The organism is Pseudomaricurvus alcaniphilus (genome assembly GCF_011440395.1).
Taxonomy (GTDB): Bacteria; Pseudomonadota; Gammaproteobacteria; order Pseudomonadales; family Cellvibrionaceae; genus Pseudomaricurvus; species Pseudomaricurvus alcaniphilus.
The window spans coordinates 346,028-403,698 of the sequence record NZ_JAAOIX010000001.1 but is presented as its reverse complement, the minus strand read 5'-3'; the positions used below and the strand labels follow the sequence as shown (position 1 = coordinate 403,698).

The window sequence follows — 57,671 nt, the reverse complement described above, 5'->3', positions numbered from 1 at the left end:
GCTGGTGTTTGCTTTTGCCGCCTGGGATATCCTCAGCTACGAAGAGTTAATGGCGGATACCCCCTTGGCGACTATCAGTTTCAAGCGGCTGGGAGAAAAGCACTATTTGGGGGTGGTGAACGTTGCCACCTCTGGTGGCGAGCAGGAGTTTGAGCTGCGTGGTGACCAGTGGCAACTGGACGCCCGCATACTGAAATGGCACTCCGGCCTGGCCAGGCTGGGAATCAAGCCGGGTTATCGCCTCGGCCGGTTGGCGGGCCGTTACTATGCCCTTGAAGATGAGCGTAGCGCCAATCGCACCGTGTACGAATTGCAGTCCAGCGGTTCGGCGGTTGATGTCTGGGACTGGTTTAACCGGGTCGATCGCTATGTTCCCTGGCTGGATGCACTTTACGGCAATGCGACTTTCGCACCGATGAGCGATGGCGCACTCTACGAGATCAGCCTGACCCACTCGGGGCTGCTGTCGAGGCCCTTGAACGATGCCGCGCGGCAAGCCCTGCAGCGCTGGCAATAAATATAAACCTGCGGCCGCTGGCAACGGCGGCTGCATGACTGAGGTACGGAGCACAACTTGGAGTTTATAACCGAATACGGACTTTTCCTGGCGAAGTCGATTACCGTCATAGCGACTTTTGTCATTATTCTCGGGGTGATGTTTTCCTACAGCCAAAAGGCTCGCGGGCACGACCGGGGCCATTTTGAGATCACCCGCCTGAATGAAAAATTTGAGTCTGTGGAAGACACCTTCAAAGAGGCCATTCTGGAGCCTGAGGTGTTAAAGCTGCAGCGCAAAGAGGAAGAAAAGCAGCATAAGGCCGAGGCCAAGGCGAAAAAGAAGGCTCTCAAACAGGCTCACGAAGCCGCCGAGGCGGTGCTCAAAAGCCGGGTTTTTGTACTTAATTTCGACGGCGACCTGAAGGCGTCGGCGGTGGACAACCTGCGCGAGGAAATCAGCTGCATCCTCAGCCAGGCTAACGCCAACGATGAAGTAATAGTGCGCCTGGAGAGCGGCGGTGGCATGGTGCACAGCTATGGTCTCGCGGCCAGCCAGCTGGATCGGATCAAGAAGAAACAAATCCCCCTGACAATTTGCGTTGATAAAGTGGCGGCCAGCGGTGGCTATATGATGGCTTGTGTGGCCGATAAAATCCTCGCGGCACCCTTCGCGGTGCTGGGCTCGATCGGCGTAATTGCGCAGCTGCCGAATTTCCATCGCCTGTTGAAAAAGAATTATATCGATTTTGAAATGATCACCGCTGGCGAGCACAAGCGCACCCTGACCATGTTCGGGGAAAATACCGAAAAGGGGCGGGAAAAGTTTGCCGAGGATTTGCAAGATACCCACGAATTGTTCAAGTCATTTGTGGCGGCGCACCGCCCGGTTGTAGACCTGGCGGAGGTGGCAAATGGCGATGTCTGGTTTGGTCAGCGCGCCCTGGAAAAAAGCCTGGTGGATGAATTGATGACCAGTGATGAGTACATTCACACCCGCGCCACCACCGCTGATGTATTTGAAGTGGAGTTTATCCAGAAAAAAACCTTGCAGGAAAAATTGGGTATGGCGGCGGAGGCAGCGGCTGATCGTTTGTTGCTGACCTGGCTGGCCAGGGCGCGCAATAGCCGCTTCTTTTTCTGAGACTGCAGCTTAAAGGAGACAGTAAAATGAGTGATGGATTCAAGGCATTGTGGGTTACGGAAAACGGTGCCGGTAATTTTCAACAGGCGATTGTCAGCCGCAAGATCGCCGATCTGCCCGATAACTCCCTGTTGATTAAAGTGGAATACTCATCCCTCAACTACAAAGATGCTCTCTCCGCTCACGGCAATCCGGGCGTTACCAGAACATACCCGCACACCCCCGGTATCGATGCCGCGGGTGTTGTCGTCAGCGACAGCAGTAACCGCTTTAAGCCGGGCGAGCAGGTGGTGGTTACGGGCTATGACCTGGGTATGAACACGGCCGGTGGCCTGGCCGAATACATTCGGGTTCCCTCGGAGTGGGCGATTGCCTGTCCTCAGGGCCTGACTTTGCGGGAGGCAATGATCTACGGTACTGCCGGTTTGACGGCGGCCCTGTGCATCAGCAAGCTAATTCGCATGGGCGCTCGCCCGGAGGACGGCGAGGTGGCTGTGAGCGGTGCAACCGGCGGTGTGGGCAGCATGGTCGTTGCCATGTTGAGCAAGCTCGGGTTCAGTGTCGCAGCGATTACCGGTAAACTGGAGTCCAGCACCAGGTTGTCGCGGCTGGGGGCGCAGAAGGTGATCGATCGAGCCAGTCTCGACGAATTGGCCTCCAAGGCTATGGCCAAGCCGCAGTGGGCTCATGCGGTCGACTGCCTCGGGGGTGATTATATGTTTACCCTGGTCAAGTCCCTGCGCTACGGTGGCAGTGTCGCTGCCTGTGGCCTGGCGGCGTCACCGACCTTTAAAGCCAATGTCTTCCCGTTTATTTTGCGCAACGTCAATCTGCTGGGGGTCGACAGTGTCGAGCTGCCGCTGGCGGAAAAGCAGGCGGCCTGGGATCTGTTGGCCGAGCAATACCGGCCTGTTGAGCTGGAAAGTATTGCGGAGCAGATCACCCTGGCTCAGGTGCCCCATTACCTGGAGTTGATGATCAACGGCCAGTCACAGGGGCGTTATCTGGTGCGACTGGGCGCGTAAGCGCAGCAGAAGCCGGTAGTATAGTCTACCTGCAAGCCGGCGTTTTTAGCGACGCGGGTTTTCGGCTCGCCTGGGTTTTAGCGCAGGAGGTCCGGCCCCGCTATATCAAGTAGCTTGCGACCGTTAGGCCGGCATTTCTTTATCTCTGTTTTGCAGCTATCGCCCCTATAAATTATACCAGGCAAGCCTGGCTGCTCGTCTGCGGCAGGGCAGGTGATTCTCCAGTGGAAGTCCGCAACCCTTATGCGGCGAATTCGCTTTTTATTGGTCCAGACCTGTTGTGGTTGTCGGGTTTTTTTTACGGTTTTTCACCGGGGTGGTACTATGCCCCGTTAACAAGTTTGAAAAAGGACCGAAGCGGACAGCGGGTGTCACCAGCTTCGCGCTAACTCATGATGAATAGCTCCCCACTAAAACCGGATTACGCCGTTGCATCCGCCCGCTTGTTGCATGGCTTGCGCTGCAAGGCTGTGCCGCTGGCGCCAATCCTGGCCCGCGCGGGGATTGATGAGGCGCTGCTCGAGGATACTTCCATACCGGTGCGAGGGCGGCAATTCCTGCAGCTGCTGCGCGTAGTCCGGAAGGTCAGTGCCGATGAGTTCTTCGGCCTCTCCCGTGGGCGCAGCAAGCCGGGCACTCTCGCTATGGTCATCAAGACCGGGCTTTATTGCGAAACCCTGCGGGCCTTTATCGAGCATTGCCGGGAGTTTTACCAGCTGGTCAGCGAGGATTTGACCATCGCGTTCGAGTCGGACGGTGACAGCGCCCTGTTCAGCATAGAGGTTGTTGAAACTGAATTCGATCCGGATCAGTTTCTCGCCGAATACTGGTTGTTGTATTTCCAGCGAATGTGCAGTTGGATGGTGGGGACTATGATTCCGCCCCAGGATGTGATGTTTCGCGCTGCCGAGGAGAGCGGTAACCCCGATCGCCTGTTGTATTACCTGCGCCGGGATTGGCGCGCTGGCCAGGCGACAAACTCCTTCAGGTTTCACGCCAAATACCTCAACCTGCCCATTGTCCGCACCTTGCCGGAACTGTTAAATCACTTGCAGCAGCTTGAACAAGGGCAGCCAATTTGGCCGGATGAGTTGCACACCTGGGAGGCGAAGGTGAAGACCCAGCTCAAGTCGGTGTTGGAGTCGCGCAAGGTGGTGCAGGATATCGACAGTGTTGCGACCGAGTTGGCGACCACCAGCCGCAGCCTGCGCAGGTACTTACAGGACGAGGGAACCACCTACCAGAAAGTACTGGATGAGTTGCGTTTGAACCTGGCGGTGGAGAAGTTGTACTTCCAGCACTTGAGTGTTGCCGACGTGGCCGGCCAGCTCGGCTTTTCCGAATCGCGCTCATTTTCCCGCGCCTTCAAGCAGTGGACCGGCACCACCCCGGGCAAGTATCAGCAGCGCATAACCGGTTAATGGGGTAGAGCCCGTAGTTTCTACAGGCACAAAAAAAGCCGCCATAGGGCAGCTTCTTCGAATAGTGGCGGACCGGACGGTGTAGATTCAAATAGCCTTAGGGCTATTTTCACCCCTGCGGGGCTCTCGGCTGCGCCTCGAGTCCTAACTTTGTCCGGGACAAAGTTAGTGAACCCGCTTGCGGCTTCGCGTCCCGTCCTGAATGGGCAGTTTCTACAGGCACAAAAAAAGCCGCCATAGGGCAGCTTCTTCGAATAGTGGCGGACCGGACGGGACTTGAACCCGCGACCTCCGGCGTGACAGGCCGGCATTCTAACCAACTGAACTACCGGTCCGCATTGTTCTGACAGTAGCCAAGCCCTCGCAGTCACGCTATAGAGGATTGGTGGGTGGAGAGGGGATCGAACCCCCGACCCTCGCCTTGTAAGGGCGATGCTCTCCCAGCTGAGCTATCCACCCTCGCTGTCAGTGGCCGCGTATAATAATGATATTTTTTTGCCCGTCAATCATTATTTCGATAAAAATCATAATGCCAGGATCCAGGTGAAGTTTCAGGTGCCGCGCTAGAGTGTGGTTGATGCGGTTGCTATAATCCTCCGCCTTCAAACGGGAGATGCAGCATGGGTGCAGGTTTTTATCAGCGGTTTGGCGGATTGTTCGGCGGCATTGCCGTGCTGTGTTGCCTGCTGGCGGCGCCGGCGATGGCGGCGATAGACGTCTATGAGTTTGACGATGAGGTGGCGCGCCAGAGGTACCTGGCATTTATCGAGGAATTGCGCTGTCCCAAGTGCCAGAACCAGAATCTGGCCGGCTCCGATTCGCCGATCGCCGCCGATTTGCGGCGTGAGTTGCGGCGCTTGCTGGATGAGGGCAGAAGCGACAAGGAGATCGTTGACTTTATGGTCAGCCGTTACGGTGACTATGTGCTCTACCGGCCCAAGGTGGCCAGCAATACCCTGGTGCTGTGGGGGCTGCCAACACTGCTGCTGCTACTTGGGCTGGCGGTTGTAGGCTACACGGTACGGCGCCGGGGAAGGGCAGTAACTGAACAAGCGGAGCTCGATGAGCAGGCTCAGCAGCGCCTTGCAACGCTGTTGAAAGAAGCGTCTGAGCGTGAGAAAACCCAATAGTATCGGCAAAACTTGCCTGCGTGGATAGCGAATTAATGGTTATATTTTGGAGTGTGTTGGCGCTTATGGCGCTGTTGGCGGCCGGGTTTGTGATTTGGCCCCTGAGGCGCAAACAGCAACCGCGGGAAAATGAAATTGAGCGCGAGTCAATGGTGCTGGATCTGTTCAATGAGCAGCGCCACAATTTAGAGGCGCAATTGCGTGCCGGCGAACTGGAGCCAGCCCAGTTTGAACAATTGCAGCGGGAGCTGGAGCTGTCCCTGTTGGCGGACAGTGCCGCCGCATCTCCAGCCCGGCAGACGCGCAGCCCGGCAGTCTGGGGGCTGTGGGCAGTGGCACTGCTGCTGCCGTTGGCGGCGCTGTCGTTCTACTGGCAGCGAGGTGCCATCGAGGATGTACAAATCCTGCAATTGCGCGACCAGTATTTCCAGCAACAGGTACTCGAGGCCCAGGGCGAGCGGGAGCGGGATCCGCGTGCACTGCTAAACCTGGTCGACGGGCTCACAGCGCGGCTGGAGAAACAGCCCGACAATATGGGCAATCGCTATTTACTGGCGCGGGCCTATATGCAGCAGGGCGCGTTCGTGGCGGCGGTGCAGCAGTACTCGCATATCCTGCAGCACGGCGAGCCGCCGGCAAATATCATTGCTGAGCTGGCGCAGGCGATATTCCTGGCTGCGGGTAACCGCGCTACGCCGGAGGTGGAGGCCCTGGTGCAGCGCGCCCTGGAGCTGGACCCGAACGAAAATACCGCCCTTGGCCTGGCCGGTATCAGTGCTTTTGAACAGGGGCAATACCAGGCGGCAATTCAACATTGGACCCGGGCGGTGCAACTGATGGGCCCGAACAGCGCCGGTGGCCGCTCGCTGCAGGCGGGTATCGAGCGGGCCAGCCAGCTGTTGGCTGAGGCGGGTGGAGAGCCTTCAGCGAGTTTAAGAGAGCCTTCAGCGAGTTTAAGAGAGCCTTCAGCGAGTTTAAGAGAGCCTTCAGCCAGTTTAAGAGAGCCTTCAGCCAGCTCTAGAGAGCCTTCAGCCAAATCAGCGACGGCTTCCGCTGACGCCACGGAACCCGCCGCGCTGCAGGTGCAGGTCAGCCTGGCAGATACCGTGTCAGCTGATCCGGGGGACACGGTGTTTGTTTACGCCCGTGCCTGGCAGGGGCCCAAAATGCCGTTGGCGATCGCCCGCATGCGGGTGGCGGAACTGCCCGCCCTGGTTACCCTGAATGAATCCATGGCGATGGCGCCAGGCATGACGATTCGCAGCTTTCCGCAGCTGGAAGTGGTGGCGAGAATATCCAGCTCCGGCGATCCGATTGCCGCGTCGGGGGACTGGCAGGCTACGGCGGGCCCCGTGATGCTGGGCGAGTCAGCGGATCCGTTCGCACTTGTCATTGCCAGCCAGCTTCCCTAGGAGCCTGTCGGACTTAGGTGCCCGTAGCGAGATAAAGTCCGATTTGAGTCAGTTTTTAACCATTTTTGAGGCGAATAGTGGTTCTATTTAACGAGAAAATGGTTAAAAAATGGCCAAACTCGGCTTTTTCGCAGCAGGGCAACCCTAAGTCCGACAGGCTCCTAGCGCCAATCTTCCTGGCGCCGGAGAAGTTGGTGCAGTGCCCTGTATAAGTCGGTGAGTTATACGGAGCGGCGCACTGGTCAACGCTCACTGCGGCTGCCGGCCAGTATTTGGCGCCGTATCGGGGCAGCTGCCAGGCCGGGGCGCAAATATAGTGAACCGGTAGATGTAAAGGCCAACCCGAGCGTGTAAAATCCACCCTTTTATCCAACATCAGGTCCAGTCCTGTTGCTGCAGGTCAATTTCCATACGCCAGACAGGGTCGGACAGCAGTTCAGGCTGAACCGGGTGGCGGGGCAGACAATTCGAACAGTAAGTGAAGCAGTTCTATGCGGTTAAAGTGCATCAAGTTGGCGGGTTTCAAGTCGTTTGTCGACCCGACTACCGTCAATTTTCCCAGTAACCTGGGGGCGGTGGTTGGCCCCAATGGCTGTGGAAAATCCAACATAATTGATGCGGTGCGCTGGGTTATGGGGGAGTCTTCCGCCAAGAACCTGCGCGGTGAATCCATGACCGATGTCATCTTCAACGGCTCCGGCGGGCGCAAGCCGGTGGGGCAGGCTTCCATCGAGTTGGTGTTTGACAACAGCGACGGCAAGCTGGTGGGGGAGTACGCCGGTTTCGCTGAAATTTCCATACGCCGCAAAGTTACCCGCGACGCCCAGAACACCTACTACCTCAATGGCACCAAATGCCGGCGCCGGGATATCACCGATATCTTCCTGGGTACCGGTCTCGGCCCGCGCAGCTACGCCATTATCGAACAGGGTATGATCTCCCGGCTGATCGAAGCCAAGCCCGAAGACCTGCGGGTGTACATTGAAGAGGCAGCGGGGATTTCCAAGTACAAGGAGCGCCGCCGCGACACCGAAAACCGCATGCGCCGTACCTTTGAAAACCTCGAGCGCCTGACCGACATCCGCGACGAACTGGAGCGACAGCTGTCGCGTTTGCAGCGCCAGGCCCAGGCGGCAGAGAAGTATACCGAGTACAAGAAGGAAGAGCGGCTGCTGAAAGCCCAGCTGCAAGCATTGAAATACAAGCGCCTTGCGGCCAAGGCGCAATTGCAGCAGCAGGCCATAACGGCGCTGGAGCTGGGGGTCGAATCCCTGGTGACCCAGCAGGTGCAAAAAGACACCGCCATAGAAAAGCACCGCACCCAGTACACCGAGTTGGGCGACCGATTTAACGAGGTGCAGGGGCGCTTTTATTCGGTCGGCGCGGACATCGCCCGTATCGAACAGACGATCCAGCACGCCCAGGAGCGCGGTCGCCAGTTGGCCGCCGACCTGCAGCAAACCGAGCGCGATGCCAGTGAGGCGGAAGAGCACCTGCAGCTGGACAGCCAGAAAGTGGAAGCCTGGGAGGCCGAACTGCTGGAGCTTGAGCCCGAGCTGGAGATGATGCAGGCGGCCGAGGAGGATTCCGGCAGTGAGCTGCAGACCGCCGAAGATAGCATGCAGGCCTGGCAGCAGGAGTGGGACAAGTTTAACCAGGCTGCCTCCGAGCCCCGCCAGCGTGCCGAGGTGCAGCAGTCTCGTATCCAGCACCTGGAACAGGTGCAGACACGGCTGCTGGAGCGCATCCGCAAGCTCAGCGATGAACAGGGCAACCTGGCCCCGGAAGACTCGGAAGACGAAATTGCCCAGCTGACCGAGCAGCTGGCGGAACTGGAGCTGGATACTGAAGAGAAACGCGCCAGGGTCGAGACCCTGGCCGGGGATATCGACGACAACCGGGACCGCAACAACCAGTTGAGTGACCAGCTGGACAGCGAGCGCAGCCGCTTGCAGACGGTGCGCGGCCGGCACGCGTCCCTGGAGGCGCTGCAGCAAGCCGCCCTCGGCGAAAAAAGTGCCGCTGTCTCCACCTGGCTGGAGCGCCAGGGGCTGGCGGATAGCCCGCGTTTGGCGGAACAGGTAGAAGTTCAGGAGGGCTGGGACAAGGCGCTGGAAACAGCTCTGGGCGACAGCTTGCAAGCGGTGTGTGTGACGGGGTTCGACGACGTCGCGGGGCTGCTGGCAGAGCTCAGCCAGGGCGAGTTGGTGCTGCTGGACACCGAGGCGGCGGTCGCCGCCGGCGAGCGGACCGCGGCACCACGTTTGCTGGACAAGGTCAGTGCCGGTTTCAACTTGGCAGCTCTGCTGGACGGTATCTACGCCGCCGACGACCTGGCCGCCGCGCTGGCTCTGCGACCGAAGCTGGAAGCGGGGGAATCGGTGGTAACCCGGGACGGAATCTGGCTGGGAGCCAGCTGGATCCGGGTAGCCCGGGACGTGGACGCCAGTTCCGGCATCATCGCACGCAAGCAGGAGCTGGCCGAGCTGGCAGTGGAACTGGGCGAGCTGGAAGCCCGGGTCGAAGACATTAACCAGAGTTTGCAGGAGGGGCGGGCCAGGGCCAAGACCCTGGAGCAGGAGCGGGAAGTCCTGCGCCGGGAGCTGGACGAAAAGAACCGCAAACACGGTGAATTGCGCTCCAGTTTAAGTGCTCGCCAGGCGCGTATGGAGCAGTTTTCCCTGCGCCGTGCCCGCCTCAGCGAAGAGATCGGCGAGGCCCGCGAACAAATGGAGCTGGAAGCAGAGGGGCTGGCTGAGGCCCGCATGATTCTGCAGGACGCCATCGAAGCCATGGGCCGCGATACCGAGCAGCGGGAAACCCTGCTGGCGCAGCGCGACGAGATTCGCGCAAACCTGGACGCCGCCAGGCAGCGCGCGCGCCACGACAAGGATCGTGGCCACCAACTGGCGATGCGCCACCAGGGTTTGAAAACCCAGGTGGAATCGCTGCGCGCCGGGCTCGGCCGTTTGCGTGAACAGACCCAGCGCTTGCAGCAACGGCGGCAACAATTACGCGAGAGCCTGGAGCAAACCCGAGATCCGTCAGACGATCACCAGATGGAGCTGGAGGCACTGCTGGAGAAACGCCTGGCGGTGGAGCAGGAATTGACGTCGGCGCGGCAGGCGGTAGAGCAAGTGGAGCACGACCTGCGCGCCGCCGAGCAGGCCCGGGGGCGCATTGAGCAGGAGTTGCAAGCGGCGCGGGCGCGGCTCGAACAGGCGCGACTGGAAGCGCAGACTCTCGAAGTGCAGCGAAATAACCTGCAGGAACATCTGCAGGAGGATAACTTCGAACTCGAACAGCTGTTGCAGGAACTGCCGGAGGATGCCGAAGAGAGCCCGATGGAGGCCCAGCTGGAATCGATTGCCAACCGGGTTGCCAGGCTGGGGCCAATAAACCTGGCGGCCATTGATGAGTACAAGACCGAGTCCGAGCGCAAGAACTACCTTGACAGCCAGAACGATGACCTGGTGGACGCCCTCGATACCCTGGAAAACGCTATCAAGAAAATTGATCGCGAAACCCGCACCCGTTTCAAGGAAACGTTCGACCAGGTCAACAGTGGCCTGCAGGAACTGTTCCCGAGAGTGTTCGGCGGCGGCCACGCCTACCTGGAGTTGACCGGCGACGATCTGTTGGATACCGGTATTGCGATTATGGCGCGCCCTCCGGGCAAGCGGAACAGCACCATCCACCTGCTGTCCGGTGGCGAAAAGGCCCTCACGGCCATCGCCCTGGTATTTTCGATCTTCCGTCTCAATCCGGCGCCGTTCTGTATGCTGGACGAGGTGGATGCACCGCTGGACGACGCCAACGTCGGGCGCTATGCGCGTATGGTCGAACAAATGTCTGAGCATGTGCAGTTCATCTACATCACGCACAACAAGATTGCGATGGAGATGGCGCACCAGTTGCTAGGCGTCACCATGCACGAACCGGGCGTGTCCCGGCTGGTGACAGTGGATGTGGACGAGGCGGCGGAGCTGGCCGCCAGTTAACTGCGGGAACATTAGCGCGCAGAAGTTATCTTAGGAGCTTGTATCGGTTTCACTCCGGCGCCAGCGGGACATTGTCGGTACCGGCTAGTATTAAAGAACCAGTATTAAAGAATCAGTTTAGAAGAATGAGCGGTTGGGACGCGAGCGGCATCGGTCGCTCCCCGGGCGCATTGAAAATTGACGGCATCGTGCAGATGTCCACGGCAAGGGTTTAGTAGAAATGGAGTTTGCCATGCGTGAATGGCTCACAGTCATTATAGTTTTTTTGATCATCGGCGTGCTGTTGGACGGTTGGCGGCGTATGCGCCAGTCCCGCCGGCAGTCTATAAAAATGTCGCGCAGCGTCAACAAAGGGCTTGAAAAAGGCGAGCTGGATACCTTTGGCAGTGAGCTGCCCAACGGCGGTGCCCGGGTAGTGAGCAAGCGCGGGGAAGAGGATGCCCGGGCGGTCACGCAAAGCATGAAAGAGAGTTACCGTAAAAAGCGCACCACGGTGGGCATGCGGCGGATTCCGCAGCAAGTGACGCTGAACCTGGATGAAGAGGTACCGGTACTGATGGAATCGGTAGCCGGTGAGTCGACCAAGGCGCGCAGCAAAGCGCGGGTAGAGCCCACCTTCTCCGCGGATGAAGCGGTGGCTGACGACGAGTCGGATAACAACACCGAGTCAGAGCCGCAAGAGTTTGAAGAGGATGGGGCGGATTACATCGACGATGACCATTTCGACCCATTGTTTGCCGAGCCCAAGGACGCGGACCGGATCCAGCTCGACGAGGACGATGTTATTGATTCCGGTTCCGGGGCGGAAACGGAAGAAGAAGCCGAGCCCGATGAGGTGCTGGTGATCAATGTGATGGCTGGTGCCGACGGGCCCTTTCCCGGGGAGGCCTTGCTGGAAGTTATCCTCGAGTGTGGCATGCGCTACGGCGATATGAAGATATTCCATCGCTACACCGAGGAAAACGGCGACGGCCCGCTGATGTTCAGTATGGTCAACATGGTGGTGCCGGGCACTTTCGATCTGCAGCATATGGCTGAATTTGAAACGCCCGGGGTCAGCCTGTTTATGACCTTGCCCATGTCTGCCAACAGCATAAAAGCCTTTAACACCATGGCGGTGACCGCCGCCGCCATTGCCGAGCGGCTCGGCGGCGAGCTGAAGGATGAGACGCGCAGTGCAATGACCAACCAGACGCTGGAACATTGTCGCCAGCGAATTCTGGAGTATGAGCGCAAGCGCCAGCTGGCGGCCCATTGATTTTGAACAATCCCGACCTGGTTGAATGGTGGAAATTTTTACATAATGACTATTAGCGTCTCGGTGCAGGAAAATCTCGAGAAACTCAAACAACAACTCAACTACCACAACTACCGCTACTATGTGCTCGACGATCCGACCATTCCGGACGCCGAGTACGATCGGCTGTTCAAGGCATTGCAAGAGCTGGAAGCGGCCCACCCGGAATTGATCAGCAGCGACTCACCCAGCCAGCGTATCGGCGAGGCGCCCCTGAGTGCGTTTGCCCAGGTGACCCATGAGGTCGCCATGCTGTCGCTGGATAACGCGTTCGAACAGCAGCAGCTGCTGGATTTTAACCGCCGAATTCGCGATCGCCTGAAACTGGCCGACGCCGATATCGAGTACGCCTGTGACCCCAAGCTGGACGGTATCGCGGTCAGCTTGCTCTACCGCGATGGTATCCTCGAGCGCGGCGCGACGCGCGGCGACGGCACCACCGGCGAAGATATTACCCAGAATGTCCGCACCATTGCCTCTATACCGCTGCGCCTGATCGGTACGGATTTTCCCGAACTGCTGGAAGTGCGGGGCGAAATCTATATGCCCAAGCAGAGCTTTAACGAGTTGAACGAGCGCGCGCGGGAGGCTGGCCAGAAGACCTTTGTCAATCCGCGCAATGCGGCGGCGGGCAGTCTGCGCCAGTTGGATGCGCGCATCACCGCCAGCCGCAAATTGCAGATGTGTGCCTACAGTGTTGGCCGGGTCGAGGGCCGGGAACTGCCGGACCGGCACAGCGAAGTGCTTGATACCCTGCACCGGCTGGGCTTTTTAATCAGCCCCGAAGTGCAGGTGGCGGCCAATATTGACGATTGCATCGACTACTGCCGGCGCCTCGGTGAAAAACGCGACAGTCTGGCCTATGACATTGACGGTGTGGTGATCAAGGTCAACAGTCGCAGGTTGCAAGCCGAGTTGGGGTTTGTTTCACGGGCGCCGCGCTGGGCCATAGCCTATAAATTCCCCGCCCAGGAAGAGCTGACAACCCTGCTCGATGTGGAGTTCCAGGTGGGCCGCACCGGTGCGGTTACCCCGGTTGCTCGCTTGCAGCCGGTGTTTGTCGGCGGGGTGACAGTGTCCAATGCAACTTTGCACAACCGCGATGAAATTGAGCGGCTGGGAGTCATGATCGGCGACACGGTGATTATTCGGCGCGCCGGCGATGTCATTCCCCAGGTGGTGTCCGTGGTCAAGGGGCGGCGGCCGCCATCGGCGCAAGCGGTGGTTTTTCCCAGCAGCTGCCCGGTGTGTGGCTCGCCGGTGGAGAATACCCCTGGGGAAGCGGTTTACCGCTGCACCGGCGGGCTGGTGTGCGAGGCCCAGCGCAAGGAGGCGATCAAGCACTTTTCCTCGCGCAAGGCTATGGATATCGACGGCCTGGGTGACAAACTGGTTGAGCAATTGGTGGACCAGGGGTTAATTCACTCAGTGGCCGATTTGTTCTCGCTGCAAACGTCGCAACTGGCCGCCATGGAGCGCATGGGGCAGAAGTCGGCGGAAAACCTGATTGCTGCCCTGGAGGCGAGCAAGCAAACCACGCTGGCCCGCTTTCTGTTTGCCCTGGGTATTCGCGAGGTGGGGGAGGCCACTGCCCGGGCCCTGGCCAATCATTTCGGCAATCTCGAGGCGATTATTGTGGCCGATGAAGAGGCGTTGCAACAGGTGGCGGATGTCGGACCGGTGGTGGCCCATTACGTGGCAGAGTTTTTTCACCAGCCCCACAGCCTCGAGCTGATCCGCAGTTTGCAGGCGGCGGGCATACACTGGCCAGACGTCGAAGTGGCGGCGGCGGAACTGCCCCTGGCGGGTAAAACCTATGTGGTCACCGGCGCATTTGGCGAGTTGAAGCGCAGCGATGCAACCCGCTTGTTGCAGGAACTGGGGGCCAAGGTGGCGGGCTCGGTATCGACCAAAACCGACTGCGTGGTGGTGGGCGGCGGAGCGGAGACCAACTCCAAGTTCCTCAAGGCCCAGGAACTGGGCATCGCTACCATGACCGAAGTCGAGCTGATCGAGCAATTGCGCCAGCTGGGAGCCCTCGATGAGTGAGCGCCGTTGGCGCCTGGGCGGGGTCTGTTTACTGTTGCTGATGCTGACGGGGTGCATCAGTTCACCGCCGCAGCGCTTGACCAATGCCTGCCACATCTTCGACGAGAAAAAAGGCTGGTACAAGGACGCGCGTAAATCCCAGGATCGCTGGGGCGTACCGGTGCCGGTGATGCTGGCGTTTATGTACCAGGAGTCCCGTTTTCAGGCCAAGGCCAAACCGCCCCGGCGCAAGATTCTGTGGGTGATTCCCGGGCCGCGGCTGAGCAACGCCTACGGTTATTCCCAGGCCAAAAAGGAAACCTGGGAATGGTATAAGCGGGAAGCGGGGGGCTGGGGCGCGGACCGGGATGACTTTGGCGATGCCATCGACTTTATCGGTTGGTACAACCACACCAGTCATCGCCGCAATAAGATCGCCAAAAATGATGCCTATCGCCTGTACCTCGCCTATCACGAGGGCCACGGCGGATATGCCCGGGGCAGCTACCGGCGCAAGCCCTGGCTGCAGAAGGTGGCGCGCAAGGTGGCCGACCGCTCGGCGAGCTACACGCACCAGTTACAAGGTTGTGAGAAACGCTTGCAGCGCTCGGACTGGTGGCCGTTCTGGTAGCCGCCCGGGTTGCGCAAAAAAAAACAGTGGTTGGCGGGGCGCGCCTGAAAAAATATCGAGGGGAGTTTATGGACCAGGAATCAATTGTTTACGGCTGTATCAAGGACTCGGCCCTGCCCGGTCACGAGTCCCTGCGCCGACGCCGCAATCGCGAGGCCATGCTGACCTTGCCAAGTGCCGACGACTGGCCGTTCCTGTGCCAGGAAATGTTTGCTATCCCGCCCCTGCAGGTCAACCAGAATCACTATCAAACCGACGTCATGCACTTCGGTGCGTCGTACAAGGCGGTGGAGTACGAGTGGGAGCAGTGGATCGAAAAGTTTGAGCAGCTACTCAACCAGATGTACTGGCATTCTGCGGTGGTGCACCTGGAAACCGAGCTCTCCGGCCACCACACGTTTAGCTGGGAATCCAGCGGCAGCTTTCACCAGCCGGGCAGCGGCGACCTGCAGGTGCGCTGTGAGTGGAGCCACGATGGCGCCTTGAGGTTGTAAATGCCCTTGACGACACATGTAACTTCAGCAGCGGCAGCGCAATTGCTGGCACGGGATATTCGCCTCGCGTTCTTTGATATCGACGGTACCCTGCTGGGTCGCGATGGCAGGTACAGCGAGCGGGTCAAGCGGGCCATCGCCGCGGCGCGGCAACAGGGTATCAAAACAGCGGTGGCGTCGGGGCGACCCAAATTTGCCGCCGACTTCCTGATTCGCCAGCTGGGTTTAGTCGACGCCGGCCTGTTTTACACCGGAGCTTTGCTGTATGACCCCCGGGCGGAGCAGCGACTGGCGCTGCACGCCCTCAGTGATGAACTGGTGGCCAGACTGCTGGACGCGGCGCAGAGCCTGGATCTGTATATCGAGGTGTGCACCGAATCCCACTTCTATATAGAGCATATGGGGCGGTTGGGACAGTCGCACAGTGAACATCTGCGGGTGGCGCCCACGGTGCGCCCCTTTGAGCAGATCGTGGGCCGGGAGCCGGTTGTCAAACTGTTGTTCGCGGTGGATAACCTGCAGGCGCAGGAGAAGCTGTATCGGCTGGAGCGGGATTTTCCCGAGGCGGTGTTTGCCTATGCGCGCATGGCCTCGCAGCCGGACTGGCTGTTCGCCAGTGTGATTTGCAGCCAGGCCTGCAAGCGCAAGGGTTTCAGCCATCTGCTCGACTACCACTCGGTGACTGCCGAGCAGGTTATTGCCTTTGGCGACGCCCAATCGGACATGACCTTTCTCACTCTGGCCGGGGTGGGCGTCGCCATGGGCAACGCCAGCGACGAGGTAAAAGCAGTGGCAGCGCTGGAAACCTTGCCGGTGTGGGACGATGGTGTAGCCGTCGTATTGGAAAAAGTACTGGAAACAATGCCGGGAAAAGCGGCGCAACAGGTGAAGTAGGAATGATTTTTAATAAACGCCGGGGTATGCGCTCGGTGATGACAACAGCATTGTTAGCCTGCCTGGCGTTTGTCGCGCTCGCTATCTGGGGTTGGAAATTGCCGATTGCGGCGGCATTGCAGTATCTGGTGATCTGCCTGTTGATGGTGGTGGTACTGATCGCTGCGGCGGCCCTGGTGGTGGGGTTATTCAAGTTCGTTCAGCGGCTGTGCCGGCGGCGCTAACGCGGGGCGCTGGCAATCGAAGTTGACGGGGCGCGAGTAAAGCGGAATGTATTCATCGGCTACAATTATTCCGGTAGCACTGAAAGGCAGGTGCTAACTGGATAATACTAACCGGATAGTACGAACTGCAGTCATAGCTGGACAGGCACAGTCATAGCTGGACAGGCAAAACACTGACATAATAAAAACACGAGAATTCGGAGTCGAGACCATGGATAAGCAGCAGTTGCAGACTGTACCGGACGTTTTTCGTGCCGCCTTTCGGTGCTATCCGGGCAATGCGGCATTTACCTGCCTGGGGCAGACACTGAGTTTCGCCGAGGTGGATCGCTATAGCCAGCAGTTTGCCAGTTATCTGCAGCATCACACGGATCTGCAACCAGGCGACCGGGTGGCCGTGCAGCTGGCCAATATTCTGCAGTATCCGGTGGTGATGTTCGGGGTGTTGCGGGCGGGAATGATACTGGTCAACACCAACCCCATGTACACCGGTCGCGAAGTGGAGCACCAGTTGCGCGACTCTGGCGCCAGGGTGCTGGTAGTGATGGCAAACCTGGCCAAACCAGCGGCGGATATTATTGCCAACACCTCAGTGGAACAGGTTATCGTCACGGAAATGGGGGATCTGCATGGCTTTCCAAAACGGCAACTGATCAATTTTACCCTGCGCCATGTGAAAAAAATGGTGCCCGAGTTTTCGTTTCCCCGCCAGGTTTCCTTTCGCGATTGCCTCCGGCTTGGCAATAACAACCCCTGCCAGGATGTACAGAGTAAAGCAGAAGACGTGGCGGTACTGCAATACACCGGCGGTACCACCGGGGTCGCCAAAGGTGCCATGCTGACCCACCACAACCTGGTGTCCAACTTGCGGCAAGTCAGTGACAGTATTGGTGACAGAATCCAGGAGGGGGTCGAGATATTTGTCGCACCTCTGCCGCTCTACCATATCTACGCCTTTATGATTCACGGTATGTTGCTGGTGGCGAGCGGCAATCACAGTATCCTGATACCCAATCCCAGGGATCTCGACAGTTTGGTCAAGGCGATAAAGCCGTTTCCTTTTACCGGTTTTGCCGGGCTCAATACGCTCTTTAACGGCCTCTGTCACAACGACAGCTTTAAAGCGCTGGATTTCAGCGCCTTGAAGCTGACCACATCAGGTGGCATGGCCTTGACCAGCGACGTGGCCGAGCTCTGGCAGCGCACCACTGGCTGTGCCGTGGTGGAGGGTTACGGCCTGACCGAGACTTCGCCGGTGCTGGCCTTTAACCCGCTCAATGGGGTGCGCTTAGGAACCGTAGGAGTGCCGGTGGCGGATACCGAGGTTCGCTTGATGGATGACGCTGGCAATGAGGTGGCGGCGGGCGGGGCCGGTGAATTGTGGGTGCGCGGTCCGCAGGTGATGAAGGGCTACTGGCAGCAGCCGCAAGCGACTGCCGAGGTGCTCACTGCCGACGGCTGGTTCAAAACCGGGGATATCGCTGAACTCAGCGCCGACAATTATATAAAAATCGTCGACCGTAAAAAGGACATGATTATCGTGTCCGGCTTTAACGTGTACCCCAATGAAATCGAAAACGAAGTCGGCAAACATCCGAAGGTGTTGGAGGCGGCGGCCATTGGCGTGCCCAGCGACAAAACCGGCGAGGCGGTCAAGTTATTCGTGGTCAAAGACGATCCCTCCCTGAGCAAGGAAGAGTTGATGGCCTTTTGTCGGGAAAACCTGACCGGCTATAAAATCCCTCACCGAATCGAATTTATCGACGCATTGCCCAAGTCCAACGTCGGCAAGGTATTGCGCAAGGAACTGCGCTAAGCACCCGGTTATCTGGCGCAGCACCTCTTATTACTCAAGTTTCGGAGTTCGTAAGCCAATTCGCTAGCGGTGCAGTCCCTTCCGGGACCGTCGGAGGCATGGATGCCGACGCCGAGCTTACAGGGACGTACTTGCAGCGTGTCCTGGAAGGGACTGCTCCGCCCGGCGCGGTGGAATGAACTCCGAAACTTGAGTTATCAGGTGGTCATTCAAGAATAGAGCGGGGGCAGTGCCGCCGCGGCCGGGTTGGCCGCGGCTGGCGCCTGGCGCCGCCACTGCTGCAGCTGGTCGAGCATGGCGCGGCGGTCAAACTGCGCCTCGCCGGCGGCGTACAAACTGCTTTCCAATTGCGCGATAGCCTCTTGCAACTCGGGAACCCGCTCGGCCAGGTCCGTCAGTGAATGGATGGCTGCCGGGCTAAAGCGGGCGCGAGCCCAGTCCAGCAGCGCCGCCCGAATCTGCCGGTTGTCATTGCCGTTAAGGCTTTGCTGCAAGCGTCGAAAGGCGACTTTTTCCGATACCCCGACGGTGGGGCTCCCGGGCGCTTCCTGCGGCCGCGGTGTGGCCCGGGCGCGCAGCCAGAGCAGGGCGAACAGCAGGGTGGTGGCGGCCAGCAACAGTGTCAGGTAGAACCACAGCGAGGCCAGCGTCGGGCTGCTTGTGGCAGTGGTGGCGACGCTGGTTGGGGCGCTATCAGGCCGGGCCTCGACCGGTTGCCGTGCCGGAGTTGCTGCTCCAGTAGTGGCTGCCTCGACGCCACCGCGGACGTTGATGGTTTGCGCCGGCAATACGGCTTGTCGTTGCTGCTTTTGCTCTGTGTCCCACCAGTCCAGTTGAATGGCGGGCAAGGTCAACTGGCCGGCGCGAGCGGGGACAATGGCGTAACTCTCGGTGATCACACTGGTGACCCCGTCGCTGGAAACCGATTCCTCGGACTGGGGCAGGTCGGGATAGTATTTGATATCGGCGCTACTGGACGGCTCCAGGGCGGGAATCTGCGAGGCCATCAAACCCCTGGCATTGATCACCACCTTGCGGGTGATTGGCTCGCCGACCTTGAATTCCTTCGGGTCGCGGCTCCAGCTTTGGGAGAGCGTAATATCAGTGGCGGGCAACCAGTGGCTGCCGCTGTAGGCGTCGGGTTTGGGCAGGACATTGATAAATTTCTCTTCCGTTTTTAAGCGCAGTCGCTTGCCGCCGCGGTTGAAAAAGGGGTCGTAGTCAAAGCCCTGGCGACTCTGCAGAGTGACATTCCACAGGGTTGGCGGCAGTACCAGGTTGCCGCTTTGTTGCGGGAATATGGCGTAGCTGACTTCGACGACTCCGTAGCGCTTGCCATCGATAGTGCGCTGGTACTGGTTTTCGGCCACCTGTTTGACCAGGGCATTGTCGATACTCAACTCCTCGCTGTTGAGACCGCTCAGGTCCACCGAAGTATAGAGTCGGTAGGTCAGTAACAATTGCTCTTGCACATAGACGCTGCTCTTGCTCAGCTCGGTCTCCAGAAACACCGGTTGGTCTGACCCCGGGGCCGTGGCCGCTGCCGCCGGCTGCACCTCGATGGTCAGGGGCTTGCTGCGGGCGCCTTCAAATTCAAACGCCGGTATCTGCAAGCTGCCCGCCTGTTTGGGGGCCAGGGTCAGGGTCCATTGGGTCCAGGATTCGGCTTTGCCGTTGACGCTGCGGTACTGGTTGGCACGGCGATTGGCAAGTATCTCAAATTGCTGTTTGAGCTGGCTAAAATCCGGCTCGCCGAAGATGACCTGCTCGTCGTAGCGCACCACCAGGTTCAGGGTTTCCTCCAGGCTGATCCGGGTGCGGTCTGCGCTGGCGCTCAATTGCCCCGCCAGGGTTGGCGCGGACAGAGTGACAGTGAGCAACAAAGCAGCGCTCAGAAGTAACCAGCGCCGGAAGCGGGTATATGGGTACCGGAGCAAGGTATATTGGGCGGTCATTGTCATGCGGGGGCTATTCCTGGTCGATAGAAAGCGGGGCAGGCCTACCAACGGCCGTTGGCGCCATTTTCCGGTGGCTGCCAGCTTCCTTGCTGGTATTGTTTGACGCGCTGTCGATACTGGTGTTCAAATTTCTTGCGCATCAGTCCGCTGGGGTCGTCGTTGATTTTACGTAACCATTGCTCCATCGCCTGCTGTTCCTCCTCGCTAAGATCGTTTGCCTGCGCAGCAGCCGCCTGGGCTTGCTCCTGGTCATTTGCGCCCGCTTCGGACTCTGCTTGCGCAGTGCCATCCGATTCTGGTTCTTGTTGCGCCGCTGTATCTGTCTCTTGATCTTCAGCTTTCTCATCGCTGTTTCCTGGTGATGTGTCGGGTTCGGAGGTGTTTTGCTCAGGGTCAGTGTCGGGCGTAGACTCGCCGGATCTGTCCTGTGCGCCGGGTTCCTGCTGCCCCTGTCCCTGGCTATCCTGCTGTTGGCCATCCTGCTGTTGGCCATCCTGTTGTTGGCCATCCTGTTGCTGGTCGCCCGGCTGTTGGCTGTCTTGCTGCTGGTCGTCCTGTTGTTGATCGCCCTGGTCGCCGTCTTGTTGCTGTTGCTGTTGCAGCAGGGATTCTACCAGCTCTCGATTGGCGCGGGCGTCTTCGAAATCGGGCTGTTGCGCCAGCGCCTGATCGTAGGCCTTTAGCGCATCCTCCAGCTTGCCGGCTCGCGCCAGGGCATTGCCGCGGTTGTAATGGGCACTGGCGCTGTCCAGCGCCGCAAATGCGTCTGCCGCGGCGGCATAATCACCGGCGCGATAGGCTGCAGCACCTTTCCAGTCCTCCCGTTGAAACAGGCCGGCGGCCTGCTCGGGCTGGTCCTGTTGCAGCAAGCGCTGGCCCTGTTGATCCCGGGTGTACCAGAGGTCGTCCCAGCCAAACGCCTGGCTCGGCTCCGGTAACACCAGCAGCAGGGGCACCAGCAGCAGCCAGCCTTTGCGAAACGCCATGCCCATAAAGGGCAGCAGCAGCAGGCAGAGCCAGGCGCCGCGATCGATCCAGGTATCGAAGTCCCGCTCCAATTGGCGGGTGTTGTCACTGCCCAGAGCCGGGAGTTGCAGTACCGCTGCAACGTCGCTGTCGGTGTGACTCAGGTTGCGATAGACGCCGCCGGCGCGACTGGCGAGGTTGCGCAACTGCTCGACATTGAGTTTTGCCAGCACGATTGCGCCGTTGTTGTCCTTGGCAAAGCCGCCGCTGCTGATTGGAATGGGTGCCCCCGCCTCGGTGCCCACCCCGAGAATGGACAGGCGAAAGCCGGACGGCAGATTGTCCAGCAAATAGCGGGCTGCGGCGGGCTCTACCCCGTCAGTGACCAGCAGGATATCACCCTGCAAGTGGCCGCTGTCGCGGAACAGCGTCAGCGCCTGCTCGAGGGCCATCTCGGTATTACTGCCGCGCAGGGGCATAATGCCCGGTGAGAGGGAGGGCAACAAGCTGATGATGGTTTCCGTGTCATCGGTAAGCGGGGTGACGGTATGGGCTTCGCCGGCGTAAACCACCAGTGCACTCAAGCCCTCCTGGCGCTGTTGCAGCAGATCGATCAGTTTCAATCGAGCCCTTACCAGGCGCGAGGGCTGGACGTCTTGCGCCAGCATCGAGGGTGACAAATCCAGCAGGATCACCAGCGCACTGTCCGTTTTAAATACCGGCTGTGGCAGTTTTTCCCAGCTGGGTCCGGCCATGGCCAGGGCGGCGATCAGCAAGGCCAGGCTCAGCGCCACAAAAGGCAGTCTTTGCTGCTTGCTCATTTTGCCTTGCAGCAGGTGCGGCAGCAGTTGGGCGTCGATAAGAGAGCGCCAGTTATTCTGCCGGGAGTGGCTGCGCAGCAAGTACCAGCCTGCCAGCAACGCCAGTGGCACCAGTACCAGCCACAGTGGCCGCTGCCAGTGGAAATCACTGAACTGTGCCAGCCAGCCCGGGGCTATTACGTCAGGCATCCGGTTTTACCCCGTCAATTGTGGCGTCGCCCGCCGGTACCCGCAGGGCGCGCAGCCTGAGTAACAGGTCAGTGAGAATGCGCTGCAGCAGTAGCAGCCCGGCCAGCGCCAGGCACACCCCGAGGGGCCAGTAGAACAGGGCGCGGGTAGGGCGAAAGACCTCGGCCTCCTGCTCGATGGGTTCGAGCTTGTCCAGCTCTGCGTAGATCGCCTGCAGGTCGGCGGGATCGCGGGCGCGGAAATAACGGCCCCCGGTTTGTTCGGCGATGCTGCTGAGGGTGGTTTCATCCAGGTCTGCGGAGGGGTTGATGCGGCGCGCGCCAAAGCCGCCAAACAGTCCGGGCACCGTCATTTCATCGGCGCCGACCCCAATGGTGTAAACCCTGATTTTGGCCTGGGCCGCCAATTCTGCCGCCTTTAAAGGGGTGATTTGGCCGGCGGTGTTGGCACCGTCGGTCAACAAAATCAGCACCCGGCTCTCCAGTGGCCGCTGGCGCAGTCGTTTGACTGCCAGGCCGATGGCGTCGCCAATGGCGGTTTTCTCGCCGGCGAAGCCCAGTTGCGCCTCCAGCAGCAGTTGTTTCACTGTGCTGCGGTCGAAGGTGAGGGGCGCCTGTAAATAGGCGCGGGTACCAAACAGAATCAGGCCGAGGCGATCGCTGCTGCGGCGCTCGACAAAATCACCGACCACCGCCTTGACGATGGTGATGCGGTCAAACTGTTCGCCCCGCCATTGCATATCGGCGGTTTCCATACTGCCGGATATATCCACGGCCAGCAGCAAGTCGCGGCCGCTGGCGGGCAGCGATACCGGTTCGCCGAGCCATATCGGGCGGGCTGCGGCACAGAGCAGTGCCAGCCACATCAGCACCAGCACGGCCAGGGTGCCGAACTTCTTTAAGGTGCCGGTCTTTTCTGCGACTTCGGCGCCGGGCAGTTGCCGGTAGAAGGGCACCAGCAGGGCCGCGTCTTCCTGCCTGGCCGCGGGCCAGAAGCGAAAGACCAGCCACGGGAGTGGCAGTAAAACAAACATCCAGGGCCACTGCAGCGTCAGCATGGTGACATCTCCCGGGGGTACTGGACACTCTCCACCGGACGGTGTTTGGCCAGCCATTTGCGGGCAAAAATAACCAACTGCTGGATGTCCTCCGGCGCCACCGGGGTGACGTCGTAAAGCTGCTCGCCCAGCAGCGTGGCCAGGTTGGCCGGTGCTGGCACATTGGGCAGCGAGGCCTGCAGGAAATCGGCCCAGCACTGGCCGTGGAGGCTGGCTACAGTGGCCGCCGGGTAGGCTACCAGCGCGGTGCGCTTTAGCAACCGGTTGATTGCCAGCAGGCTGTGTGCATCGTTATCGGTTTCAGCAAGCAGTTGCTTCAGTTCTGCCAGTGCCGCTCGTCGATAGCGCGACTGGCGGTAGCGGCGTCGGCAATACCAGCCGCTGGCCAGCAGCGCCAGCAGGATTAATAGCCCCAGTAACCACCAGCCAGGTGCGGGTGGCCACCAGGCAACGTCCGCCGGCAGCTGGATGTCGCGCAGGTCGGCCAGCGGGTCAGTTGCGGTGGGGTTGGCGGTTAACGGCGGCATACTTGCTTCCCGAAGGTTGGCAGCAGTCGCGCCAGTGGCGGCTGGTCGGTGCGAATGGTCAACAGCGGCACTGCCAATTGCCGGGCCAGGCTCTGCAGGTGGGCAAACTGATTGTCAAATTGCTGCTGGTAGTGGGCGCGCAGCGAGCGGCTGCGAGTATCCAGCACCCGGCGCTGCTGGCCGTCGCTGACGGTCAGTTGCATATTGGCGGGCAAGTGGCTTTCCAGCACATCGCAGATATGCAGCAGTGAGACGTCACCGTGGCGGGACAGTTGATAGAGCTGCTCGTCGCAGGCCTGGTCGATATCGTGAAAGTCGCTGCTGATAATAATGGCGCTGCCGGGTTTGGCGATGCGGCGCAAGTCGCGCAGCCGCTGGGACAGGGATACCGCTGCCGGGTCGGGGACCGGCGACTGCAAGCTGGTGTTGAATTCCTGGATGGTTTTCAGGATCGCCAACAGGGTGTGGCGGCTGCGCTTGGGGCGAATGTCTTTTTCCTGTGTGTCGTTGAAAATCAGGGCTCCGACCCGGTCGTTGTTGGCCAGCGCGGCCCAGCCCATCAGTGCCGCTGTGTGGGCGGCCAGCGCTGCCTTAAAGCAGTGCTTGCTGCCGAAGAACATCGGGTTGCGCTGGTCCAGCATAAGGATGACCGGGCGCTCTCGCTCCTCGCGAAACAGTTTGGTGTGGGGGACGCTGGTGCGCGCGGTAACCCGCCAGTCAATGCTGCGAATATCGTCACCGGCCTGGTAGTGCCTGACCTCCTCAAACTCCATGCCACGGCCGCGAAAGCGGGTGCGAAAGCCGCCGCTGAGCAGCGAGCGGCTCTGCTGCCGTGGCGTCAGTTGCAATTCGCGCGCAGCGAAGCGCAAGCTCAATAAATCCTCGAGCTGGCAGTAGGCACCCTGCACCGGTTGCTTGAAATCATGCATCGATAGCATCAGGCGACGGGTACTCGAGCGATCAACTCGGCGATGATATCGTCGTTGCGCACGCCGCTGGCCTCGGCCTCGAAACTCAAGATCAGGCGGTGCCGATAGACGTCGGGCAGTACCGCTTGGACGTCGTCGGGGCTGACAAAATCCCGGCCGGCCAACCACGCGTGGGCGCGACTGCAGCGGTCGAGCGCTATGGTGCCGCGGGGGCTGACGCCGTACTCAATCCATTTGGCCAGGTTGTCGCTGTATTTACCGGGTTGGCGGCTGGCTATGGTAAGGTTGACGATATAGTCCTCCACGGCCGGGGCCATATGCAGGCTCAGCACCTGCTTGCGCATATTGAACAAGTCCTGCTGACTGAGCTTTTCGGGCTGGGTGGCAGTGACCGCCGCGGCTTCATCGCGCACGAGCTTGAGGATTTCCCGCTCGGCTTCGGCGTTGGGGTAATGAACGCTGACGTGCATCAGAAAGCGGTCAAGTTGCGCTTCGGGCAGGGGGTAGGTGCCCTCCTGCTCGATGGGGTTCTGGGTGGCCATAACCAGGAACAGCTCCGGCAGGGGGTAGGTGGCGCGACCGACACTGATCTGCCGTTCCGCCATGGCTTCCAACAAGGCCGACTGGACCTTGGCCGGGGCGCGGTTGATTTCATCGGCCAGTACCAGGTTGTGGAAGATCGGCCCGGCCTGGAATTCGAAGGTGCCGTTTTCGGGGCGATAGATGTCGGTGCCGGTGACGTCCGAGGGCAGCAGATCCGGGGTAAATTGAATGCGGTGGAAATCGCCCTCGATGCCGTCGGACAGCTTCTTGATGGCCTTGGTCTTGGCCAGCCCGGGGGCACCTTCAACCAGCAAGTGGCCGTCGGCGAGCAGGGCAATCAGCAGGCGATCAACGAGATGGGTTTGCCCGACTATCTGGGAGTGTAACCAGGTCTTGAGAGAATCTAGTGAAGATGGGCTGCTCATGATGTCGATAGTCTGCTCCAGAGATTAGAAGGTTTACGGCAGGTTTAAAACCAAATCGTAACTAATTGAATTGGTTTGGGATTTTACTGCTTGTTGGGCAGTTAGCAAGCGTCTGCTGAAAGTCTGCCAGAGTAGACCATTAACGAAGGCACAGGTTCCATATACTTTACCCTGACTTGCGCTATGCTATAGGCAATGGGCATGGGGTTAGCGATAGAAACAATTCCGATACAGTGATACCAATAAAACCATACCAATAAAACGATACCAATAAGAAGAGGGATAGACTGTGGCTGTTAATGTGGTGGCGGTTGATAATAAAGAAGCGTTTATGGGCCAGCTGGCCGAAATTATCAATGAGCGCCTGAGCGGGTCCCAGGCCCGTCAGGTGGTCGATTTTGCCCAGGTCTACTTCAGCCAGAGCGATATAGCGGAGCTGGAGGGCAAGGCGCTGAGCGATATCTTCGGCAATGTCTTCAGTTGGTGGAATTTTATCCAGCAGTTCGACGGCGTCAAACCCAAGGTCCGGGTTTTTAATCCCAGCCTGGAGGAGCACGGCTGGCTCAGCGGCCACACAGTGGTGGCGGTACTGCAACGGGATATGCCGTTCCTGGTGGACTCCCTGCGCATCGAAATTAACCGGCGCGATATCAGCTTGCACGCGGTCAAGAGCACGGTTGTCAGTGTGGTCCGCGATGGTAAAGGCAATTTGCAGGAAGTGTTGCCCAGTGCAGCAGACAAGCCGGCGGGCGGCCACCAGGAAGCCCTGGTATACCTGGAAATCAACCTGCATACCGACGCCGAGTTGATGCTGGAATTGTCGGATTCGTTGCGCTCGGTGTTGCGCGACGTGGAAACAGTGGTCAATGACTACAGGCCGGTGCTGGCCAAAGTACAAGCGGCCAGGGATAGCCTTGCGCTGGTCGACCAAAAGACCGTCAACGATGTGCAGGAGGCGGACGAATTTTTGGCCTGGCTGGCAAATGGGCACTTTACCTTTCTCGGTCATGTTGAATACCAGTTCGAGGAAGCAAAGGGCGAGCGCGCCCTGGTAGAGAAGACCGATTCTCGCCTGGGCCTGTTTCGCATGCACGGCAGCAAGCCGGAGCGAGTCAAGGAAAGTGCCTTCAACGAGGGCATGGCCAAGTTCCACAGTAGCGACCAGGCGTTGTCCTTTTCGAAATCTTCGGTGCGCTCTCGGGTGCATCGTCACGCCTACTCGGATTACGTTGTCGTCAAGGTCTATGACCAGCAGGGCAAGGTCAAGGGTGAAAGTCGCTTTATCGGGCTCTATACCTCCCCGGTGTATACCTTGTCACCCACGAAGATCCCCTATATCCGGCGCAAGGTCGAGTATGTGCTGCAGCGCTCCGGTTTACCCGCCATGTCCCACGACGGCAAGGCACTGAAACAAATCCTGGAGACGTTTCCCCGGGATGAGCTATTGCAAAGCAGTGAAGATGAGCTGTTTGAAATTATTACCGGAGTCGCCCGGATCAAAGAGCGGCACATGGTCCGCTTGTTTATGCGGCGTGACCCCTACGGCAAGTTTGTCAGCTGCATTGTCTATGTGCCCCGCGATGAATTCAGTACCCAGATTCGGATAGCGATCCAAAACCTGATCGGCAAGGCCATTGATGCCGAGGAGCACGAATTCACGACTTATTTTTCCGAATCGGTGCTGGCGCGGACGCACATCGTTTTTCGGGTCAAGCCGGAAACGGTGGGGGAAATCGACGTAAAGCGGTTGGAGAAGCAGGTGGTCGACATTACCCGCTCCTGGGAGGACCAGTTTTACGCCGCCCTGTGTGAAACCTATGGGGAAGAAAAAGCCGCCAAGCTTTATGCCCAGTACGAACACGGCTTCTCGTCTGGCTACAAGGAGAATTACGAGGCCCGCTCGGCGGTGCAGGACCTGGCCAGTATTGCCGGGCTGAGCGAGGAAAACTCCCTCGCTATGAGCTTTTACCAGCCCATGGGTGCGGAAAAAAACAGCATGCGCTTCAAGGTGTTTCACCAAGCCTTGCAACTGGAGCTGTCGGCGGTCATACCGGTGCTGGAAAACCTCGGCTTGCGGGTGGTGGGTGAGCACCCCTACAAAATCAAGGGCAAGGACGGCAGCTGTTACTGGATGCATGATTTCGATTTGCGTATCGACCTGAATATCGAAATCGACGCGCACAAGGCGCGCAACAATTTCCAGGACGCTTTTGCGGCGATCTGGCGGCGCCAGTCTGATAATGATGCCTTCAATCGACTGGTGCTGGGGGCCCGCATTAACTGGCGCGAAGTGGTGCTGCTGCGCGCCTACGCCAGCTACATGAAACAAACCATGTTCAACTTTAGCGATAGCTATATCGCCAATACCCTGGCCAATCACCTGGACATCACTCGCAACCTGGTGGCCCTGTTCAAGTCGACCTTCGACCCCCGGGTCAACCAGGCCGGCGACAAGAACTCCGAGCGCGTACAACGTCTGAAAAGCAAGTTGATCGAAAGTCTCGATAGTGTGGATAACCTCAATGAAGATCGAATCATCCGCCGCTATATCGATTTTATCCAGGGCACCTTGCGCACCAATTTTTTCCAAACCAGTGCCGATGGCAAACCGAAAAATTACCTCTCGTTCAAGTTCAGCCCCCAGTCCATCGCCGAAATTCCGGAGCCACGGCCACTGTATGAGATTTTTGTCTATTCACCCCGCGTGGAGGGGGTGCACCTGCGCGGCGGCCCGGTGGCTCGGGGCGGGTTGCGCTGGTCTGACCGGCTGCAGGATTACCGCACCGAAGTGCTGGGGCTGGTAAAAGCCCAGCAGGTCAAGAACGCGGTGATTGTACCCAGTGGTGCCAAGGGCGGCTTTGTGGCGAAACAGCTGCCCAGCAGTGGCGGTCGCGAGGCCTTTATGAAGGAGGGTATCGCCTGCTACCAGACCTTTATCCGGGGTCTGCTGGATATCACCGATAATATCGTCGACGGCGATGTGCTGGCGCCGGCCAATGTCATCCGTATGGACGGCGACGACCCCTATTTGGTGGTTGCAGCCGACAAGGGCACTGCCACCTTCTCCGATATCGCCAACGCGATATCGGCAGAGTATAACCACTGGTTGGGGGATGCCTTTGCGTCGGGTGGCAGCCAGGGGTACGACCACAAGGGTATGGGCATAACCGCCCGCGGCGCCTGGGTGTCGGTACAGCGTCACTTCAAGGAGCGGGGCATCAATGTCCAGCGGGAGGACTTTACTGTCATCGGTATCGGCGATATGGCCGGCGATGTGTTTGGCAACGGTATGTTGATGTCGGAGCACATCTGCCTGACCGCGGCCTTTAACCACCAGCATATCTTTATCGACCCCAACCCCGATGCCGCGCGCAGTTTTGTCGAGCGCCAACGCTTGTTCAATACGGCCGGGCTCAACTGGGGGGATTACGATAAAACCCTGCTGTCCGAGGGGGGAGAGGTGTTTTCCCGGGCGGCGAAATCCATTCCGATCAACCACCAGATGCAACAGCGCTTTGATATTTCAGCCGACAAGTTGACGCCCAATGAGCTGATTTGTGCGCTGTTGAAGGCGCCGGTGGATTTAATCTGGAACGGGGGGATTGGCACTTACGTCAAGAGTAGCAAGGAGGCGCACAGCGATGTTGGCGACAAGGCCAATGACGGCTTGCGGGTCAACGGCAACGAATTGCGCTGCAAGGTCTTTGGTGAGGGGGGCAATCTGGGCATGACCCAGTTGGGGCGGGTCGAATACTGCCTGCAGCAGGGCGCCTGTAACACCGACTTTATTGATAACGCCGCGGGGGTGGACTGCTCCGACCACGAGGTAAACATAAAAATTCTTCTCGACGGGGTAGTGCGCAATGGCGATTTAACCCAAAAACAGCGCAACAGCCTGCTGGAAAAGATGACCGACACGGTGGCGGAGCTGGTGTTGTACAACAATTACAAGCAAACCCAGGCCATTTCCCTGAGTGAATTTGAGGCCGCCAGCCGGGTCGGCGAATACCGCCGTTTTATTAACCAGATGGTGGCGTCCAAGCGCCTCAATCGAGGGTTGGAGTTTATCCCCAAAGACGAGCAAATCATCGAACGTCAGCAGATGGGCAAAGCCCTGACCCGACCGGAGCTGTCGGTGCTTATCTCCTACGCCAAGGTGGAGTTAAAAGAGCTGCTGGCGGATGAGCAATTGACCGGTGAGAGCTACGTGGTGCGGGAGGTGGAGTCGGCATTTCCGGTGCAATTGCGCAAGAAATACCGCGAGCAAATCTACAGCCACCGCCTGCGCAAGGAAATCGTTGCGACCCAGGTGGCCAATGATATGGTCAATCATATGGGTATCAATTTTACCCACCGGATGATGGAGTCAACCGGGTCCAGTGCCATCGATGTGGCCAAGGCCTACGTGGTGGCGCGGGACGTGTACCGCATTCACGACTTTTTCGACGCTGTGGAAAAGTTGGACTTCAAGGTGGATTCCGACGTGCAAATGGCAATGCTGGGCAATATGAAACGCCGCATGCGCCGGGCCACGCGCTGGTTTTTACGCAATCGCCGCGGCTACCTCTCGGCGGAGCAGGAAGTAGCGGCCTTCGCCGAGCCAGTACAGGCGTTTTTAGAGCGCTTGCCCGAAGCTATTGTCGGTGAACAGCAGCAGATCTGGCAGCAGGAGTGCACCCGCTTGACGGAACAGGGGGTGCCGGAAAAATTGGCGGCGCTGTCGGCTTTGCCCACTTATTTGTATACTCCGGTGAATATTATTGAAGCATCGCGCTTGACCAACGCCGAGCCGATCCTGGTCGCGAAGGTGTACTTCAACCTGGGCAATATCCTCGGCCTGCCCTGGTTTGCCAACCAGATTTATGATGTCAAGGTGGAAAATTACTGGCAGGCCATGGCCCGGGAGACCTATCTGGACGACCTGGAATCGCAGATGCGAACCCTGTCTACCGCTATTATCAAGATGGCCGACGGCGGCGATCTGGATGCGACAATTCAAACCTGGATGGAGACGCAGGCTCTGCTGATCGATCGCTGGAAAGCAATGATGAATGAACTGCATGCGGCACCGGGTACTGATTACGCCATGTTCTCAGTGGCGCTGCGGGAATTGCTGGACCTGGTGCAAGCCAGTCAGCACAGCAGCAAAGTGGAGGACAGCAGTGTGGCCATGGAACTCGCTGGTTGAGAGAGGCTCAATTGTAATTGTTGTGGGGGTGAGGCCCAGGGAATGCCTGCAGTTGTCGTTAACCTGGTGATTGACGCCGAAGAGTACCAGCGTATGTACGCTGGTACTGCCAGGGTTGTTTCCTGTCGCTCGGTGGACGGGCGTCGTATCCAGTTTCCCGCCAATATCCTGCGCCGATTTGTCAGTCTCGAGGGTATTCGCGGCCGCTTCCTGATTCACTTCTCCGATGAAGGGCGCTTTCAAACCATTGAGCGGCTGGACTAGGAGTCTGTCGGACTTAGGTGCCCGTAGCGAGAGAAAGTCCGATTTGAGTCAGTTTTTAACCATTTTTGAGGCGAATAGTGGTTCTATTTAACGAGAAAATGGTTAAAAAATGGCCAAACTCGGCTTTTTCGCAGCAGGGCAACCCTAAGTCCGACAGGCTCCTAGCTAGCAGGTTGGGTAGAAAGCAGGTCGAGGCAAAAAACACCGGAGTGTGAGTATTGCCCGGTTGCCAGCGGTTTTGGTGCCGGCGGTTCACTCCCGGGGACGTTTCCAGTATTCTTGCAGCTCGAAAATTCCGCCACTGTCTCATTTCCCCCTGAAGGTATGTAACTACATGTACGATTTTGCTCGTCGCGCCCTGTTTTGCCTGGATGCTGAAGTCTCCCACGAACTGACCCTGGACCTGCTGGGGGCCGGTGGTCGGCTGGGCCTGGTGCGCCCCCTGTGCAGCGAGATAGCCCCCAACCCGAAAGAGGTGATGGGTATTACGTTTCCCAATCCGGTCGGGCTGGCGGCGGGGCTGGATAAGAACGGCGATTACTTCAATGCCCTCGGTCAACTGGGGTTTGGTTTTGTGGAAATAGGCACCATAACCCCGCGCCCGCAGCCGGGCAACCCCAAGCCGAGGATGTTTCGCCTGCCCGAGCACCAGGCCATTATCAACCGCATGGGCTTCAACAATAAAGGCGTGCAACACTTGGTTGAACGGGTGCAGCGGCGTCGTTACGACGGCATCCTGGGCATTAATATCGGCAAGAATTTTGATACCCCGGTGGCCGCTGCGGCCGCTGATTACCAGCAGTGTATGGCCGCGGTCTACCCCTATGCCGATTACATCACGGTGAATATATCCTCGCCCAACACCCCCGGTTTACGGGATCTGCAGTTTGGCGATAGTCTCAAACACCTGCTCGACAGCATTAAGCAAACCCAGCAGGAGTTGCATCAGCAGCACGGTCACTACGTACCGGTGGCGGTGAAAATTGCACCGGATATGGACGCTATAGCCATTGCCCAGGTAGCGGAAGTTCTGCTCGACAGCGGTCTGGATGGGGTAATTGCCACCAATACCACCATTTCCCGGGAGGCGGTTGCCGATTCGCCCCTGGCGGCAGAAGCGGGTGGCCTCAGTGGCGCTCCAGTCAGGGATGCGTCAACGGAGGTCATCAGGCAGCTGGCCGTCGAGTTGCAGGGCAAGCTGCCCATCATCGGCGTCGGTGGTATCCTCACCGGTCAGGACGCGGCAGAAAAAATTGCCGCCGGTGCCAGTCTGGTGCAGCTGTACAGCGGTTTTATCTATCGCGGTCCGGGCCTGATTGCCGATTGCGCCGAGGCGATTAGCGAAAGAGGGGCCATAAACGGCAGTTAGCCTGATAGTGCCGGCAATAATAGAAGTGGTTGTGATTGGGGTTGTGGTTACAGGCGTGATATTTACCTGGCCAGGGGTTCGTTGGTAGAGCCAAGTGAATCCGGTGGCGGGTGCTGGTAGATAGTGGAAAGCTGGCAGGTGTCAGTAGATAGTAATTAGTGGGTTGTTCTATCAGGGGTGCCCTGATGCACCCCTGATACGTGTCTCCAATGTATAATACTGCTGTTCAGAAATTGCTTAGTTTTTGCGCCTGGGCTGCCCGGTTATATCCGTCCCAGTGGTCGGTACGACCTTCTCTCCATCCGGTGAGCCAGTTTTGTCGAGTGTTACCAGTTTCATGTGGGCAAAGACTGCGCGACCGCCCTTCGATTCCCGCTTGATAGCCTTTTGTGTATGCACGGTCGGATTGATTACGTTTTTGCGTTTTCATCAGATAGCGTACCTCTTGGGGTAAGAGTTGATTAAGGTAAGAACAGTCAAGTTAGACATTGACTTGGTATAGAATTGAAAGGGCAGACAGGAACGCTTTTGCTCGTGGAGAGGATTGAGAAATAAGAAGAGCAAGGTCATGAATAGAAAGCGCGCCTGTAGCCTGTTGGTGGAAGGATTCGCGGGCTGCTGATTAACTCGCGAATCCTTAGTACACCAAATATCAGGGGTAGAAGTGAACAATTCATTTGTCATATAGAAATGCCAGTTTAACCCCGACCGGTATAACCGCGAGTAATTACCTTCAATTTGGCTCGTAACTCATTGAATATAAAGTGTGAAGTAGACCCCATGAAAGAATTCCAGTTTTTCGCCACCTGCCCCAAAGGACTGGAAGGTCTGCTTTTGCAGGAGCTCGAGGGCCTCGGCTTTGCCAATTTGCGCGAGACGGTAGCAGGCATCTATTTTGACGCAGACCTGGCCGGTGCTTACCGGGCCTGCCTCTGGAGTCGGCTGGCCAACCGCGTATTGCTGCCCCTTGGTCGCTTTACCTGTGCCAGCGCCGAGGATTTGTACAGTGCGGCGCGCGGCGTGGATTGGACTGCCCATTTGCGCCCCACGGGTACACTGCTGGTCGACTTTACCGGCACCAGTGGTGCCATACGCAACACCCAGTTCGGTGCCCTGACCATTAAAGACGCGGTGGTCGACTGCCTGCGCGAAGCGGCCGGCGTGCGGCCAAGCGTGGCCAAGCAGAACCCGGACCTGAGGATTCACGCGCGCCTTGCCAGGGGCCAGGTTACCCTCGCCCTCGATCTCTGTGGCGATAGCCTGCACCGCCGCGGTTACCGCACCCAGCAGGGTGCGGCACCGTTGAAAGAAAACCTGGCCGCGGCGCTGTTGCTGCGCGCCAATTGGCCGCAAATAGCCGCCGAGGGCGGCGCCCTGATCGATCCCATGTGCGGTTCGGGAACTATCCTGGTCGAAGCGGCGCTGATGGCGCTGGATCGCGCCCCGGGCCTGGATCGGCCCGAGTTTGCCTTCGAGCGCTGGCCCGATTTTGATGCCCCGGCTTGGCAGTCGTTGCGCCAGCAAGCGCTGCAGCGCTATCGCGAGGGGCAGCAGCGGGGGATTGCCGAGATTCGAGGCTATGACGCCGATCGCAGGGTGCTGTTGGCGGCGGAATCGAACATTGCCCACGCCGGCCTTGAAGAATACGTGCGGGTGATCCACAAACCCCTGCAAGACCTGGTCAAGCCCACCCATACCGAACTCGGCGCTGGCCTGGTCATCACCAATCCTCCCTACGGCGAGCGCCTGGGTGACAAGCAGCAGCTGACCAGCTTGTACCGTCTGCTCGGGGACAAGTGCCGGGAGCACTTCAGCGGCTGGTCACTGGCTGTGTTTACCGGCAACCCGGATCTGGGTAAGAGCCTGGGGTTGCGCGCGCACAAGCGCTACAAGCTGTTTAATGGCGCCCTGGCCAGTGAATTATTGTTGATTCGGGTGGAATCATCCCAATTTGTGGATGCCCCGCCCGCGGCCCTGGACCAGCCGGCAGCGCTGACCCCCGGGGCGGAGATGCTGGCCAATCGCTTGCGCAAGAATGCCCGGCAGCTGGGCAAGTGGATCAAGCGCGAGCAAATCCACTGCTATCGCCTCTACGATGCCGATATGCCAGAGTATTCCGCCGCTATTGATGTCTACGGTGATTACGTCCATGTGCAGGAGTACGCCGCACCGAAATCCGTCGATGAGGACAAGGCCCGCGAGCGGTTTGCCGAAATCCAGGCGGCGGTGCCCGCGGCGTTGGGTGTGCCGGTCGAGCACATCAGTTTCAAGCAGCGCCGTCGTACCCGGGGCAAGGAGCAGTACCAGCGCCAGAGCGAGCGGGCCTATCCGCTGCTGCCGGTGCAGGAGGGCAAGGCGACCCTGCTGGTCAACTTGTGGGAATACCTGGATACGGGGTTATTTCTCGATCACCGTCCGGTGCGCCTGATGCTCGGTGATATGGCCATGGGCAAGCGCTTCCTGAATCTGTTTTGCTACACGGCGACGGCCACGGTGCACGCGGCCCTGGGCGGCGCGCGGGAGTCGGTAAGCGTGGATATGTCGCACACCTACCTCAAGTGGGCGGAGAAAAATTTCAAAGCCAACAATATATCCACGACTCGGCACCAATTGCTGCAGGGGGATTGCCTGCAGTGGTTGCAGGACTGCCGCCAGGGGTTTGACCTGATTTTGCTCGACCCGCCCAGCTTTTCCAATTCCAAGCGCATGGAGGGGGTGCTGGATGTGCAGCGCGATCATGTGGCGATGATAGAACGTTGTATGGAGTTGCTGTTGCCCGGTGGCAGCCTGGTGTTCTCCAATAACCTGCGCAGTTTTAAACTGGATGAGGCAGCGCTGGCACGCTACCGGGTGGAAAATATCACCGCCCGCACCCTGGACCCGGACTTTCAGCGCAATCAAAAAATCCACCAGTGTTGGCTGATCAACTCGGCGTGAGTAAACAGGCTCTGGCCGGAAACTACACGCTAGTGCTTGCGATCCGATTTGCGCTCGTGCGAGTATATCCGGTTGATGTCCCACTGGCGGACGCGCAAATCAGCGGAGCAAACAGATTGACCAATGACTAAAACCTTCGCAGTAGAGAGTCCTTTCCAGCCGGCCGGTGACCAGCCGACCGCAATCCGCGAACTGGTCGCCGGGATCGAATCCGGGCTGGCCTACCAGACCCTGCTCGGGGTGACCGGTTCCGGCAAGACCTTCACCATTGCCAATGTCATTCAGCAAGTCCAGCGCCCGACCATGATCATGGCGCCAAACAAAACGCTGGCGGCCCAGTTGTACGGTGAGTTCAAGGAGTTCTTTCCGCACAACGCAGTCGAGTATTTTGTCTCCTACTACGATTACTACCAGCCGGAAGCCTACGTGCCGTCCTCGGACACCTTTATTGAGAAGGACGCCTCGGTCAATGAGCACATCGAGCAGATGCGGCTGTCGGCCACCAAGGCGCTGATGGAGCGCAAGGACGCCATCGTGGTAGCCACCGTCTCGGCGATCTACGGCCTGGGTGACCCGGACGCCTACCTGAAAATGGTGTTGCACCTGTTGCGCGGTGACCAGATCGACCAGCGCCAATTGTTGCGACGCCTGGCGGAGTTGCAATACACCCGCAATGATACCGATTTTCACCGCGCCACTTACCGGGTTCGCGGCGACGTTATCGATGTGTTTCCGGCGGATGCGGAGAGTGAAGCGCTGCGCATAGAGCTGTTTGACGAGGAGATAGAAGGACTGTCGTTGTTCGACCCGTTGACCGGCGCCATTTTGCAGAAACTGGACCGTTTCACCGTCTATCCGAAGTCCCATTACGTGACCCCGCGGCAAACCATTCTCGATGCGCTGGACGATATCAAGGCAGAGATGCGCCAGCGGCTGGAGCAGTTGCGCGGCAACAACAAGCTGGTGGAAGCCCAGCGGCTGGAGCAGAGAGTCAAGTACGACATCGAAATGATGCAGGAGCTGGGTTATTGCACCGGCATCGAAAACTATTCCCGCTACTTGTCCGGCCGTCCGGCCGGCGAGGCGCCGCCCACCCTGTTTGATTACCTGCCCGCCGATGCGCTGCTGGTGATCGACGAATCCCACGTCGGGGTGCCGCAGATTGGCGGCATGTATCGGGGCGACCGCTCGCGCAAGGAAACGCTGGTGGAGTACGGTTTCCGACTGCCATCGGCACTGGATAATCGCCCCCTGCGCTTTGACGAATGGGAGCGACTGGCGCCGCAGATGATTTTTGTCTCGGCCACGCCGGGCCCCTATGAAGTGGAACACGCCGGCCAGGTGGTGGAGCAGGTGGTGCGTCCCACCGGGCTGATCGACCCGGAAGTTGAGGTGCGACCGGCCAGCACCCAGGTGGACGACGCCCTGTCGGAAATCGGCCTGCGGGTGAAAGCGGGTGACCGGGTCCTGATCACGGTTTTGACCAAGCGCATGGCAGAGGACCTGACGGATTACTTGCAGGAGCACGGTGTCAGGGTGCGCTATTTGCACTCGGACATCGATACCGTGGAGCGGGTGGAGATCATTCGCGATCTGCGCATCGGTGAGTTCGATGTGCTGGTGGGGATCAACCTGCTGCGCGAAGGCCTGGATATGCCGGAAGTGTCGCTGGTGGCCATATTCGACGCCGACAAGGAGGGCTTCCTGCGCTCCGATCGATCCCTGATCCAGACCATCGGCCGCGCGGCGCGCAACGTCAATGGCAAGGCCATCCTCTACGCGGACAAGATCACCGGTTCCATGCAGCGGGCCATGGAAGAGACCGACCGGCGCCGGGAAAAGCAGGTCAAGCACAATGAGGCGCACGGTATTACGCCGCAGGGGATCCGCAAAAACGTGACCGATATAATGGCCGGCACCTATGTGCCAGGCGCGCGCGCCAAACGCCGCCAGGTGGCGGAGCAGAAGGGGCGTTATGAAAACGAGATGGCCACCGGCGATGTCTGGAAGCATGTGGCGGAGCTGGAGGAGAAAATGTTCCAGGCCGCCAAGAACCTCGAATTTGAACAGGCTGCTGCGCTGCGCGACCAGATTGCCCGGCTGAAAGCGGCACAAGCCTGATCACAGCACCGTTGATAAAAAAGCCCTTTTGCTCAAAGTGCCGTTTTAACCAAAGTGCCGTTTTAATCTAGGTGCTGTTTTAACCAAAGTTCCGTTTTAATCATAGCCCCGTTGGTTACAGTGCTATTTATCCTGCTGCTCTATATCTGAGTGTCATGGGCTTCGCGCCTACTCAATGTGGAGCCGATTCGCGCGCTCGCCCCCGTTACAATTCCAATACCACGCGAAAGCCCACATCCCGGTAGCCCTGGCGTGGGTCCCTGCGGTCGCGGCTGTGGCTTTTGATGTCGGCGACCGGGCTTTTCACTGAGCCGCCCCGCACCACACGCAGCGGGCAGTGTTCCCGCTCCACCGCACTGCCGTCCCGGGGGGCGGCGAGATAGTGATTCTGGTAACAGTCTTGCACCCACTCGGCGACATTGCCGGACGTGTCGAAGACCTTGAATTGGTTGCCGTGAAAGCTGCCTACGGGCGCGCTCCGGGCTCGCAGCAGGGTGCTGAACGGGCTGTTACAGCCGCGCCGGCAGTTGGCAAAAACTGGCTTGTTGTCGGCATTAGTGGTTTGGTCATCGGCATAGGCAGGTTCGCCGGTGTCGCTATCGCGCTCGCTCCAGAAGTAGTCCGTACTGGTCCCGGCGCGGGCGATATACTCCCATTCGGCTTCCGTGGGCAGTCGGTAGCGCTGGCCGCTGGTCTGGCTCAACCACTCGGTGTAGGCGCGGGCATCCTCCCAGCTGATGTTGATTACCGGTCGGCTGCCTCTGCCCCAGCGGTTGTCCGAGGGTAGCGGGAGATTATTGTGAAAACTGAATTTCTCATAGTCGGCAAAGGTAATTTCGTACTGGCTGACGGCGAAGGCCCGGGCGATGTTTACCTGGCGCACGGGTGAGGCGTTGCTCGCGCCCTTGTGACCCATAGCAAAACGGCCCGCGGGCACGATCACCATCGCCGGCCCCTTGCTGCCAGTGCTGAGTTCACTGTGAAATATCGCGCCGGCAACCGGCTTCTTTTCCAACGCGATCGGCAGGGTCAAATGCTTATCCAGAATCTTGATCCACTGCAGGTGGCTCTCGTAGCCACTATGGGTCACTTCCAGGTGGTAATCGCCGGGTATCAGGGGGATGCCGGCGTAGTATTTTTCCCGAATATTGAGGATCCTGACTCGTGCACCGGGGGGGCGGGTGGTAACCAGCAGTTCGTAACGGGGCGGAGGAGCGGGCAGCGTCGCTTCCGCGGTGACCTGGTCCGGGCTGTCGCTGCCGGCGGTTTCTTCGCTTGTGTTGTTGTCGGTAGTGTCAGGAGTGCTGGTTGTGTCGGTGGCTGCCAGGACTGCGGTGGTGATTGGCGAGACTGTGTCGACGGTGGGATCGCTCAAACTAGAGCCGGCGCCAGCGACCACTAACGCCGCGTCAGTTGCCGGGCTGCCGGAGCCGAAAGGTGCCCTGAGCCACTGTTCGGTGCTGGCCGCAGCGCTGAGCAGGCCCTCGGGCAGGTGCGTTTTACCCGGCAGGTCGAGACGGCTGAGGGCAATGCTGCAGGCCAACCAGACCAGTATTGCCAGCACGAGTAGCGCGGGCGCCAGCAGCCATGGCCGACGCCGGATACTGTCTGCGCGGTCGCGCCAGCTGACAACAGGGATGTTGGTAACCAGGGTGTCTCGATTCTGCGCCGCGGTACTGAAGTGGCTGCGAATCTCGGTGGCAGTGGATGGCGGCGCTCGGTGCAAGCCATCCTCGAGTGAATAGCGCCATTGACCGAGCCAGCGGCGCAGGGATTTGAGCCGCAGGGCGAAAGCCGCGCAAGTGACTGCAAGCAGGGCGCGCAGCAGCGTAAACGCGTGGATGGCGGTCGGCTCGGTGGCGCTCAGGTATGCGGCCTGGGGTCCGCTGCTGGCGGATGCTGCCGCCAGCAGTTGAATGGCGGCGGCGACATCCCGGCCACGCTGGAAGCGGTCATCCGCTTGCTTGGCAAGTAGTTTGTCCAGCAGGGGCTGTACGGATGCATGCTGCGGTGGCAGTTTCGGTGGTGCAGCGGTTAAATGCATAATCGCAATCGCCACGGCGTCGTCGGCACGAAAGGGTGCGCTGCCGGTAAGCATCTCGTAGAGCAGTACGCCGAGGCTGTAAAGGTCGGCGCGCCCGTCCAGCGGTGTGCCCCGGGCCTGCTCCGGACTCATGTAGTAGGGGGTGCCCACTACCGTGCCTATGGAGGTCACCCGGGAGGCATCGCTGAGGGTCCGGGCGACGCCGAAGTCAGTGAGTACAGCGCTGCCATCGGCGCGAAAAAGTATGTTTTCCGGCTTGATATCCCGATGCACATAGCCTTTTTCGTGGGCGTGATCCAGCGCCAGGGCAATTTGCGCGGTGATGTCCAGAGCGCTTGCCTGGCTGATGCCGGTGGCCATTTTATCGAGTACGGATCCGCCGGCCAGGTAGTCCATGGCAATGTAGTTGAGATCGCCGTGACAGCCAATATCGTAAATCGGGACGATGTTCGGGTGCGACAGCTGGCCGACGATGTTGGCTTCCCGCTGAAAGCGCTCACTGAAGGTGGGATCGGCGTTCAGCGCTGGTGACATGACTTTGAGTGCCACCTCGCGTCCCACACTGAGCTGGATGGCCAGGTACACAGTGGCCATGCCGCCCTGGCTGAGCTGGCGCACGATCAGGTAACCGGGAATTTGCGGTGCCGGCGTCATAGTAGCCGCGCCCTTTACCACAGTGTCCACAGGGTCACCAGCAGAACGCTAATCAGTGCCAGCCCGTACATCCCCAGGTCCAGCCAGCGACTGCCGGTAATACGGGGCAGGGTGGTGGCTTGCCGCCGCGGTGGGGTTCCCTGGCGCGGCGACTGGATCACTTGCGCCGTGATATTGTCGCGGCCGCCGTTGCGCAGCGCTCGCTGCAGCAAGGCCTGGCAGGCGGCCTCGGGAGTATTGGCGTCGCACAGTAGCTGGGCGATGGTCTTGTCGTCCAACTCATCGGTCAGGCCGTCGCTGCACAGCAAAACCCATTGATTGGCCTGCCAGGTGCCGTGGCAGCTGTCTACCGCGACCGCCTCCAGGTCGGGGGAACCAATACACTGGGTAATGATGTGCTTGTCCGGGTGCTGGTGGACATCTTCGGGCCCGATTGCCCCTGAGGCTAACAACATTTGCACGTAAGAGTGATCGGTGGTCAACTGTTCCAATTGACCACCTCCGGCGCTGGCAGTCCACAGGTAGGCGCGGCTGTCGCCGACCCAGCAAACTTCGTAGTCATCGGCATTGCTGCTAAGGGCGACCACCGTTGAACCCATGCCGCTGGCGCCTTCGCCGGCGTCGGCGGCGTGCAGCACTGCCCGGTGCGCCAGGCTGATGGCTCGCGGCAGGGGGGTACCGCGTTTGGTTTCTTGCATCAGGGTGCCCACCACTATGGCGCTCGCGACTTCACCCGCGGCGTGGCCGCCCATGCCGTCGGCCACGGCCCACAACCCCTGCTCCGGTGCGCTCAGGAAACAGTCTTCGTTGTTGTCCCTGTGCAAGCCCTTGTCAGATATGGAATGTGATTGGCAAAACGGCATAGATATAGACTATTTTAAAGGGGTGGGCGGAATTCGGTTGCGCGAATCTAATATCGGCTGCGCCAGGACAGTATCGGCTGCGCTAAGGCAATAGTAGCTCTAATTGCTGGATAATAAAGTGAATTCTTTCACTGCAATGATTGCCAGCCTGACTTGATAAATGCATTATTTTCTTTTTACACGGTTCCGCGGAAACGGCCTGTTATGCTTAAGCTCCGAATTTCGAACAATCCTAAAAATACCCTGTGGTTAGTGGAGCCGCGGTTGCTGATTGGCAGTGCCAGCGATTGTGACCTGCAGCTAAGTCACCCGGGTATCGAGCAGCGGCACGCCGAAATCGCAGTGGATCACGAAACCCTTACTTTTACCTTGCTGGCGGACCACGCTACTGCCACTGTTAATGGCCACCAGGTCAAGCCCGGTGCGGCGGTGGTATTGAAGGTGGATGACCGACTGGGGCTGGGCGGGGTCGAATTGCAGGTGATCGATCCGAAACAGGAGCGGGTACAGGCGCCGATAGCGGCGTCCCAGGCGGCAGCAGCCAGTGGCTGGGCGTTAAAAGCCAACCACAGTGCATTGGCCAATCGGGTCTACCCGTTGCTCGACGGGGTGGTGGTAGGGCGGTCCCAGGACTGCGATATCGTGTTTGCGGCTGCCCACTTGTCCCGCCGGCATGCACAGTTATTTATTCGCGACGGCGCTCTCTACGTAAAGGACCTGCAGTCCTCTAACGGCACTTTTCGGAACGGCCAGCGAGTGACCGAGGCACGGGTCAAGCGCGGTGATGAGTTGCGCTTTGACACGCTCAGTTTTGGGGTGATTGGCCCTGCTGATGAACTGGATAAAACCTCCATTCGCGTGCTGCCTGACAGTCTCCGCTCGCTGTCCGAGCGGGCGCCGGATAAACCTGCGCATAATGTGCGAACGGCTCCTGCTAACACTCACAGCGCCGGAGGGGATGGCGGCGCCGCAGCCAAGGGCGCTTCTGCAAGCGGCACTGCCAGGCCCGCCCAAATGCGTAAGCCGGTGGCGGTAACCCGAATTGAGGCCGATTCAATCGAGTCGCATAAACTGGAGCAGCCCTCTGCGGGCCGGCGCCTGGCCGTTGGCCTGGGTTTACTGCTGATTATCGGCGGCGGTTTGTACGTTGCCTGGCGGCACTTCGGGTTACCCGCCTGACCCTTGTTTAGCAACAATCGGGCATCATTAATCGTCCATAGATATACCTAAGTACCACCTAAGCTAAGCGTCGTGCAGCCGGCAATATGTTAGGTCTGGCTTCGGGGGCTTGCTTTCAAGACCCTCGACAGCAGGGATGCTGTCGCGGAGCCTCCATGGATGGATGCACGGCGAGTCTTGAAAGCAAGTCCCTGGAGCCAGGCCGGGAGCAAAGCTGCTGTCCCAAGTGCTACAGGGTATATATTTACTATCGCCGATAGCTGGCTTATTCATAGGCGTAATTAGGTAGATATATGGCCTGCATATATGGCCTGGAAATGTGCCCCGGCAATGTGGCCAGGTAATGTGGCCAGGTAATGTGGCCAGGTAATGTAAAGTTACTAAAGTTTTTCCTGCTTTGGACGATACCCCGGTAGTACCTCACTATTTATCCCCTACCGGAGGCTGCCGTGCTCATCGAAGGAATGCAGGCTACCCAGATACAGCACACCCGTTTTTTCCAGCATTCGAACGCTGGCCAGTCGCAGTTGGCGGCCGAATTGCAGCCGAGTGGACACAGCCCCGGCGGCCACGGTAACAGCCCCTCGTCGATCTATATTCGCTCCGAGCAGCAAGTGTTCAGCAGTTCCGTTTACAGCTTCGCCCCCACGCAAACCGCCCCGGTAGAGGCCGTTAGGGAGCCGGCGGCGGGTGCAGTCAAGGCTGCGAGCACAATCCTGGCGTTTGTTGAGGCCCAGCTGGCACGGGACCTGGCCGATGGCGCCAGCACTGAACAATTGGCGTCGCGCCTGGCGGCAGGCCTGCAAGGCTTCCAGCAGGGGTTTGGTGAGGCGGCGGAAATCCTGGCTGAACTGGGTGGAGTTGATGCTGGGGTCTGGGCGGAAATTCAGCAGACCCATGACCTGGTGCTGGAGGGCTTCGATGCACTGCAGCGCCAGTATTTGCCGGGCTCGGAGTCGCTGCTGGAGACTGATCCCGGGCCGGCTGCAGTGGCCGTGCCCGATAAGGCCGCCAGCGCCTTTTATTCGCGCAGTGACAGTGCCGAACGCAGTAGCTTCAGCTTTTCTGTCACAACCGCAGACGGGGACAAGGTCAATATCAAGGCAGCCAGCCTCAAGCTGAGTATGGTAGAAGCCCAGATTGACAGTCTCGAAGGCCTGCAGGGACGCTTCCGGGCTGACGACGCCCGGCAGCAGCAGTTTTCACTCAAGGTAAACGGCGAGCTCGACAGTGATGAGCTGACTGCGATCGAGGATTTACTGGGCCAGGTGGCAGAGTTGTCGAACCGGTTTTTCGACGGCGACGTGCAGCAGGCTTTTGCAATGGCTACCGAACTCGGCTTCGACAGTTCGGAAATCGCCTCGTTTGCGCTGAAGCTTCGGCACAGCTCGGTGCAGCGTATGAGCCAGGCCTATACTCAAACCCAGGCCTATACCCAAGACCAGGTGTCGCCAACCTCTGGCCAGACAGAATCCCTGTTCGAGCGTCTCACAGCGGCCCAGGGCCCATCCAGTGGCCTGCTGCCGCTGGCGGATTACGCGGAAAAAGTTGCGGCGGCGCAGTCCGTTGCCGGTCGTTTCCAGCAGCCGCTGGAATTGATGCAGGCGATTGCGCAACAGTTTGAAAGCAGTCACAGGGCAGGCTTTGTGGACTCGCTGGCGATGTTGTTGCCAAAGCAGCAGTAGGGCTCCGCACGAGTAGGGTTCAGCACAATGCCGGCTCATATCTGAATTGATTGGGGCATTAGCGGTTGGCGCGTCAGCGATTGGGGCAATGAGCCGCGCTGGGCAACTGGGCACTGTCAGGGTAAGCGTGCGCAGGTTAATATAAGCCCCCGCGCCAACCTGGTCCAAAATATATGCAAACCCTTTACCTCTATACCACGCTGGGCTGCCATCTGTGCGAGCAGGCCAAGACCGTTATGTGGCCGGTGCTTGAGCACTACGGTTATCGCTTGCAGGAAATCGAGATTGCCAACGACGACGAGATGGTGGAGCGCTACGGTATCCGCATTCCGGTGGTGCGGCGGGACGACTGCGAAAGGGATCTCGGCTGGCCGTTTTCCGCCGAGCAACTGGCGGCTTACCTGGCCGCTGACAAGTCCTGACTGATTGCCTGGGGGCGTTGTTGTGCGATCCGCTCCGGCGGATCGGCTGTCATTAACTGGATGGCTGTCCTAGAGACTGTGCGAGTGGGGCTGGGCTATTAGTTTGCTGGGGGCCTGCACAGGGCAGGCCGATTTACAGCCGCTGTCCAGCTTCCGAGCGAGTCAACATGTCGGGAATACTGCCGGTCCGATAACCGTATATAACCGAGTAGGCCAATACGTTTTGCACGTACTTGCGAGTTTCCCGGAAGGGAATGCTTTCAATCCATATATCGATGGGCAGCTGTTTGGCCGAGCGCTGTAGCCACTGATCTACCCGGTGTGGCCCGGCGTTGTAGGCGGCTGCCGCCAAAATGCGATTGCCCTCATACTTCTCCAGCAGTTCGTTGACGTAGTAGCTGCCCAAAGTGATATTTTTTTCCGGCAGTAATAGCTCGTGCGGTTGCTGGTATTTAACCCCGGCACGGCTAGCCGTTTGCCGGGCGGTACCGGGCATCAACTGCATCAGGCCGAGGGCGCCGGCGGGAGAGCGGGCCTGCTCGGCAAAGGCACTTTCCTGGCGGGCAATGGCAAACAGCAGCAGTGGTGAAATGCTGTGTTTTTGCGCGGCGGCCAGGACCTGTTTGTCGTAAGCGAGGGGAAACCGCATTTGCAGGTCATCCCAGGAGCGCGCACTGGCCAGGGAAATGATGGTTTGGTTGTGCCAGCCCCACTGGTGTGCCAGGGAGGCGGCGGCAATGTGCTCGTCTTCTGAGTTGAGGCGCCTGCTCATGTAATACCATTCCCGGCTGGCATTGGTGGTGTCGCCGATGGCCAGCAGTTCACGGGCCCGGCGCGCGGCAGGGTTGGTTTGAATGGTGAGCAGTTTTTCCGGGTTGATATTGGCCGGTGTATCGCCGAGGTGGTAGTCACGCCCCAGTTTATCGGCGGCCAGGAAAGAATAATAATCCCGGCGGATGGCCAGCAGGGTGTAGATCTCGCCGGCTGAGTTATAGACCGGATCGCTGAGTTCGGCCTGCTCCAGCGCCCGGGCTCGCCAGTACAGCCAGCGCTCCTCTCGCTGGGCGTCCAGGTCCAGCTTGACGATGTGCTGGTGAACTTTAGGCCAGTCCTGCTGTTTCAGGGCATCGACGATGATGATTTCGGTCAGGGTTTTGCTGCTGATTTCGGGAATATCCGCGATCAACTGGGTAACTTCGTCGTGATGGCCCTTGCGCAACAGGTACAGGGCCAGCTGTTGTTGGGTCTCGTGGCGCTGTTCACTGTTGAACAGTTGCTGGGCGTCATAGCGATACCAGGCCTGCAGGGCCGCGAGGGGATCCTGCCGGGCGTAGTGTTTGATACCGTAGAGAATAATGTTCTGTATTGCCGGCGACTGTTGCTGAAAGCGCTCGCTGCGGGCTATCCGGTGCGGGTAGCGGCCGATTTCGATCTGCAGTTCGGCAAGTTTCAACTCTTCGCCAGTCAGGTAGCGCAGCAAATAATTGCCCAGGGTGCGATTGCCGGCACTCATCGCTTTATTAAATCGCTGCCAGGCAATGTCCGGGGTCAAACCGCCGGCGGCGATCCAGGTGTCGAACAGGGGATCGCAGTCGTTCGGTTGCGAGTGCTCCACGTTCCACAAGGGTTCAACTTCCTGCAGTGCCAGTTCGTCGCCACTGGCGTGACGAGCCTGGAGTGCGAAACAGGAGAGCGTGGTGCTGCGCAGGTCGGCCGAGTAAAAACTGAGGTATTCCTGCCAGCGATTCTTTTTCGCCAGGGTGAGCAGCCAGCGCTGGCGCAGCTTGTCACCTAGATGGGAATCGCTGTTACTGTCCAGGAACTGGCTCACCTGCTCCGATGGCAGGCGCGACAGGCGGCGATTTAAATAGTAGTAGTCGAGGTAGGGGGAGAGCGGGTAGCCGTGCAGGCGATCGCGGTACTGTTGATAAACCGTGTACTGCTTGAGTTGCAAGGCATTGCGTGCCGCCAGGTAAAACTGGCGTTGCTGCTCCAGCTGGGATGTTTTAGCGCTGCCTAATGAAGGTAGTCCTTCCGCCAGGGCTCTGTCGCCCGGCAAGCCAAGGCCAGCAAAGGTCAGAAAAGCAAGGCAGACAGCGGCGAGGGCTCTCGCCCGCAGTGCAGGAGAAGATACAGTGGTAGCCGTTACTCGTGGAGCAAAGTGCATACAGATAAAGGTTTTGAGTCATTTTAGATCTATTGTACGCCAATTTTTCGGCTTTAGCCCCTTGATTTTTGTGTCGGCAAGTCCTTTACTAGCGCGCCGTTCGCCAGGGGTAAATTACCTGTGTAATTTCGGTTATTATTGACAGTTAGCTGACAATAATGTGTCTTTTGACCAGAGCAAGTAACCCCCATGCCCCTTCTTGAATTAAAAAATGCCAGTCTCCACTTTGGCCACCAGGTATTGCTGGATGGCGTTGACCTGAGTATCAGTAAAGGCCAGCGGATCTGTTTGATTGGCCGTAATGGCGCGGGAAAGTCTACCTTGCTGAAAGTCATTTCCGGTGATGTGCAGTTGGATGACGGATCGATCTGGCGCGAGTCGGCGGTCAAAGTCGCCCGACTGGAGCAGGACCTGCCCGAGGCGGACGATCTCTCAGTGTACGATGCGGTGGCCAGCGGACTGGAACAGGTGGGCGCACTGCTTGCCGAGTACCATCACCTGCTGGAGAAAGCCACCGACACTCACTCACTCAATGAGCTGGCTCGAGTGCAACACGAAATCGACAGCCGCGACGGCTGGGCATTGCAGCAGCGGGTGGAAACCGTCATCAGCCGGCTGGATCTGCCGGCGGACAAAACCATGGCTGAATTGTCCGGTGGTTGGCGCCGGCGTGTGGCGCTGGCCAAGGCCCTGGTGGTAGAGCCGGATATCCTGTTGCTGGACGAGCCCACCAATCACCTGGATATTACCGCCATCGACTGGCTGCAGAAGCAAATCCAGGACTATCGCGGGGCGGTGGTATTTATCACCCACGACCGCTCCCTGTTACAGAGCCTGGCCACTGCCATTGTGGAGTTGGATCGCGGTCACCTGCGGACCTGGAACGGTGATTACCGCAGTTTTCTCGAATTCAGGGAGCAGCAATTGGCGGAGGAGGAGCGCCACAACAGCCTCTTCGACAAGCGCCTGGCGGAAGAGGAGAGCTGGATCCGGCAGGGTATCAAGGCCCGCAGAACCCGCAATGAGGGGCGGGTGCGGGCGCTCAAAGCCATGCGAGAAGAGCGCTCCCAGCGCCGCGAGGTGCAGGGTAACGCCAAGTTTGCTATCAACAGTGGCGGTCTGTCGGGCAAACTTGTGGCACAGCTGGATCATGTCAGTCATTACTTTGGCGACCAGTGTGTGATCCGGGATTTCTCCAGCACTGTGGTGCGGGGCGACCGCATTGGATTTATCGGCCCGAACGGCGCCGGCAAGAGTACCCTGTTAAAGATAATCCTCGGCCAGTTACAGCCCACCGAAGGGCAGGTGCAATGCGGCACCAACCTGGAAGTGGCTTATTTTGATCAGCTCAGGGGTCAGCTGGAGCTGGAGAAAAATGCCGTCGATAACGTCTCCGAGGGTCGCGACAGCATCACTGTCGGCGGTCGCAGCCGGCATATAATGAGTTATCTCAGTGATTTTTTGTTTACCGGCGAGCGCGCCCGCACGGCGCTGAAGCTCTTGTCCGGTGGCGAGCGCAACCGTGTGTTACTGGCTCGCTTGTTCAGCAAACCAAGCAATTTGTTGGTGCTGGATGAACCGACCAACGACCTGGATGTCGAGACCCTGGAATTGTTGGAGGACTTGCTTGGTCGCTACGAGGGCACTATTCTGCTGGTGAGCCACGATCGGGCGTTTCTCGATAATGTGGTCACCAGTACTATCGCCTTCGAAGGTGGTGGCCAGGTGCGGGAGTATGTAGGCGGTTACCAGGACTGGCTGCGGCAGGGTGGCAGTTGGCAAGCGGAAAGTTCTGCTCCCGCAGCGTCGGCAGTGGCACCCGCCGCTGTCGCGCCGGCCCCTGCGCCGGCTGCGGCAGCTGATCAGCCGGGTAAAAAGCTCAGTTACAAGTTGCAGCGCGAGCTGGACACCCTGCCTATTGAGATCGAAGACCTGGAGAAGGAGCTGCAGCAGTTGGAGCAGCAGATAGCCGCTACCAGCTTTTACCAGCAGGAGCAGAGTGTGGTGGCGGAAGCCCTGCAAAGCCTTGAGTCGCTGCAGCAGACCCTCGAGCAAAAGTACGCGCGCTGGGATGAGCTGGAAGAGATGAAAGGGTAGGCCCGGTTGGCACGGGTTTTTTGCTGAAGTGCCAACTGGATTAGTTGGCCCGGTTTTGATTTAACGACGTGCCCTGTTCTAACGACGTGCTCTGCTCAAAGGAATTGCGCGGAAGTGAGCAGGCGTGAGCGACGCGAGGGCTTATGCTGCCCTCGCTCCAGAAGCTGCCTGGCTTTCAGGTTTGGCGCTTTTTAAGCTTGGCCACTAGTCCTTGACGCGAACGGCGAGGACATCGCACTTGGCACCGTGCAGGACGCCATTAGCGGTGGAGCCCAGCAGCAGCGCCAGCCCCTTGCGGCCATGACTGCCAACAATCACCAGGTCGACATTCAGTTCATCGGCCAGGGCGTGAATTTCGGATACTGGCTGGCCGGTCACCACGTGCTGGTTTTCGCTGCTGATATTGTTGGCTTTGGCCATGCTCCGCAATTGTTCCACTGCCTTGGTTTGCAGTTGATCCTGGATTTCTGTGAGATCGACCGGGATGTCGCCGCCGTAGGCAAAGGTGAGTGGTTCCACCACATGTACGATAGACAGTTTGGCCTTGCTGGCTGCGGCCAGTGCGTTGGCTCTTTGAATGACGTGATTGGCCTCATCGGAAAGATCGACGCCAACCAGAATGTGTGTGTAATTTGACATGGCTGTTTCCTTATCCTTATGGGGATGCAGTCAATACTAGACGCTTGCCTGTTGAATGCCTAGACCCAGATCAACTAATGTTTGATATTTTAATGGAGTATTATCTGTGTGGTTACCTCTGCTAATCTGCCTTGGGGCTATTGCCCTGTTGGTCGGCCCAATTATGCTGATGCAGCCGACCCGGTCGCAGCGGCGCCTGGCGCAGTTGCGCGAGGCGGCCATGGCTGCCGGTTTGCGGGTGCACCTGCAGGCACCCCCGGCGGGGGCAAAAATAGCGTCCGGTGCCGCCCTGGTTGCGGCCTACTGCCTGCCCTGGAAGGAGTCAGGAATGGCGAAAAGTGTCTGGCAGCTGGTTAAAAAGGGTTTTGCGCACGAGTTGCATGCCGCCGCCGAGTGGGATTGGAGTGAGGCGCCAGCTCAGTTTGACTGGTCCGCTTTTCGACCCTGTCTGGAGCAGGTTCCAGCCAAGGTGTTTGCCATCGCCAGTGGTCCCCAGGGGCTGTGTTGCTATTGGACCGAGCAGGGTGACAGAGAGGATGTTCAGCTAATCGCCGCATGGCTGGAGGCCAGCGCCAAAGTATTACGCCGTGCGGGCAAGCGCCGCCCGGAGGTGAGCCAAAGCTGAGTGTTCAGGGCGGCTGTGCGGTGTTGTGGGGTTGTCAGTCCGGCGGGTTGAGATGGCTTTCCGGCATTAGCTGCGTTGAGATTGACGACCGTTTACCGGCGATAAGATCGGACAATTCCCGGATAAACTGGTGACGGCGGGTATCGCTGTGGTTCGAGTGCAGCAGTAAGCTTTGCGCTTTTTTATAAAAGGCTTTGGCGGTAAAAAGATTATTGCGCCGGACCGACTTATGGCCCTGGCCCACCTGGGAGATGGAGTCCACCATCAGGTAAGCCCAACTCAACTGACTGAGAAAATCTTTCATTTGCGCCGGGGTTATTTTATCGCTGGCGCGCAGGCGGCGGATAACCAGCGCCGTCTCTTCCAGTGATCGATGGGCGCGAGCGATTTGCGCATCACTCTCCTTCAGCCGGTCCAGCCCGGTGGGTACAGTCTCATCCGCAAGGGTATCAGCCCGCACCAGGGCGGACTGAAAGATGGCGTCCATGTAGGCATTGTTTGGCGCCATTGCACGCATCTGGGTCACCAAATCCAGAATCTCATCGTTCAACAGGCGGGCAATCTCCCGCTTTTCCAGCAGTGGCTCGATTTCGCTCAGCAGTTCCTCCAGGCGTTGGACGCGCAGCTTCATGGAACTGATTTCGGTCTGCTGCTGGCGGCGCTTGCGTTCCCGCTTGTTCACCAGGCTGACTGCCAGTAGTGAGGCACAGGCGAGCAGGCAGAGAAGGATCAGGCTGTTCAGGGTGGACATAGCTAAATTCAAGTAATGGCAAAAAAAGCGTTGGCTACCACCTCAACGACAATCATTTTTAAAGTGTTGCAGCGGCTAGCGGCATTCTAATGTACTGCACTGGCTAACGGCATTTGCTTCGACAACTTTAGTACTCAGGCTTTCAAGTGCACGGTTTTGGGCCCGACATGGTTGCTGTAACTGCGCTCGAGGGTTCCCAGCGGGGCTATTTGTATGCTATCTCTAAAAAGGAAGCCGGATTTGATGAATTCAGGAATATGGCGCGAAATTGAAATTAAAAGCCCGGGATTGCTTGACCCTCGGCTGGCGAGGCTTTATACATGCGCTTCCCACAGGCAGCCCCCGGGTCCGCGAACAGCCTTGAGGGCGCGCGAATGGGTTGGCATGTTGTCTCGGTAAACTGGAAATAGTGAAATAATATGGGTAAATCTCTGGTCATCGTTGAGTCACCAGCGAAAGCGAAAACAATCAACAAATACCTCGGTAACGATTACGTTGTTAAGTCCAGTGTCGGCCATATTCGCGATTTGCCCGTCAGTGGCGGCCCGAAAAAGCCGGTCGACGCCAAGGCTCGGGCCCGCCAGGCGGCGCTTACTCGCAAGATGTCGGCCGAAGAGAAGGCCAGGCACAAGCTCAAGAAGTCGAAAGAGCAGATGATCAACCGCATGGGGATCGACCCGGAAAACGGCTGGGAGGCGCATTACGAAATTCTGCCCGGCAAGGAAAAGGTGGTTGAAGAGCTGCGCAAGCTGGCGGAAAAGGCCGATGTTATCTACCTCGCGACTGACTTGGACAGGGAGGGGGAAGCCATCGCCTGGCACTTGCAGCAAGCCATCGGCGGCGATGAGAGCCGCTATCGCAGAGTCGTTTTTAACGAAATTACCAAGAGCGCCATTCAGGAAGCTTTCAAGCAGCCCGGGCCGGTGGATGTAAACCGGGTGAATGCCCAGCAGGCACGGCGTTTCCTCGATCGTGTAGTTGGTTATATGGTGTCGCCGCTCCTGTGGGAGAAGGTCGCCCGCGGCTTGTCAGCCGGGCGAGTGCAGTCCGTAGCGGTGCGCCTGGTGGTAGAGCGGGAGCGGGAAATCCGGGCGTTTATCCCGGAAGAATACTGGGATGTGTTTGCTGACTTGCTCTCGCAAAAAGGCGACGGCGTACGCTTTGAGGTCAAAAAATGCTCCGGCGAGACCTTCAAGCCGCTAAACCAGGCACAGGCCATGCAGGCCGTCGAGGCCTTGCGCAATGCCAGTTTCACTATCAGCCAGCGGGAAGACAAGCCCACCCGTTCCAAACCCGGCGCGCCGTTTATCACCTCGACCTTGCAGCAGGCGGCCAGCACCCGGCTGGGATTTGGTGTGAAAAAGACCATGATGCTGGCACAGAGGCTGTACGAGGCCGGCTATATCACCTACATGCGGACTGACTCCACCAACCTCAGCAAGGATGCTGTCGAAAATTGTCGCGACTATATCCTGGAGGCCTATGGCAAGCCCTATCTGCCCGAAAGCCCCAACTCGTACAGCAGCAAAGAGGGTGCGCAGGAGGCTCACGAGGCCATTCGCCCGTCCAGTGTAACTACCCGGCCGACCCAGCTCAGCGGCATGGAGCGTGACGCGGAGCGTCTCTACGCTTTGATTTGGCAGCAATTTGTCGCTTGCCAGATGACGCCCGCCGAATTCACCAGTACATCACTGACGGTCACCGCCGGCGACTACGAATTAAAAGCTCGCGGGCGGGTCATACGCTTCGACGGCTACCTGAAGGTTCAGCCCGGTGCAGGTAAAAAAGATGACGATGTGGTGCTGCCAGAACTGGCGATAGGGGAAGTGCTGACCTTGAAAGAGCTGGAGCCCAATCAACATTTTACCAAGCCGCCAGCGCGCTTTTCGGAAGCCAGCCTGGTGAAAGAGCTGGAAAAACGCGGTATCGGCCGGCCCTCTACCTATGCCTCGATTATTTCTACCATCCAGGATCGCGGTTATGCCCATATCGACAAGCGCCGGTTTTACGCCGATAAAATGGGCGATATCGTGACCGACCGACTGGTGGAGAGCTTCAAGGATCTGCTCGACTACGGCTTTACCGCCAATATGGAAGAGGCGCTGGACGAAGTGGCGCTCGGCGAGGTGGAATGGCACGATTTGCTCGATCGCTTTTACAAGGATTTTACCGATTCGCTGTTAGTCGCTCAAAACGATGACGGCGGAATGCGCCCCAACCAGCCCACTGAAACCGATATCGCCTGTCCTTCCTGTGGTCGCTTGATGCAGATTCGCACCGGTACTACCGGGGTCTTCCTGGGGTGCTCCGGGTATTCCCTGCCACCCAAGGAGCGCTGCAAAACCACCATGAACCTGGTGTCGGGGGATGAGGCGGTCAATGCCGATGAGGATGATGAGGCGGAGTCCAGGCAGTTGCGGACACGGCATCGCTGCAAGCTGTGTAACACCGCGATGGACAGTTATTTACTGGATGAAAGCCGCAAGCTGCATATCTGCGGTAATAACCCCGACTGCCCGGGTTTTGAGGTGGAAAAAGGCAGTTATAAGCTCAAGGGCTACGAGGGCCCGGTGATTGAGTGCGACAAATGTGGCCATGAAATGCAGCTAAAAACCGGCCGTTTTGGCAAGTATTTTGGCTGCACCGGCGAGGGCTGCAAGAATACGCGCAAGTTGTTGAAGAGCGGTGAAGCGGCTCCCCCGAAAATGGATCCGGTGCCTATGCCAGAGCTGCAGTGTGAGAAAGTCGAGGATCACTACATTTTGCGCGATGGCGCCTCCGGGTTGTTTCTTGCCGCCAGCCAGTTTCCGAAAAACCGGGAAACCCGGGCGCCGCTGGTGGCCGAATTGCTGCCGCACAAAAAAGAGATCGACCCGAAGTACAAGTTCCTGTTTTCGGCCCCAACCGAAGACGACGATGGCATTCCCACAGTGATACGCTTTAGCCGCAAGACCAAGGAGCAGTACGTGCAGTCGGAAATCGATGGCAAGGCGACCGGCTGGAAGGCGTTTTACCAGGGTGGCGCCTGGGTGGCTGCTGGCAAGTCGGAAAAAGCCAAACCGAAGGCCAAGAAAAAGGTGGGCAGTAAATAGCAGCTGCTTTCGTCAGCTCAGGAAAGGTCGCTCGCGTCAGCCAGCCGGGGGCTCACTAATGTCCCCTAAACGGGCTATGGGCCTCTGGTGTGCTGGACTCTGGTGCGTTTGCCTTAGGTGTGATTGAAATAGGTTTGCGTGACACAGGTGTGCCTACCAAAGCCGGGGTTGCTGACCGCCGTTTGAGCGAGCGCCAGCGCTTCATCGCCCTGGCAGGGCGCGGGTGGCGGGGAACAGTCGGCAGGGGCAGATAGTTGGTAATTTTAACGTCTGTGCAAGCAGCCGGTGTGCCAATAGGCAATCAACTGGCGGATGGGTTTGGTTAAATGATCCTGTTATTATCTCGCCAGGTTAACCGATATCTCTAAGGGCTGCCCTGGTCAGTCCGGGGATCGGTCGTCTACTAGCAGGCTACTTAAGGCGTTTTTACGACAGGCGTTTCCATGACTAATCCCTACCACCCACGGGTGCAACAAAAGCTGGTACATTGCCGCTTGACCCTGCAGCTGCTGGATAGCTCTCCCGCAAGTGAGCGTCAAACCCGCGAGGCCTTGTTGCAGGCGGCGGCCTTGCATCTGGCGATCGGGTTTCGGCTCTACTTGCGGGAGCTGGCCTCCTCTCTCAAGTTGCCGGACCCCGAAATGGTGCAGCAAGTTGCCGACTTGCAAGCGCGCAAAGCGGCCCCTGGCATCGTAAATGAACTGAATGCACTAACCTTTAGTGCGGATATCAATGCCCTCGAACGCCAGGTTTTGTCCCCCAGAATTAACACTGGCCCGGTGCAGCAGGTGATCGCCAGGGACTCCGGTGCAGATCAAATTGCATTTTCAAGTGAATCACTGTGGACCTGGCTGAAGCAGCTTGAGGCTCTGGCGGAGCGCCAGCGGCTGGCGTTTGTGGAGTGGTAGGCCACCTGCGGTGGAATGAATTGGGCTGTTAGTGTTAAACTGGCGGCAGGTTTGGATCAGCAAGAAACATCCCTGACAGGATTCCGACAGGTAAATGGCTTCGTATATGTTTGAAATTGTAGAGTTGGCAGATGGTTATGTGGGTTTGCGTCGCGCAGGCGATGAAGGCGAGCCCCTGATTCGGATAAAGTTTTCCCGGGAGGCCAGTAACTATCTGCAAGAGTCTCGCATAGAAGTGGTGAAAGCCATGATCGAAGCCGGGATGGAAATTTTTGGCGACCTCGCTGAAGATGACGCCTCGCTGGAATCTCTGCTTGAGCCCGAATCCCGCATTTTACATTGATTAATACTGTACTGAGTTAATACTGCACTGATTAACAGGCTGCTCTCACCAATACTGCTAAGCCGGTATTGAGTCGGCGGCTATTGTCATCATCACCTATTGTCATCATCACCTATTGTCATCATCACTAAAGCGCCCAATGGTACCAAGCCGCCTTTGATCACCAAGCTGCGTTCGATTACCAAGCCGCCCTGAATCGCCGAAAGTCCTTTCGTTTACCAACATCTTCCTTGATCACCCACAGTGCCTGCTATTGAATGCGAGGTGTATTGGCGCTCGTTGAACGTGATAGCAGTTCGGCTTGGTAGCAGTTCGATATGATCGCAAACTCCCTGGCTGGCATATCGACTTGAAAAAAGACTGTTATCGATAGCGAATTATCAGCCCGCTACTGCATCCCTGGCGTGCGGCGTGTTCAAAGTGCGCCATATCGTCCTTGCTGAAAGTGTCCGGAAAGGCGACCACTGTGTGGCTGGTGCCGTTGTGCAGAGCCTCCCAGAGGATCCAGCGCTGATCGTCCTCGGAGTTGGCGTGAATTACCCTGATCTTGGTGGTGTCCACCCCGAATTCCTGCAGTTGTTGCGCGTCTATGGCGGTGGTGGTTATCCAGCTGATCCAGCGGTCGGCAATACGGCTAAGGTGGGCAATCATCGGCAGCAGCAGGAGGTTTTTGTCACTGCTGTGGCGGGTAAATACCAGTTCGGTGATGGAGCTTGTTTTCTTTGGTTGGCGTTGGGGTTGGCTCTGGGGTTGAGATTGGCCCCGGTCTTGCGCAGGCGCCTGTTTCGGGCTGGCCGTGTAATCTGCTGAGCGGGAACTGGTCAGTTTTGACGTGAGTTTTGCCGACAGCTTTAATCCTGGTTTTTGGCGGAACTCGCGGCCGCGAGTTCGTCCCTGCTCTCGTCCCCGGGAAGCGCCGGCGTTGCCGGTGGATGTATTCGAACGTGTATCCAGTGCGATTGCCATTATTCTACCCTCCGCCCAGTTCGTGCTTGTCTCGCTTGTATCTGTCTCAAGCGTACTTTGCCTGTAAGTTGAGCAAGTACCGACCCGTTAATTTCTGCGTAATACGCCGACACTCAAGCCTTCGATAGCAAATGCAGACTCTCGAAGGTCGACCTTAATGACTTGAAAATCCTTGTTTTCCGGAAACAGCTCTACCAGGTGCGAACCTTTGTGGTGCTGGTAGCGCTTGACCGTAACCTCATCGTCGATGCGGGCGACGACTATGTCACCGCTGCGGGCAACTTGTGCCTTGTGTACGGCCAGCAGGTCGCCGTCGAGGATACCTATATCCTTCATGCTTTCGCCGCTGACGCGTAAGAAATAGTCCGCCGTGGGGTTAAAAAAGTCATTGGGCAGGCTGCAGTAGTCCTCGATGTGCTCCGCCGCCAGAATCGGGCTGCCAGCGGCCACTCGGCCGACAATAGGGATGCCGGTAACCTGTTCCGGCAGGCGAATGCCCCGGGAGGCACCGGCGACCATTTCAATGGCCCCCTTGCGAGCCAGGGCGCGCAAGTGTTCCTCCGCTGCGTTGGCGGACTTAAAGCCCAGTTCCCTGGCGATTTCGGCGCGAGTCGGTGGGTAACCGGTTTCTTCCGCGTGCCGTTTGATCAGATTGAGGACTTGCTCTTGCCTTGATGTCAGCTTGATCATGGTGTTCCGGGTCCTGAGTTTTTATACAGTAGCTGTGATTATATACAGTAAGTTGCTTGAGGCAAGTGAATTTTTCTACAGCGCTTATACTTACCTTGGGAACTCGAATGTTTAGAGGTCTTTTCACTACTCTGAAGGCAGATGAGAGAAGGTATATGCTAGATGCGAAACTGAGCGAAGCGTGGCGGGTGCTGCGCATCCAGGCAGAGCTGGTTGACGGGATAGAGCAGTTGATCAAGCTCAAGGGCGCGGTGACCATTTTTGGCGGCGCCCGTATGCACCCGGATAACAGCTATTATCAGCAGGCCGAGCAGCTGGGGCAGCTGTTGGCAGCGGCCAATATTCCGGTGATCACCGGGGGCGGCCCCGGTATCATGGAGGCGGCGAACAAAGGGGCGTACGAGCGGGGAGGGCAATCCATTGGCCTCAATATCACCTTGCCGAAGGAGCAGCAGGCAAACGCCTTCCAGACGGTAAACCTGTCGTTTCGCTATTTCTTTGTGCGCAAATTCCTGTTTGTGAAAAATGCCATCGGTTTTGCCATCTTTCCCGGCGGCTTTGGCACACTGGACGAACTGTTTGAAGCGCTGACCCTGATCCAGACGGAAAAGGTGCCGGCCTTTCCCGTGGTGTTGATAGGCAGGCGCTATTGGGGTGGGTTGTTGGACTGGATGAGAGAAGCGATGATGGCCGAGGGCTGTATCGACAGTTCTGACTTGCTGCGTATCAACGTGGTCGACTCACCGGCAGAGGCGCTGCAGGTGTTCCAGCAATACCGGCGGGAGAACAATTCGGCAACCGCGTGATTGTGCTGTTGCCGGCCCGGGCTGTCGGGCCCAGGCACTTGGTCTGCAAAGGCACCGGATCAGTAATCGTCCGACCCGGAAAACAGGTCTGGCTCTATTTCATCCAGTGGATTGTTCCAGTTGCCGGAGCCGGAGGCGTAATCGGCGTTCCAGTCTTCGGCGCCGGAAAACCCAAAAGCGGCGTTGGCGTCTTCTGGCGGGGCAGCGGGGCTGAGGTACAGTAAGCTCCAGCTTTCACGGTCAATTTCCCCGACTTCACCGCCGCTATACTGTACTTCGATATCGCCACTGTCGGAGTCGACCGCAACAACTTCGAAGTAGAGGCCTTCGATGGGGTCCTGGTACCAGTTGCCGATAATGGGTTTAACCACTGGAATGTTTGATGCCATACTAATCTCCCTTGTTTTACCGGGGTAATTGCAGGAGCCAACAGG

Annotated in this window: 43 protein-coding genes and 2 tRNA genes (1 of these 45 cut by a window edge); 28 read left to right on the top strand and 17 right to left on the bottom strand. The window is 58.5% G+C overall.

Annotated features, from left to right (window positions below):
* The 4 genes from G8764_RS01720 to G8764_RS01705 all read left to right on the top strand — a co-directional run.
* A protein-coding gene (locus tag G8764_RS01720) for a hypothetical protein (protein WP_166161254.1) crosses the window boundary here: on the top strand, positions 1-517 show its 3' portion. The gene continues 140 nt to the left of window position 1, outside the view; only the last 517 of its 657 coding nucleotides appear in the window; the start codon falls outside the window, past its left edge; its stop codon occupies positions 515-517.
* Between the two features lie 57 nt (positions 518-574).
* The gene (sohB, locus tag G8764_RS01715) at positions 575-1,639 is read left to right on the top strand and encodes a protease SohB (protein ID WP_166161252.1); all 1,065 of its coding nucleotides are present in this window, start codon (positions 575-577) and stop codon (positions 1,637-1,639) included.
* A 26-nt stretch (positions 1,640-1,665) separates the two neighbouring features.
* On the top strand, positions 1,666-2,664 hold the full coding sequence (locus tag G8764_RS01710; RefSeq protein WP_166161250.1) for a YhdH/YhfP family quinone oxidoreductase: 999 nt from the start codon (positions 1,666-1,668) through the stop codon (positions 2,662-2,664).
* Between the two features lie 392 nt (positions 2,665-3,056).
* The gene (locus tag G8764_RS01705) at positions 3,057-4,085 is read left to right on the top strand and encodes an AraC family transcriptional regulator (RefSeq protein WP_166161248.1); all 1,029 of its coding nucleotides are present in this window, start codon (positions 3,057-3,059) and stop codon (positions 4,083-4,085) included.
* A gap of 258 nt (positions 4,086-4,343) precedes the next feature.
* Here G8764_RS01705 and G8764_RS01700 read toward each other — a convergent pair.
* Positions 4,344-4,420: transfer RNA gene (locus tag G8764_RS01700), tRNA-Asp, on the bottom strand.
* Positions 4,421-4,468: 48 nt separating this feature from the next.
* A tRNA-Val gene (locus G8764_RS01695) sits at positions 4,469-4,544 on the bottom strand.
* A gap of 161 nt (positions 4,545-4,705) precedes the next feature.
* On the opposite strand from G8764_RS01695, the gene G8764_RS01690 reads away from it, so the two are divergent.
* From G8764_RS01690 to G8764_RS01645, 10 genes are all read left to right on the top strand, one after another.
* Positions 4,706-5,215, top strand: coding sequence for a cytochrome c-type biogenesis protein (locus G8764_RS01690; protein WP_166161246.1), 510 nt, complete (start codon positions 4,706-4,708; stop codon positions 5,213-5,215).
* A gap of 35 nt (positions 5,216-5,250) precedes the next feature.
* Positions 5,251-6,627, top strand: coding sequence for a c-type cytochrome biogenesis protein CcmI (gene ccmI, locus G8764_RS01685; protein ID WP_166161244.1), 1,377 nt, complete (start codon positions 5,251-5,253; stop codon positions 6,625-6,627).
* 491 nt (positions 6,628-7,118) lie between these two features.
* Positions 7,119-10,628, top strand: a complete 3,510-nt coding sequence (gene smc, locus G8764_RS01680; protein ID WP_166161242.1) for a chromosome segregation protein SMC — start codon at positions 7,119-7,121, stop codon at positions 10,626-10,628.
* Positions 10,629-10,860: 232 nt separating this feature from the next.
* Entirely contained in the window at positions 10,861-11,886 is a 1,026-nt protein-coding gene (zipA, locus tag G8764_RS01675; RefSeq protein ID WP_166161240.1) for a cell division protein ZipA, read from the top strand.
* 45 nt (positions 11,887-11,931) lie between these two features.
* Complete coding sequence (gene ligA, locus G8764_RS01670; protein ID WP_166161238.1) at positions 11,932-13,974, top strand: NAD-dependent DNA ligase LigA; 2,043 nt, start codon at positions 11,932-11,934, stop codon at positions 13,972-13,974.
* On the top strand, positions 13,967-14,584 hold the full coding sequence (locus G8764_RS01665) for a transglycosylase SLT domain-containing protein (protein ID WP_166161236.1): 618 nt from the start codon (positions 13,967-13,969) through the stop codon (positions 14,582-14,584). Before ligA ends, G8764_RS01665 begins: the two co-directional genes overlap by 8 nt.
* A 68-nt stretch (positions 14,585-14,652) precedes the next feature.
* The gene (locus G8764_RS01660) at positions 14,653-15,078 is read left to right on the top strand and encodes a hypothetical protein (RefSeq protein ID WP_166161234.1); all 426 of its coding nucleotides are present in this window, start codon (positions 14,653-14,655) and stop codon (positions 15,076-15,078) included.
* A complete protein-coding gene (locus tag G8764_RS01655; RefSeq protein WP_166161233.1) occupies positions 15,079-15,972 on the top strand; it encodes an HAD family hydrolase in 894 nt (297 codons plus the stop codon).
* Between the two features lie 2 nt (positions 15,973-15,974).
* Positions 15,975-16,196 carry a hypothetical protein gene (locus G8764_RS01650; RefSeq protein ID WP_166161231.1) on the top strand — a complete coding sequence of 74 codons (222 nt, stop codon included), beginning with the start codon at positions 15,975-15,977 and terminating at the stop codon, positions 16,194-16,196.
* 211 nt (positions 16,197-16,407) lie between these two features.
* Positions 16,408-18,012, top strand: coding sequence for an AMP-binding protein (locus G8764_RS01645; protein ID WP_166161229.1), 1,605 nt, complete (start codon positions 16,408-16,410; stop codon positions 18,010-18,012).
* A 209-nt stretch (positions 18,013-18,221) separates the two neighbouring features.
* Here G8764_RS01645 and G8764_RS01640 read toward each other — a convergent pair whose 3' ends face one another.
* The 6 genes from G8764_RS01640 to G8764_RS01615 all read right to left on the bottom strand — a co-directional run bounded on the left by G8764_RS01640 (position 18,222) and on the right by G8764_RS01615 (position 25,427).
* The gene (locus tag G8764_RS01640) at positions 18,222-19,850 is read right to left on the bottom strand and encodes a BatD family protein (protein WP_166161227.1); all 1,629 of its coding nucleotides are present in this window, start codon (positions 19,848-19,850) and stop codon (positions 18,222-18,224) included.
* 161 nt (positions 19,851-20,011) lie between these two features.
* On the bottom strand, positions 20,012-21,946 hold the full coding sequence (locus G8764_RS01635) for a VWA domain-containing protein (protein WP_166161225.1): 1,935 nt from the start codon (positions 21,944-21,946) through the stop codon (positions 20,012-20,014).
* Entirely contained in the window at positions 21,939-23,003 is a 1,065-nt protein-coding gene (locus G8764_RS01630; RefSeq protein ID WP_166161223.1) for a vWA domain-containing protein, read from the bottom strand. The genes G8764_RS01635 and G8764_RS01630 overlap by 8 nt, the downstream gene beginning before the upstream one ends.
* Positions 22,997-23,530, bottom strand: coding sequence for a DUF4381 domain-containing protein (locus G8764_RS01625; RefSeq protein ID WP_166161221.1), 534 nt, complete (start codon positions 23,528-23,530; stop codon positions 22,997-22,999). The genes G8764_RS01630 and G8764_RS01625 overlap by 7 nt, the downstream gene beginning before the upstream one ends.
* Entirely contained in the window at positions 23,518-24,459 is a 942-nt protein-coding gene (locus tag G8764_RS01620; RefSeq protein WP_243748524.1) for a DUF58 domain-containing protein, read from the bottom strand. The genes G8764_RS01625 and G8764_RS01620 overlap by 13 nt, the downstream gene beginning before the upstream one ends.
* An 8-nt stretch (positions 24,460-24,467) precedes the next feature.
* Complete coding sequence (locus G8764_RS01615; RefSeq protein WP_166161217.1) at positions 24,468-25,427, bottom strand: AAA family ATPase; 960 nt, start codon at positions 25,425-25,427, stop codon at positions 24,468-24,470.
* A 289-nt stretch (positions 25,428-25,716) separates the two neighbouring features.
* Between G8764_RS01615 and G8764_RS01610 the strand changes: the two genes are divergently transcribed.
* The 3 genes from G8764_RS01610 to G8764_RS01600 all read left to right on the top strand — a co-directional run bounded on the left by G8764_RS01610 (position 25,717) and on the right by G8764_RS01600 (position 32,248).
* Positions 25,717-30,615: an NAD-glutamate dehydrogenase gene (locus G8764_RS01610; RefSeq protein WP_341806266.1), complete on the top strand. Its 4,899-nt coding sequence runs from the start codon at positions 25,717-25,719 to the stop codon at positions 30,613-30,615.
* Positions 30,616-30,657: 42 nt separating this feature from the next.
* A complete protein-coding gene (locus tag G8764_RS01605; protein WP_166161215.1) occupies positions 30,658-30,879 on the top strand; it encodes a DUF2835 domain-containing protein in 222 nt (73 codons plus the stop codon).
* Positions 30,880-31,213: 334 nt separating this feature from the next.
* Positions 31,214-32,248, top strand: a complete 1,035-nt coding sequence (locus G8764_RS01600; protein ID WP_166161213.1) for a quinone-dependent dihydroorotate dehydrogenase — start codon at positions 31,214-31,216, stop codon at positions 32,246-32,248.
* Positions 32,249-32,474: 226 nt separating this feature from the next.
* Here G8764_RS01600 and rmf read toward each other — a convergent pair whose 3' ends face one another.
* Positions 32,475-32,678, bottom strand: a complete 204-nt coding sequence (rmf, locus tag G8764_RS01595) for a ribosome modulation factor (RefSeq protein WP_166161211.1) — start codon at positions 32,676-32,678, stop codon at positions 32,475-32,477.
* A gap of 350 nt (positions 32,679-33,028) precedes the next feature.
* Between rmf and rlmKL the strand changes: the two genes are divergently transcribed.
* Complete coding sequence (rlmKL, locus tag G8764_RS01590) at positions 33,029-35,185, top strand: bifunctional 23S rRNA (guanine(2069)-N(7))-methyltransferase RlmK/23S rRNA (guanine(2445)-N(2))-methyltransferase RlmL (protein WP_166161209.1); 2,157 nt, start codon at positions 33,029-33,031, stop codon at positions 35,183-35,185.
* A gap of 123 nt (positions 35,186-35,308) precedes the next feature.
* Entirely contained in the window at positions 35,309-37,306 is a 1,998-nt protein-coding gene (gene uvrB / locus G8764_RS01585; protein WP_166161207.1) for an excinuclease ABC subunit UvrB, read from the top strand.
* A 205-nt stretch (positions 37,307-37,511) separates the two neighbouring features.
* Here uvrB and G8764_RS01580 read toward each other — a convergent pair whose 3' ends face one another.
* Positions 37,512-40,034, bottom strand: a complete 2,523-nt coding sequence (locus tag G8764_RS01580) for a protein kinase domain-containing protein (RefSeq protein ID WP_166161205.1) — start codon at positions 40,032-40,034, stop codon at positions 37,512-37,514.
* Positions 40,019-40,867 (bottom strand): PP2C family protein-serine/threonine phosphatase, encoded by an 849-nt coding sequence (locus tag G8764_RS01575; protein WP_166161203.1) that lies wholly within the window; start codon positions 40,865-40,867, stop codon positions 40,019-40,021. Before G8764_RS01575 ends, G8764_RS01580 begins: the two co-directional genes overlap by 16 nt.
* A gap of 204 nt (positions 40,868-41,071) precedes the next feature.
* Here G8764_RS01575 and G8764_RS01570 point away from each other — a divergent pair, with 204 nt between their 5' ends.
* The 3 genes from G8764_RS01570 to G8764_RS01560 all read left to right on the top strand — a co-directional run bounded on the left by G8764_RS01570 (position 41,072) and on the right by G8764_RS01560 (position 44,153).
* Positions 41,072-42,046, top strand: coding sequence for an FHA domain-containing protein (locus tag G8764_RS01570; RefSeq protein ID WP_166161201.1), 975 nt, complete (start codon positions 41,072-41,074; stop codon positions 42,044-42,046).
* A 449-nt stretch (positions 42,047-42,495) separates the two neighbouring features.
* Positions 42,496-43,731, top strand: a complete 1,236-nt coding sequence (locus G8764_RS01565; RefSeq protein ID WP_166161199.1) for a DUF5610 domain-containing protein — start codon at positions 42,496-42,498, stop codon at positions 43,729-43,731.
* Between the two features lie 173 nt (positions 43,732-43,904).
* Complete coding sequence (locus tag G8764_RS01560) at positions 43,905-44,153, top strand: glutaredoxin family protein (RefSeq protein ID WP_166161197.1); 249 nt, start codon at positions 43,905-43,907, stop codon at positions 44,151-44,153.
* 133 nt (positions 44,154-44,286) lie between these two features.
* Here the strand turns inward: G8764_RS01560 and G8764_RS01555 are convergent, their stop codons facing one another.
* Positions 44,287-46,212 carry a transglycosylase SLT domain-containing protein gene (locus G8764_RS01555; RefSeq protein ID WP_166161195.1) on the bottom strand — a complete coding sequence of 642 codons (1,926 nt, stop codon included), beginning with the start codon at positions 46,210-46,212 and terminating at the stop codon, positions 44,287-44,289.
* A gap of 297 nt (positions 46,213-46,509) precedes the next feature.
* Between G8764_RS01555 and G8764_RS01550 the strand changes: the two genes are divergently transcribed.
* Positions 46,510-48,417 (top strand): ATP-binding cassette domain-containing protein, encoded by a 1,908-nt coding sequence (locus tag G8764_RS01550; RefSeq protein WP_166161193.1) that lies wholly within the window; start codon positions 46,510-46,512, stop codon positions 48,415-48,417.
* Positions 48,418-48,621: 204 nt separating this feature from the next.
* On the opposite strand, the gene G8764_RS01545 is transcribed toward G8764_RS01550, so the two are convergent.
* Positions 48,622-49,056 (bottom strand): universal stress protein, encoded by a 435-nt coding sequence (locus G8764_RS01545; RefSeq protein ID WP_166161191.1) that lies wholly within the window; start codon positions 49,054-49,056, stop codon positions 48,622-48,624.
* 106 nt (positions 49,057-49,162) lie between these two features.
* Here G8764_RS01545 and G8764_RS01540 point away from each other — a divergent pair, with 106 nt between their 5' ends.
* The gene (locus tag G8764_RS01540) at positions 49,163-49,681 is read left to right on the top strand and encodes a hypothetical protein (RefSeq protein ID WP_166161189.1); all 519 of its coding nucleotides are present in this window, start codon (positions 49,163-49,165) and stop codon (positions 49,679-49,681) included.
* Positions 49,682-49,715: 34 nt separating this feature from the next.
* On the opposite strand, the gene G8764_RS01535 is transcribed toward G8764_RS01540, so the two are convergent.
* Positions 49,716-50,432, bottom strand: a complete 717-nt coding sequence (locus G8764_RS01535) for a hypothetical protein (RefSeq protein ID WP_166161187.1) — start codon at positions 50,430-50,432, stop codon at positions 49,716-49,718.
* Between the two features lie 419 nt (positions 50,433-50,851).
* Between G8764_RS01535 and topA the strand changes: the two genes are divergently transcribed.
* From topA to G8764_RS01520, 3 genes are all read left to right on the top strand, one after another.
* Positions 50,852-53,524, top strand: a complete 2,673-nt coding sequence (topA, locus tag G8764_RS01530; protein ID WP_166161185.1) for a type I DNA topoisomerase — start codon at positions 50,852-50,854, stop codon at positions 53,522-53,524.
* Between the two features lie 443 nt (positions 53,525-53,967).
* Positions 53,968-54,432, top strand: a complete 465-nt coding sequence (locus tag G8764_RS01525; RefSeq protein WP_166161183.1) for a hypothetical protein — start codon at positions 53,968-53,970, stop codon at positions 54,430-54,432.
* A gap of 106 nt (positions 54,433-54,538) precedes the next feature.
* Positions 54,539-54,775 (top strand): hypothetical protein, encoded by a 237-nt coding sequence (locus tag G8764_RS01520; RefSeq protein WP_243748523.1) that lies wholly within the window; start codon positions 54,539-54,541, stop codon positions 54,773-54,775.
* A gap of 363 nt (positions 54,776-55,138) precedes the next feature.
* Here the strand turns inward: G8764_RS01520 and G8764_RS01515 are convergent, their stop codons facing one another.
* Both G8764_RS01515 and lexA read right to left on the bottom strand, forming a co-directional pair.
* Positions 55,139-55,741, bottom strand: coding sequence for a cell division inhibitor SulA (locus tag G8764_RS01515; RefSeq protein ID WP_166161179.1), 603 nt, complete (start codon positions 55,739-55,741; stop codon positions 55,139-55,141).
* An 87-nt stretch (positions 55,742-55,828) separates the two neighbouring features.
* The gene (lexA, locus tag G8764_RS01510; RefSeq protein WP_166161177.1) at positions 55,829-56,431 is read right to left on the bottom strand and encodes a transcriptional repressor LexA; all 603 of its coding nucleotides are present in this window, start codon (positions 56,429-56,431) and stop codon (positions 55,829-55,831) included.
* A gap of 155 nt (positions 56,432-56,586) precedes the next feature.
* Here lexA and G8764_RS01505 point away from each other — a divergent pair, with 155 nt between their 5' ends.
* The gene (locus G8764_RS01505) at positions 56,587-57,237 is read left to right on the top strand and encodes an LOG family protein (RefSeq protein WP_166161175.1); all 651 of its coding nucleotides are present in this window, start codon (positions 56,587-56,589) and stop codon (positions 57,235-57,237) included.
* A 59-nt stretch (positions 57,238-57,296) separates the two neighbouring features.
* Here G8764_RS01505 and G8764_RS01500 read toward each other — a convergent pair whose 3' ends face one another.
* On the bottom strand, positions 57,297-57,626 hold the full coding sequence (locus G8764_RS01500; protein ID WP_166161173.1) for a DUF6763 family protein: 330 nt from the start codon (positions 57,624-57,626) through the stop codon (positions 57,297-57,299).
* Positions 57,627-57,671 lie beyond the last annotated feature (45 nt).

Excerpts from the sequence above, each read along its gene's own strand:
- G8764_RS01710 (WP_166161250.1), top strand. The coding sequence starts at position 1,666 with ATGAGTGATGGATTCAAGGCATTGTGGGTTACGGAAAACGGTGCCGGT.
- G8764_RS01705 (WP_166161248.1), top strand. The coding sequence starts at position 3,057 with ATGATGAATAGCTCCCCACTAAAACCGGATTACGCCGTTGCATCCGCC.
- G8764_RS01690 (WP_166161246.1), top strand. The coding sequence starts at position 4,706 with ATGGGTGCAGGTTTTTATCAGCGGTTTGGCGGATTGTTCGGCGGCATT.
- ccmI (WP_166161244.1), top strand. The coding sequence starts at position 5,251 with ATGGTTATATTTTGGAGTGTGTTGGCGCTTATGGCGCTGTTGGCGGCC.
- smc (WP_166161242.1), top strand. The coding sequence starts at position 7,119 with ATGCGGTTAAAGTGCATCAAGTTGGCGGGTTTCAAGTCGTTTGTCGAC.
- zipA (WP_166161240.1), top strand. The coding sequence starts at position 10,861 with ATGCGTGAATGGCTCACAGTCATTATAGTTTTTTTGATCATCGGCGTG.
- ligA (WP_166161238.1), top strand. The coding sequence starts at position 11,932 with ATGACTATTAGCGTCTCGGTGCAGGAAAATCTCGAGAAACTCAAACAA.
- G8764_RS01665 (WP_166161236.1), top strand. The coding sequence starts at position 13,967 with ATGAGTGAGCGCCGTTGGCGCCTGGGCGGGGTCTGTTTACTGTTGCTG.
- G8764_RS01660 (WP_166161234.1), top strand. The coding sequence starts at position 14,653 with ATGGACCAGGAATCAATTGTTTACGGCTGTATCAAGGACTCGGCCCTG.
- G8764_RS01655 (WP_166161233.1), top strand. The coding sequence starts at position 15,079 with ATGCCCTTGACGACACATGTAACTTCAGCAGCGGCAGCGCAATTGCTG.
- G8764_RS01650 (WP_166161231.1), top strand. The coding sequence starts at position 15,975 with ATGATTTTTAATAAACGCCGGGGTATGCGCTCGGTGATGACAACAGCA.
- G8764_RS01645 (WP_166161229.1), top strand. The coding sequence starts at position 16,408 with ATGGATAAGCAGCAGTTGCAGACTGTACCGGACGTTTTTCGTGCCGCC.
- G8764_RS01635 (WP_166161225.1), bottom strand. The coding sequence starts at position 21,946 with ATGCCTGACGTAATAGCCCCGGGCTGGCTGGCACAGTTCAGTGATTTC.
- G8764_RS01630 (WP_166161223.1), bottom strand. The coding sequence starts at position 23,003 with ATGCTGACGCTGCAGTGGCCCTGGATGTTTGTTTTACTGCCACTCCCG.
- G8764_RS01625 (WP_166161221.1), bottom strand. The coding sequence starts at position 23,530 with ATGCCGCCGTTAACCGCCAACCCCACCGCAACTGACCCGCTGGCCGAC.
- G8764_RS01620 (WP_243748524.1), bottom strand. The coding sequence starts at position 24,459 with ATGCATGATTTCAAGCAACCGGTGCAGGGTGCCTACTGCCAGCTCGAG.
- G8764_RS01615 (WP_166161217.1), bottom strand. The coding sequence starts at position 25,427 with ATGAGCAGCCCATCTTCACTAGATTCTCTCAAGACCTGGTTACACTCC.
- G8764_RS01605 (WP_166161215.1), top strand. The coding sequence starts at position 30,658 with ATGCCTGCAGTTGTCGTTAACCTGGTGATTGACGCCGAAGAGTACCAG.
- G8764_RS01600 (WP_166161213.1), top strand. The coding sequence starts at position 31,214 with ATGTACGATTTTGCTCGTCGCGCCCTGTTTTGCCTGGATGCTGAAGTC.
- rmf (WP_166161211.1), bottom strand. The coding sequence starts at position 32,678 with ATGAAAACGCAAAAACGTAATCAATCCGACCGTGCATACACAAAAGGC.
- rlmKL (WP_166161209.1), top strand. The coding sequence starts at position 33,029 with ATGAAAGAATTCCAGTTTTTCGCCACCTGCCCCAAAGGACTGGAAGGT.
- uvrB (WP_166161207.1), top strand. The coding sequence starts at position 35,309 with ATGACTAAAACCTTCGCAGTAGAGAGTCCTTTCCAGCCGGCCGGTGAC.
- G8764_RS01575 (WP_166161203.1), bottom strand. The coding sequence starts at position 40,867 with ATGCCGTTTTGCCAATCACATTCCATATCTGACAAGGGCTTGCACAGG.
- G8764_RS01570 (WP_166161201.1), top strand. The coding sequence starts at position 41,072 with ATGCTTAAGCTCCGAATTTCGAACAATCCTAAAAATACCCTGTGGTTA.
- G8764_RS01560 (WP_166161197.1), top strand. The coding sequence starts at position 43,905 with ATGCAAACCCTTTACCTCTATACCACGCTGGGCTGCCATCTGTGCGAG.
- G8764_RS01550 (WP_166161193.1), top strand. The coding sequence starts at position 46,510 with ATGCCCCTTCTTGAATTAAAAAATGCCAGTCTCCACTTTGGCCACCAG.
- G8764_RS01545 (WP_166161191.1), bottom strand. The coding sequence starts at position 49,056 with ATGTCAAATTACACACACATTCTGGTTGGCGTCGATCTTTCCGATGAG.
- G8764_RS01535 (WP_166161187.1), bottom strand. The coding sequence starts at position 50,432 with ATGTCCACCCTGAACAGCCTGATCCTTCTCTGCCTGCTCGCCTGTGCC.
- topA (WP_166161185.1), top strand. The coding sequence starts at position 50,852 with ATGGGTAAATCTCTGGTCATCGTTGAGTCACCAGCGAAAGCGAAAACA.
- G8764_RS01525 (WP_166161183.1), top strand. The coding sequence starts at position 53,968 with ATGACTAATCCCTACCACCCACGGGTGCAACAAAAGCTGGTACATTGC.
- G8764_RS01520 (WP_243748523.1), top strand. The coding sequence starts at position 54,539 with ATGTTTGAAATTGTAGAGTTGGCAGATGGTTATGTGGGTTTGCGTCGC.
- G8764_RS01515 (WP_166161179.1), bottom strand. The coding sequence starts at position 55,741 with ATGGCAATCGCACTGGATACACGTTCGAATACATCCACCGGCAACGCC.
- lexA (WP_166161177.1), bottom strand. The coding sequence starts at position 56,431 with ATGATCAAGCTGACATCAAGGCAAGAGCAAGTCCTCAATCTGATCAAA.
- G8764_RS01505 (WP_166161175.1), top strand. The coding sequence starts at position 56,587 with ATGCTAGATGCGAAACTGAGCGAAGCGTGGCGGGTGCTGCGCATCCAG.
- G8764_RS01500 (WP_166161173.1), bottom strand. The coding sequence starts at position 57,626 with ATGGCATCAAACATTCCAGTGGTTAAACCCATTATCGGCAACTGGTAC.